Origin of the sequence: Trichococcus palustris, from assembly GCF_900114465.1 — a bacterium.
Classification (GTDB): Bacteria; Bacillota; Bacilli; order Lactobacillales; family Aerococcaceae; genus Trichococcus; species Trichococcus palustris.
On the sequence record NZ_FOTD01000001.1, the window covers coordinates 1 to 57,671 of the forward strand.

The 57,671-nt window shown below is 44.2% G+C and carries 50 protein-coding genes (1 of these 50 running past the window's edge); 47 read left to right on the forward strand and 3 right to left on the reverse strand.

Features of this window, described 5'->3' with window-relative positions; genetic code table 11:
* From BM101_RS13955 to nth, 25 genes are all read left to right on the forward strand, one after another.
* Positions 1-1,029, forward strand: a 1,029-nt coding sequence (locus tag BM101_RS13955; RefSeq protein ID WP_177194295.1) for an SGNH/GDSL hydrolase family protein, incomplete at its 5' end; no start/stop codon positions are given.
* Between the two features lie 155 nt (positions 1,030-1,184).
* The gene (locus tag BM101_RS00010) at positions 1,185-1,559 is read left to right on the forward strand and encodes a hypothetical protein (RefSeq protein WP_087030996.1); all 375 of its coding nucleotides are present in this window, start codon (positions 1,185-1,187) and stop codon (positions 1,557-1,559) included.
* A gap of 79 nt (positions 1,560-1,638) precedes the next feature.
* A complete protein-coding gene (locus tag BM101_RS00015; RefSeq protein WP_087030999.1) occupies positions 1,639-2,148 on the forward strand; it encodes a phage holin family protein in 510 nt (169 codons plus the stop codon).
* A 1-nt stretch (position 2,149) separates the two neighbouring features.
* Positions 2,150-3,220 carry an N-acetylmuramoyl-L-alanine amidase gene (locus BM101_RS00020; protein WP_087031002.1) on the forward strand — a complete coding sequence of 357 codons (1,071 nt, stop codon included), beginning with the start codon at positions 2,150-2,152 and terminating at the stop codon, positions 3,218-3,220.
* Between the two features lie 275 nt (positions 3,221-3,495).
* Complete coding sequence (locus BM101_RS00025) at positions 3,496-4,467, forward strand: DUF6731 family protein (RefSeq protein WP_087031005.1); 972 nt, start codon at positions 3,496-3,498, stop codon at positions 4,465-4,467.
* A gap of 23 nt (positions 4,468-4,490) precedes the next feature.
* Entirely contained in the window at positions 4,491-5,159 is a 669-nt protein-coding gene (locus BM101_RS00030) for a hypothetical protein (protein ID WP_087031008.1), read from the forward strand.
* A 547-nt stretch (positions 5,160-5,706) separates the two neighbouring features.
* Entirely contained in the window at positions 5,707-6,795 is a 1,089-nt protein-coding gene (locus BM101_RS00035) for a YpbB family protein (protein WP_087031011.1), read from the forward strand.
* Positions 6,770-8,209, forward strand: coding sequence for a RecQ family ATP-dependent DNA helicase (locus BM101_RS00040; RefSeq protein ID WP_087031013.1), 1,440 nt, complete (start codon positions 6,770-6,772; stop codon positions 8,207-8,209). Before BM101_RS00035 ends, BM101_RS00040 begins: the two co-directional genes overlap by 26 nt.
* Before the next feature lie 67 nt (positions 8,210-8,276).
* The gene (locus BM101_RS00045; protein ID WP_087031016.1) at positions 8,277-8,876 is read left to right on the forward strand and encodes a LysM peptidoglycan-binding domain-containing protein; all 600 of its coding nucleotides are present in this window, start codon (positions 8,277-8,279) and stop codon (positions 8,874-8,876) included.
* A 73-nt stretch (positions 8,877-8,949) separates the two neighbouring features.
* A complete protein-coding gene (cmk, locus tag BM101_RS00050; protein WP_218149853.1) occupies positions 8,950-9,654 on the forward strand; it encodes a (d)CMP kinase in 705 nt (234 codons plus the stop codon).
* Positions 9,655-9,788: 134 nt separating this feature from the next.
* Positions 9,789-11,033 carry a 30S ribosomal protein S1 gene (rpsA, locus tag BM101_RS00055; protein WP_087031022.1) on the forward strand — a complete coding sequence of 415 codons (1,245 nt, stop codon included), beginning with the start codon at positions 9,789-9,791 and terminating at the stop codon, positions 11,031-11,033.
* A gap of 193 nt (positions 11,034-11,226) precedes the next feature.
* Complete coding sequence (gene der / locus BM101_RS00060; protein ID WP_087031025.1) at positions 11,227-12,540, forward strand: ribosome biogenesis GTPase Der; 1,314 nt, start codon at positions 11,227-11,229, stop codon at positions 12,538-12,540.
* Positions 12,541-12,742: 202 nt separating this feature from the next.
* Positions 12,743-13,018 carry an HU family DNA-binding protein gene (locus BM101_RS00065; RefSeq protein ID WP_087031028.1) on the forward strand — a complete coding sequence of 92 codons (276 nt, stop codon included), beginning with the start codon at positions 12,743-12,745 and terminating at the stop codon, positions 13,016-13,018.
* 315 nt (positions 13,019-13,333) lie between these two features.
* On the forward strand, positions 13,334-14,617 hold the full coding sequence (locus BM101_RS00070) for a tetratricopeptide repeat protein (RefSeq protein WP_087031031.1): 1,284 nt from the start codon (positions 13,334-13,336) through the stop codon (positions 14,615-14,617).
* 31 nt (positions 14,618-14,648) lie between these two features.
* Positions 14,649-15,200 (forward strand): YpiB family protein, encoded by a 552-nt coding sequence (locus BM101_RS00075; protein WP_087031034.1) that lies wholly within the window; start codon positions 14,649-14,651, stop codon positions 15,198-15,200.
* A 39-nt stretch (positions 15,201-15,239) separates the two neighbouring features.
* Entirely contained in the window at positions 15,240-15,551 is a 312-nt protein-coding gene (locus BM101_RS00080) for a nucleotide pyrophosphohydrolase (RefSeq protein WP_087032081.1), read from the forward strand.
* On the forward strand, positions 15,548-16,336 hold the full coding sequence (dapB, locus tag BM101_RS00085; RefSeq protein WP_087031037.1) for a 4-hydroxy-tetrahydrodipicolinate reductase: 789 nt from the start codon (positions 15,548-15,550) through the stop codon (positions 16,334-16,336). The genes BM101_RS00080 and dapB overlap by 4 nt, the downstream gene beginning before the upstream one ends.
* Positions 16,333-17,901, forward strand: a complete 1,569-nt coding sequence (locus BM101_RS00090) for a CCA tRNA nucleotidyltransferase (RefSeq protein ID WP_087031040.1) — start codon at positions 16,333-16,335, stop codon at positions 17,899-17,901. The genes dapB and BM101_RS00090 overlap by 4 nt, the downstream gene beginning before the upstream one ends.
* 101 nt (positions 17,902-18,002) lie before the next feature.
* The gene (locus BM101_RS00095; protein WP_087031043.1) at positions 18,003-18,482 is read left to right on the forward strand and encodes a hypothetical protein; all 480 of its coding nucleotides are present in this window, start codon (positions 18,003-18,005) and stop codon (positions 18,480-18,482) included.
* 268 nt (positions 18,483-18,750) lie between these two features.
* Positions 18,751-21,501 (forward strand): helicase C-terminal domain-containing protein, encoded by a 2,751-nt coding sequence (locus BM101_RS00100; protein WP_087031046.1) that lies wholly within the window; start codon positions 18,751-18,753, stop codon positions 21,499-21,501.
* Positions 21,502-21,598: 97 nt separating this feature from the next.
* Complete coding sequence (locus BM101_RS00105) at positions 21,599-22,075, forward strand: cell wall elongation regulator TseB-like domain-containing protein (RefSeq protein ID WP_143084392.1); 477 nt, start codon at positions 21,599-21,601, stop codon at positions 22,073-22,075.
* A gap of 15 nt (positions 22,076-22,090) precedes the next feature.
* Positions 22,091-23,281, forward strand: coding sequence for a pyridoxal phosphate-dependent aminotransferase (locus BM101_RS00110; protein ID WP_087031052.1), 1,191 nt, complete (start codon positions 22,091-22,093; stop codon positions 23,279-23,281).
* Between the two features lie 50 nt (positions 23,282-23,331).
* Positions 23,332-24,615, forward strand: coding sequence for an asparagine--tRNA ligase (asnS, locus tag BM101_RS00115; protein WP_087031055.1), 1,284 nt, complete (start codon positions 23,332-23,334; stop codon positions 24,613-24,615).
* 106 nt (positions 24,616-24,721) lie between these two features.
* Positions 24,722-25,429: a DnaD domain protein gene (locus tag BM101_RS00120; RefSeq protein ID WP_087031057.1), complete on the forward strand. Its 708-nt coding sequence runs from the start codon at positions 24,722-24,724 to the stop codon at positions 25,427-25,429.
* A gap of 14 nt (positions 25,430-25,443) precedes the next feature.
* A complete protein-coding gene (gene nth, locus BM101_RS00125) occupies positions 25,444-26,091 on the forward strand; it encodes an endonuclease III (RefSeq protein WP_087031060.1) in 648 nt (215 codons plus the stop codon).
* Positions 26,092-26,140: 49 nt separating this feature from the next.
* Here the strand turns inward: nth and BM101_RS00130 are convergent, their stop codons facing one another.
* Both BM101_RS00130 and recU read right to left on the reverse strand, forming a co-directional pair.
* On the reverse strand, positions 26,141-28,681 hold the full coding sequence (locus BM101_RS00130; RefSeq protein WP_087031063.1) for a PBP1A family penicillin-binding protein: 2,541 nt from the start codon (positions 28,679-28,681) through the stop codon (positions 26,141-26,143).
* Between the two features lie 20 nt (positions 28,682-28,701).
* Positions 28,702-29,316, reverse strand: a complete 615-nt coding sequence (gene recU / locus BM101_RS00135) for a Holliday junction resolvase RecU (protein WP_087031066.1) — start codon at positions 29,314-29,316, stop codon at positions 28,702-28,704.
* A gap of 226 nt (positions 29,317-29,542) precedes the next feature.
* On the opposite strand from recU, the gene tig reads away from it, so the two are divergent.
* The 9 genes from tig (at position 29,543) to BM101_RS00180 (ending at position 39,986) form a co-directional block, all read left to right on the forward strand.
* Positions 29,543-30,823: a trigger factor gene (gene tig, locus BM101_RS00140; RefSeq protein WP_087031068.1), complete on the forward strand. Its 1,281-nt coding sequence runs from the start codon at positions 29,543-29,545 to the stop codon at positions 30,821-30,823.
* 268 nt (positions 30,824-31,091) lie between these two features.
* On the forward strand, positions 31,092-32,345 hold the full coding sequence (gene clpX / locus BM101_RS00145; RefSeq protein ID WP_087031070.1) for an ATP-dependent Clp protease ATP-binding subunit ClpX: 1,254 nt from the start codon (positions 31,092-31,094) through the stop codon (positions 32,343-32,345).
* Between the two features lie 162 nt (positions 32,346-32,507).
* Positions 32,508-33,095, forward strand: a complete 588-nt coding sequence (yihA, locus tag BM101_RS00150) for a ribosome biogenesis GTP-binding protein YihA/YsxC (protein ID WP_087031073.1) — start codon at positions 32,508-32,510, stop codon at positions 33,093-33,095.
* A 263-nt stretch (positions 33,096-33,358) separates the two neighbouring features.
* Positions 33,359-35,245 (forward strand): DNA primase, encoded by a 1,887-nt coding sequence (dnaG, locus tag BM101_RS00155; protein ID WP_087031076.1) that lies wholly within the window; start codon positions 33,359-33,361, stop codon positions 35,243-35,245.
* 16 nt (positions 35,246-35,261) lie between these two features.
* The gene (gene rpoD, locus BM101_RS00160; protein WP_087031079.1) at positions 35,262-36,395 is read left to right on the forward strand and encodes an RNA polymerase sigma factor RpoD; all 1,134 of its coding nucleotides are present in this window, start codon (positions 35,262-35,264) and stop codon (positions 36,393-36,395) included.
* Positions 36,396-36,639: 244 nt separating this feature from the next.
* On the forward strand, positions 36,640-37,341 hold the full coding sequence (locus BM101_RS00165) for a tRNA (adenine(22)-N(1))-methyltransferase (RefSeq protein WP_087031081.1): 702 nt from the start codon (positions 36,640-36,642) through the stop codon (positions 37,339-37,341).
* Entirely contained in the window at positions 37,338-38,471 is a 1,134-nt protein-coding gene (locus tag BM101_RS00170) for a Nif3-like dinuclear metal center hexameric protein (protein WP_087031084.1), read from the forward strand. The genes BM101_RS00165 and BM101_RS00170 overlap by 4 nt, the downstream gene beginning before the upstream one ends.
* Positions 38,472-38,485: 14 nt before the next feature.
* The gene (gene pepT, locus BM101_RS00175; RefSeq protein WP_087031087.1) at positions 38,486-39,724 is read left to right on the forward strand and encodes a peptidase T; all 1,239 of its coding nucleotides are present in this window, start codon (positions 38,486-38,488) and stop codon (positions 39,722-39,724) included.
* 1 nt (position 39,725) lies between these two features.
* Positions 39,726-39,986 (forward strand): DUF1294 domain-containing protein, encoded by a 261-nt coding sequence (locus BM101_RS00180; RefSeq protein WP_087031090.1) that lies wholly within the window; start codon positions 39,726-39,728, stop codon positions 39,984-39,986.
* A gap of 80 nt (positions 39,987-40,066) precedes the next feature.
* Here BM101_RS00180 and BM101_RS00185 read toward each other — a convergent pair whose 3' ends face one another.
* Entirely contained in the window at positions 40,067-40,915 is an 849-nt protein-coding gene (locus BM101_RS00185) for a DegV family protein (protein WP_087031093.1), read from the reverse strand.
* Between the two features lie 169 nt (positions 40,916-41,084).
* Here BM101_RS00185 and truB point away from each other — a divergent pair, with 169 nt between their 5' ends.
* The 13 genes from truB to BM101_RS00250 all read left to right on the forward strand — a co-directional run.
* Positions 41,085-41,996, forward strand: coding sequence for a tRNA pseudouridine(55) synthase TruB (gene truB, locus BM101_RS00190; RefSeq protein WP_087031095.1), 912 nt, complete (start codon positions 41,085-41,087; stop codon positions 41,994-41,996).
* A 17-nt stretch (positions 41,997-42,013) separates the two neighbouring features.
* On the forward strand, positions 42,014-42,976 hold the full coding sequence (gene ribF, locus BM101_RS00195; protein WP_087031098.1) for a riboflavin biosynthesis protein RibF: 963 nt from the start codon (positions 42,014-42,016) through the stop codon (positions 42,974-42,976).
* Between the two features lies 1 nt (position 42,977).
* Positions 42,978-44,108: a radical SAM family heme chaperone HemW gene (gene hemW, locus BM101_RS00200; protein ID WP_087031101.1), complete on the forward strand. Its 1,131-nt coding sequence runs from the start codon at positions 42,978-42,980 to the stop codon at positions 44,106-44,108.
* A gap of 128 nt (positions 44,109-44,236) precedes the next feature.
* Positions 44,237-45,271: a heat-inducible transcriptional repressor HrcA gene (gene hrcA / locus BM101_RS00205; RefSeq protein ID WP_087031104.1), complete on the forward strand. Its 1,035-nt coding sequence runs from the start codon at positions 44,237-44,239 to the stop codon at positions 45,269-45,271.
* 21 nt (positions 45,272-45,292) lie between these two features.
* On the forward strand, positions 45,293-45,832 hold the full coding sequence (gene grpE / locus BM101_RS00210; protein ID WP_245825610.1) for a nucleotide exchange factor GrpE: 540 nt from the start codon (positions 45,293-45,295) through the stop codon (positions 45,830-45,832).
* A 52-nt stretch (positions 45,833-45,884) separates the two neighbouring features.
* Positions 45,885-47,717, forward strand: a complete 1,833-nt coding sequence (dnaK, locus tag BM101_RS00215) for a molecular chaperone DnaK (RefSeq protein WP_087031110.1) — start codon at positions 45,885-45,887, stop codon at positions 47,715-47,717.
* A gap of 101 nt (positions 47,718-47,818) precedes the next feature.
* Positions 47,819-48,973: a molecular chaperone DnaJ gene (dnaJ, locus tag BM101_RS00220; RefSeq protein ID WP_087031112.1), complete on the forward strand. Its 1,155-nt coding sequence runs from the start codon at positions 47,819-47,821 to the stop codon at positions 48,971-48,973.
* A gap of 204 nt (positions 48,974-49,177) precedes the next feature.
* On the forward strand, positions 49,178-50,824 hold the full coding sequence (locus BM101_RS00225; RefSeq protein ID WP_087031115.1) for a phosphoenolpyruvate carboxykinase (ATP): 1,647 nt from the start codon (positions 49,178-49,180) through the stop codon (positions 50,822-50,824).
* A 182-nt stretch (positions 50,825-51,006) separates the two neighbouring features.
* Positions 51,007-52,830, forward strand: coding sequence for a translation elongation factor 4 (gene lepA, locus BM101_RS00230; RefSeq protein ID WP_087031118.1), 1,824 nt, complete (start codon positions 51,007-51,009; stop codon positions 52,828-52,830).
* A 351-nt stretch (positions 52,831-53,181) separates the two neighbouring features.
* Positions 53,182-53,742 (forward strand): alkyl hydroperoxide reductase subunit C, encoded by a 561-nt coding sequence (ahpC, locus tag BM101_RS00235; protein ID WP_087031121.1) that lies wholly within the window; start codon positions 53,182-53,184, stop codon positions 53,740-53,742.
* Between the two features lie 10 nt (positions 53,743-53,752).
* On the forward strand, positions 53,753-55,285 hold the full coding sequence (gene ahpF, locus BM101_RS00240; protein ID WP_087031124.1) for an alkyl hydroperoxide reductase subunit F: 1,533 nt from the start codon (positions 53,753-53,755) through the stop codon (positions 55,283-55,285).
* A gap of 288 nt (positions 55,286-55,573) precedes the next feature.
* Positions 55,574-57,250: a formate--tetrahydrofolate ligase gene (locus BM101_RS00245; RefSeq protein ID WP_087032083.1), complete on the forward strand. Its 1,677-nt coding sequence runs from the start codon at positions 55,574-55,576 to the stop codon at positions 57,248-57,250.
* A 198-nt stretch (positions 57,251-57,448) separates the two neighbouring features.
* On the forward strand, positions 57,449-57,671 hold the 5' portion of the coding sequence (locus tag BM101_RS00250; protein ID WP_087031127.1) for an ABC-F family ATP-binding cassette domain-containing protein. 1,679 nt of this gene lie beyond the right edge of the window; the window shows 223 of its 1,902 coding nt (coding positions 1-223); its start codon is at positions 57,449-57,451; its stop codon lies beyond the right edge, outside the window.

Here is a 57,671-nt window from a genome sequence, read left to right on the forward strand (position 1 = left end):
GGGTGGGGCGGTTATGGCGCCTTTAACAGCTATACCTATAATGGTGTAGTGTATGAATATGCTTACTTTACTGTCGGTGCTGACTGGCGAGCACATATGCTAGTGACACATAATGGTGGAGTAATTGGAAGCACGCATACATTAACTGAGCTAAGAGTATTTGAAGTTACTGGCGCTACTCAAGATACTACATTAGTGAATCATTGCATTGACACGGCAGGTTCGGCAGTAGAAATTTCACAGAAGATTTCTGAAATTGAGAGTGACTTAGGTTCAATGTCAACTACTACTTCTTGGGAAAACGGAGAATTTCTAGCGATTGGGGATAGCCTAACTGCAGCTAGAAAATGGCCGAATCAGTTAGTCAGTAAGTTAGGTATGAATGTTACTTATCACGCTAAAGGCGGATTAGGGATGATTGCGTTAGTTGACGGTGAGCTAGGTAGGGCAGGAACTTATAACTCAACTACCGATGCTGCCGGTACACTAAGGCCACTATCGTCTGCTGATGTAGCAGGGAAGAAATTAATCATCTACTTCGGCGGATATAATAATCGCTCAACTCTTGTAGGTCAGCTTGGTGACTTGTATCCAACTCAGAACACTATTGCAGGGTACACCCAATATGTAATCAATAGAATTTATGAAGAGCTTATTGCTGCAGGAAACCTGACATGCAAAGTATTAATCATGACTCCGCATTGTGCAGGAAAATATCCATACGTTGACGCTGACGGGTATGCAATATATCCAGCAGGTAGCGGACAGACGATGGAAACGATGACTGATATTATGAAGGAAGTTGCAAACTACAATAATGTAGCGGTATGCGACCTATGGCATAATAGCGGAATTAATAAGTTCACGTGGACAGTATATGGTGCTGAGTCATTTACATACATTGAAGCCATAACAGGACGTAGTGGAACATATCCTCACAATGGCGATCAACTGCATTGTAGCAATTTAGGTTATGCTCAGATTGGCGATTGTGCAACTGGGGCTGTAATTGCGGCATATGGTAATTAGTGAAAAATTGATAATTCTATGAAATACTAGGTTTATGGCTAAATGGATACCATCGGTAAAAACAGTCGATACGTACATAGAAAAGAAACTTGATTCTCTTAACTTGTGCTATATTAAATAGTATAAGACCAAAAGAGAACAGGAGTAAAAATACTATGGGATATTCAGATTGGAAAGAACTTATCAAGGATGCAAAAAACTTTGCAACGGGAGCCAATGATTTACAGTTAAGGAGTGTGTTGTTGGATCTTCAAGATGCCATGTTTAATCTATCTTCAGAGAATTTTGATTTAAGAAATAGAATTAACGAGTTGGAAAATCAGCAAATTCTGGAATCTGAACTGGAATATAAAGGGAGTGTCTATTATCGAAAGAAGGATAATAGATATTTCTGCGGTATGTGTTGGGAGACAGATAAAATCTTATCTTCTGCCCTTGACAGAAGTGGACTTGAACATGAAAATAAGACATTTTGGTGCGAGGTATGCAAGAGACCACGTCATACTGAAATACCAAACATGGACATGTAGAGCAACTAAAAATAGTGACTAATAAGAAGAGGTTGTCCATCCGGGCAGCCTTTTTATTATGCAAAAGGGAGCGTGGACAATGACTGAAATAATGGATTTATTAAAAGGACAGTTATCAAAAATGAACGTGGACGGATCGTGGGTATTTGGTGCGGTTACAGGCGGGCTAACAATCGCTATCCCGCAATGGGTTTATACGCAGGGGTGGAGTTTAAATCACACGATATTAATCGGTATTCTTATCGGCATCATCAGTTTCGAGTGGATCGTAGGCGGTCGACTGGCAACGGTATCGACTGACAAGCAAAGATCGAGCAGAGTTGCGATTGACTCGTTGATTCGTGATGTGCTCATCATTGGTATATGCGCGATGGGATTGGGACTAGATCAATTATTTTCTACCGGCAGCATCATCTATACGATCATCACCGCTGCGTTCATTTATCATAATTTTTATTCACTCATGGCGAACATTGTCGTCCTGAGATGGGATAAACACTTCCCGATGTGGTTATTGACATGGCTAGACAATGAAATCGCTGTGAAAAAAGAAAAATATTTCCCGATTAATAAGAAGGAGGAAAAATAAAATGGCTAAAGATGCAAAAATGAAGTATGAAATCATCACTGATCACCGTTTAACAGATGGTTATTGTGGATCGTATCGTAACGGGAAACCAGAGGGCGTTGTGTTGCATGAACCGGCTAACGAAGGATTGATACTTAACCAAATTGGTTATGAGTTACGAGATCCTGCGGCAAATGGGATTGTCCACGCCTGGGCCGATGACGATGAACTAAGAGAGATTTCCAATACTGATTACAAGTGCTGGGGTGCAGGTGGTCCGGCAAATGCAAGGCTTGTACAAATCGAAGTTTGCCGCATAGCGAATAAGGCGAAGGCTATTGCAGCGATTGATCGTGGGCTATTCTGGGCGGCCTATCAGCTGTACTGGTACGATTTGGCTTGTACAGATGCAACTAAGAATGGACAAGGTACCGTCTGGACGCATTTAGCCGTCACTAAGTTTTTAGGAAACACTGACCACACGGATCCAATTGCTTATTGGTCGAACGTTGGTGTTTCGTGGGATACAGCTTTCGCTCAAGTTAAAAAATATTATGATGCATTACACGCAGGTGATAGCACTATTGTTCCGGCTCTTGGCCAACCCACAAGCGTGGCCGCTGAACCTACTGTTGTAACCTATTCAAGGGTGAAAGTCGATTATGAAGTAACTATCGTAAGCGGAGGCTATTCCATTGATAGCCGGCCGTGGGGAGAACCCGGACAAGCATTCTGGGGTAGGACAGACAACTACTTAGGACAGGTTGTCAAAGCAGTCGAAGAAAATGGGTCTGGCGAATATGTTAATACCGGCCTTGGATGGATAGATAAACGAGCGTTAAAAAAAGTCCCTGTCGTTATTGAATCAATCTTGTTTTTGCCAAATGGTAAAGATTGGGTGGTATATCCTGTTGAAGGTCCATATCAAGCGGGAGATGTCATCTCGCTAGAATCTGATGGCGGGAGTTGGTTCACGATCAAAGGAGAGCGAAATGATGGTAAGGTGCTGATAGTTGATCTTCCAAATTTCGGGCCTGTTGGAATTTACTTTGATGCAGACAAGGGAGCGAGCATAAGCAAAAAATATGCATAAATAAAAAAAATGACTTTTGACGAAATGCGTAACTAATAAGTGAGACTGATTTATAACCCCCAAGGCGAATCAGTCTCATTCTGTTACTTAATTGCTTACTTATGAGGGCATTACTAAGCTACTTGGATCAAAATTATTTGAAGAACGTGCGTTCTTGTGATATGATTTACTAGTAATCTCCAATGATTATATAAGCCTATGGCCAAAGAAACTATTGTTTTTTTGGCCTTTTTTGTTAATATTGAAACAGGCTTATGATACTTGGAGGAGAAAATATGACTACAAAGTTACTATATTTTAATGCTTTCATTTGTAAAAATGGTTTGAAAACAAATTATCCAATTGAAGTTTTTTTGGATGATATGATGACTAAAAAAACTGCTGTAACTAGATACAAGGATCTAAAAAGTGGATCGTATACTATGAATAAAATGAGACCACCAGAACAAGAAAAAGAAACAAAAAACAGAATCGTCTGGGTCGGAAAGTACCGAGAAAAGAAACCATTTCAAGGACTTAAGAGATCAGATGTTGTAAATCCAATACCTGGTGATGTATTTGAGCCAGCCACTTTTCTATTTATTCCTGGAAGTCAATTGGTCGTAATGGAGTATAACCATGTAGGTTGTAAGGATAAGGGTCTTTGTGATTACTTTAATTCTTTTCTTCGTAACAGTGATGGTTTAAACGAAGATGAGCCAAGATGGAGTTTTGAGTTAGCTGCGCTAAAGGATAAAAAAGGATTTGATTTGGTTGAGGCATCCGATCAAATTAAATCTATCCAAATTGAGTTTTTAACTACATCTTCCTATTTACCTGAACTTGTTAAGGAAGAAGCTGAGAATAAAACTTTAATCGAGGAATTGATAGGCGATACAGTAAATGTAGCAACTAAAGTAGGTGCAAATGTCACAACACTAACTCTTAAGCAAAGTAGATATAAAAATAAAATGAAAGTTAATCTCCTAACTTCAATGTTGGCAGCGCTAGATTTGAATTCGGAAGGTATTATTTCTGTTAAGGTATCTTTTATAAACAAAAATACTAGAAAAATGGAATATATTGACTTGAAACATGACGGATTAGCTTCAGATTTTATTTTGGAAGATGATAATTCTAATGGTTTTGAATATTTAGCCTCAAATATATCTGAATTTTATTACGGTATCGGTAATAAGAAGGGATATAATCATCATACAAAATTCCCACTAACTGCTGTGGATTCTAAAGTAGATATTTTTCTGTAAATACTGGATTGGAGAGGGGAATTATGGAGGTTTTAACTATAAAAGAGAAAGCAATCCATCTTTTAAGCAGGTTAGTTGAAGACATCATTTTGCCGGTTGTTTTAGTTTCTTTTTGTGTCGTTTATTGGAGTTCCTACTTATTCAAAGATAAATATGAGGTGTGTGAAAAGATATTTAACTTTTTTATCGCAGATTTAGGCTATTACTTAGTATATACAGATGGTTCAATTGTTACAGTAGCAACTGTATTTATTGGGATATACTTTTCTATTTACACTATGCTCACTAGCATTCAAACAGATTCAGTATTATCAAACTTGGGGAGAAAGAATTTTCAAAAGCTACTAAGTATTTTAGGCACCGGGTTTATTTTTTCTTTTTCATATACCCTGTATTCCATCTTCTTTATCAAATCATATGAAGTGAACAAGCAAACTACTGTATTTTTCTTACTATTTTTTTTGATACTATTTATGACATCAGCGTTCCAATTTGGGGTAATAATATATATCATATTAAAACATGATATAGTAAAAACTATTGAGGAAATTGAAGAAAGAAGATTAAGAGAACTAAAAAATGCGACTTTAATGTATAAATTAGAGGATTTTTTAGATAAAGAAAAAAATAAGGAAGACTATCAGAGAGCTAGGGAAATTTCGAATCACTTAAGAAATCCGCCTTCAAATTAGAAGAAGATTTTTTTCATTGATAGCCTAACAAGAACCTAGTCCTGCTCGGATTTGCTAAACAACCTCCAAGTTGAGCTGGAGGTTGTTGTTTAATAATTAGTTTTCTAAATACATTTTAAGCTATTGGTCAGTTAGCTCACGCAACATTTCTGCCTTTTTCAATTGCTCAGGATTTTTATCAAAAAAATTGGGCTACAGCTTTTATGCTGTTTCTCGCAGGGATAAAATCTTCGTTATCAATTCCTTCTAGGGCCAATAAGATTTGTATTAAATGCAATGGGATTACGGGACAACTCCTGTAGATAGCACCGCCTCGCTCCTAAACGAGTGGGGCTTTTTTATTTTGCAGAATAATATTAAAAAGGGGCAAAAAAGGGGCATAAATATAAAACTTAAGCTATATTATGGAAGGAAGTTCAAAATGTATTAACCGCACGACTGTTTATGTAGCGGTGTTTTAATCTTTTTTGCATTTAAAAAATATTACGGGTTACATTTTGGTATAATACATATATATCCTTCTTTACATAATTTTGGTGGTGAAAAAATGAATGAGTTATCCTATACAGATTATCTTTTTTTGAATTGCTTTTCAACTATACAGAAAAGAAAAGAGGCTACCATCTATTATATCCTTATAGGAAAACGGACAATCTCAACGATGCTGCAATGCTCGCAACTGGATCTGGAAGCCTATTTCAATGCCCTTTCCAATCTGAAATACCACGTCCTCCAGGAAAGCGTGGCGCGGTTAGCGGCGAATGGATATATCAATATTTCGAATGAGAATGAATATTTGTTGACTTCGTATGGGGAAAAGGAACGCGATGCTTTTTTTGAGCATCATCCATCTTTTAAGAATAAGAATCAAATGACATATACGCTTGTCCTGGAACCAATCAAGACGCGGGTATTATTTTTATTGCAGGTCCTTTCCGAAATAAGGCATCAAAATAAACGGTACTATCCGATTGAAACGAACGAAAAGGAGCAGCTGTGGGTGAAGAAACTGCTCAGTGAACAGAAGTTGGAACGGTCGGAATATGCCAAACAGTTCGGGAAAGAAATGTACGTCCTTTTGGAATCCTTCCCGGAACAGGAGGCAACCATTTTCACGTATCAATTCGAAGGGCATCAGCATGTCCGCAAAACGACGGAACAAATTGCGCAAGCAATGCAAAAGGATGAAATGGAAGTCAAAATAATGATGCAGGAAGGCTGGTTGGAACTGCTGGGGAAAGTGGTGAACGCCAAGGAGGAATTCCCGGTTCTGTCCGCCGTCATCCAAGAAATCATCCAGGAAAAAGGCTTGGCATCGAGCAGCGCGGAACGGACGTTGCAATATTTCAAGCAGGGTTATTCGCTGGCGGAAATCGTTTCGATAAGAAAACGGAAACAAAGCACCATCCAGGACCATTTCTCTGAGCTTGCCATGCTCTATCCCTCTTTTCCGTTCCAATCTTTCATGGATGAAGAAAAATACGCTTATTTGAGGCAATTGATCAGCAAAAAAGCGCGGGTGGATTATCGTGAGATTCAAGCGGCACTGCCTGACATAACCTTCTTCGAATCCAGATTAATCCAAATAGCAAGCGAGGTTTACTATAAAAATGAACGAAGAGCAGTTAAAAATTGAACTAGAAAAGCGTTTCGGCTACAGTGATTTTAAGCCTGGACAAGTGCAGCCGATTTTATCCATACTGGAAGGGAAAAATACCTTAGCCACGTTGCCGACCGGAACGGGAAAATCGCTGATCTACCAATTGAGCGGCTATCTCCTGGAGGGCATTGTGATCATCATTTCTCCGCTGTTGTCGCTGATGCAAGATCAGGTTGCCCAACTGAAGTATATGGGGGAGAAGAGGACCGCCGCCTTGAACAGCATGCTGACGGCCGAGGAAAAACAATTTCTGTTGGCCCGCGTACACAAGATGAAATTTCTTTTCCTTTCCCCGGAAATGCTGCAGAACAATGCGGTCATGGCTAGACTGAAACAGTCAAAAATTGCCCTTTTCGTAGTGGACGAAGCCCACTGTATATCACAGTGGGGGTTGGATTTTCGATCGGATTACCTGTCGCTGGGGAAGTCCAGGGAAGCGTTGGGCAACCCGTTGACTTTAGCTGTGACCGCAACGGCCACTCCGAAGGTCAGGCAAGATATCCTGCGGTCTTTGAACCTTTCCCCGGAAGCGGTCGCTGTTTTTGAGGGAGCGGTTAACCGGGATAACATTTACTACAAAACGGTTGCCGTGCAGCCAGAAGATAAAAATGCTGTCCTGTTGGATGTCATAAAAGCATACCCGACCCCTGGGATCATTTATTTCTCAAGCAAAGCCCAAGCGGATGCCGTCACCCACTTGATCAAGCAAAAGACGGATCTGCGTGCGGAATCCTATCATGCGGACCGCAGCAATGAAGACAGAATAACTATCCAACACCAATTTTTGCAGGATGAGTTGGACATCATCTGCGCAACCAGCGCATTCGGAATGGGCATCAATAAACCGAATATACGCTTCGTCCTCCATTATCACATGCCTAACTCCATCGAAGAGTACGTCCAGGAAGTGGGCCGGGCCGGCAGGGATGGCAACCCGTGCATCGCGATCCTGTTTTATGCAGCAACCGATGCCAGTTTTAAATTGCGGATGCTGCAAAATGATTTCCCTTCGGAAGCGTTGATCGAACAGACCGTCTCCTCCAAAAAAATGGCGGTGGAATATGCAACCCCGACCGAAGAGACGTTGCTCACCTATATACTGCAAAACAACCTTTCGTCGACGGAAGCGAAAGCGTTCGTAGAAAATAGGCTGAACTTGAAAAAAGAGATGCTGTTCAAGATGAAAGATTACGCAGAAACGAACAGATGCAAACGGGAGATCATAGCGCACTATTTCGGCAAAGAATTCGACGAAAAACCGGAATTTTGCTGCAGCAGTTGCGGCGATGAAGAACCGTATATGGAGCGCTTCAGGCCGGCAAGGGATGCGTTTTCAAAAAAAGTACAAGACGGCTGGGGTAAAATAGTATCCGATCTTTTTCTTTTATGAAAAATGTAAACCAAAATTCCTGGAAATGTGCTACAATTATGTTGAATCACTTATAGGAGGAGACTGAATGGATAAAAAGAACCGCAATCGCAATAATGGAGAGCCCTGGTCACGTAAGTTCGGTGAAGATGAAAATCTAAAAAATCGCCAATATTCACGCTCAGCCAGAAATTCAAAAAATAAAGAAGTAGCACCTCTATTAAAAGTATTGCTGTTTCTCTTTATGGCTATTCTCATTATTCCGTTTGCCACCATTTATTTAAATAAGCAAAAAGATAGCGTGCCAACACCAAAAAGCTCGGAACAAGTGATGATCAGCAAAAGAATCGCTAGCTCTACTTCGCAAAGCAGTGAGGCGGTCTCTTCTGAAGAAGCATCTTCTGAGTCTGCAGCATCGGTTGCTGTATCTGAGTCATCAGCGCCGGAATCATCCAGTTCAGTAAGTTCCAGTTCGAGTTCGAGCGCGGTTGTAGTGGAGGCTCCTGCTGTCGTAGAGGATAAAACAACGACAACAACCGGAAATTACAGCAACTCCTATGTCATAAAGGCCGGCGATAACCTTTACCGCATCGCCTTGAACCACGGGATGACATTGGATGAATTGATGCAAGCCAACGGTTTATCAAGCACGGAAGCTCAAATTGGCATGACACTAAAAGTAAAATAAAAGAAGTCGTCTGACAAGACGGCTTTTTCAAATGAAATAGAGTGAATATAGTTGGAGGATTAATGTGAATAAAATAAATGTTGCCATCGACGGCCCTGCATCGGCCGGTAAAAGTACCATCGCAAAAAAAGTTGCGGAAGAATTAGGCTTCATCTATCTGGATACAGGCGCCATGTATCGCACGCTGACATATGCTGCTTTAGCGAAGCAGGTGAGCCTGGAAGATGAAGAAGCGCTGTACCGTTTGCTGCGGGAGACAGAAATCACTTTCTCTGCCGGAAAAGAAAAGCAACATGTCTACTTAAATGCAGCAGATGTGACAGAAATTATCCGGTCGGAAGATGTGACGCAAAACGTATCACTCGTGTCTTCCTTCGCGAAGGTCAGGAAAGAGATGGTCGCTCGCCAAAAAGAAATCGCAAAATCAGGCGGTGTCGTCATGGACGGCCGGGATATCGGGACAGTCGTACTGCCGCAAGCAGAGGTGAAGATATTCATGACGGCGACAGCAGAAGAGCGTGCTTTGCGGCGTTACAAAGAAAATGTGGCGAAGGGCATCAACACTTCTTTGGAAGAGCTGACCGAAGATATGCGCCGCCGGGATCATCTCGACAGCACAAGAGCCATTTCCCCCTTGAAGAGAGCGGATGATGCCATTGAATTGGATTCGACGCATTTGACGATCGATGAAGTTGTACAAGAAATTTTAGCTGTCATCACCCAAAAAAATAAAACCCTTACAAGTGCAGAATCAACAATACTAGACGTTTCGAAATAAAGATGTTAGAATAATTATATGTAGGATTACGGTTTCAAAAATACAGAGTCCAGCACTAACTTTTCTGCTGAACAACAGTAAAGTTAAGCAAACAAGCCAATTGTAAGCCGCAGACTTTTAGGAGGAATAGTTACATGTCAGATTACATTGAAAACCCAGAGTTAAACGAGGAAGAACCAAAAGGCGTTGAACAAACGATGCAGGATGTCTTAGATGAAGCATTGTCAATTGAAGTTGGCGATACCGTCAAAGGGGAAGTGTTAAGCATCCAAGATAGACAAGCTATCGTCGGCATCATCGGCGGCGGCGTTGAAGGGGTCATTCCTTACAACGAATTATCGGCTAAACCATTCGAAGAAATTACGGAAATCCTTAACGTTGGGGATGTAGTTGATTTGGTTGTCATCAAACAAATCAAAGATAAAGAAAACGGAAGTTTCTTGCTTTCAAAACGCCGCGTTGACGCAAAAGCGGTATGGAAAGACATCCAAGACAAATTCGAAAACAACGTCATTATCGAAGCGCCAGTCAAAGATGTTGTCAAAGGCGGTTTAGTGGTCGACGTCGGTGTAAGAGGATTTGTGCCAGCTTCGATGGTTGAGGATCACTTCGTGGAAGATTTCAGCTCATACAAAGGCAAAACATTGAAATTCAAGATTGTTGAATTGGAACCAAGCGAAAATCGTTTGATTTTGTCCCATAAAGCAGTCGTTGCATTAGAAAAAGAAGCAAATAAAGGCAAAGTAATGGATGAATTGGTTGCCGGCGACATCGTTGAAGGGACTGTCGCAAGATTGACAAACTTTGGCGCATTCGTTGATTTAGGCGGCGTAGATGGTTTAGTCCACATCTCTCAAATTGCGCATGAACATGTGAAAAATCCTGGTGATGTCCTGACGATCGGCCAAAAAGTGAACGTGAAAATCTTGTCTATCGACAAAGAAAATGGCCGCGTATCATTGAGCATCAAAGATACTTTAGCTGGACCGTGGGATGCGATTGCAGAAAAAGCGCCAGCCGGATCTGTATTGACAGGTACTGTTAAACGTTTGACAAGTTTTGGGGCATTTGTTGAAGTATTCCCAGGGGTAGAAGGACTTGTTCACATTTCACAAATTTCTCATCAACATATTGCAACACCGCATGAAGTATTGCAAGAAGGACAAGAAATTCAAGTGAAAGTGCTTGAAGTGAAACCGGAAGAACAACGTTTATCATTGAGCATCAAGGCTTTGGAAGAAAAAGCTGCAACAGAAGAAGCTGTAGTTGAAAAAGAAGTCGTGGAAGAATATTCCGCAGATGATTCTGACGGAAGCTTCACTTTAGCCGACTTGTTGGGCGACCAATTAGCTGGATTGAAAGATGAATCCGAAGAATAAACATTGAGTTCAGTACACATGTGAGGGCATGGAATTCCATCCATGCTCTTTTTTTGTGGTTGTTTTTATAGCCTGATGTGTGTTATAAATGACATGAATAAAATGATGACCTTTTAGGCATATAGATTTTTTGAATTATATAATCGAAAGAAATGTTTTATTTAGAGAAAAGAAGAAGAAAGGCGGAAGTTACATGCCAAATCCGGTTGTGGCCATAGTAGGAAGGCCAAATGTTGGGAAATCAACAATTTTTAATAGACTAGCAGGAGAAAGAATTTCCATTGTTGATGACGTGTCCGGCGTGACGCGTGACAGAATTTATGCCAAAGGAGATTGGTTGGGGAAAGAATTCGGCATCATCGATACAGGCGGTATCGATATCACTGATGAACCCTTCATGAGCCAAATTAAATTGCAAGCTCAAGTAGCGATCGAAGAAGCGGATGTCATCATCTTCATCACGAGCGTGCGAGAAGGCGTTACGGATGCCGATGAAAATGTCGCGCGTATTTTGTATCAATCCGATAAACCCGTTATTTTAGCGGTAAACAAAGTAGATAACCCAGAGATGAGAGCAGAAGTATTCGATTTCTACAGTTTGGGACTGGGCGATCCTTATCCGATTTCAGGAAGCCATGGCTTGGGACTGGGTGATCTATTGGATGCCGTAGTGGCAGAATTCCCTTCTGATGATGAGTCAGCAGAAGAAGAGGAAGTCATCAACTTCTCATTCATCGGCCGTCCAAACGTCGGGAAATCTTCTTTAGTGAATGCCATTCTTGGCGAAGAACGTGTCATCGTATCGAACATTGCCGGAACAACGCGTGATGCCATCGATACAACCTTTACGGATGTAGAAGGAACAAAATTCCGGATGATTGATACTGCCGGTATCCGTAAAAAAGGGAAAGTTTATGAATCCACTGAGAAATACAGTGTCATGAGAGCCCTGCGTGCCATTGACCGTTCCGATGTTGTCTTGGTCGTTTTGAATGCTGAAGAAGGTATCCAAGAACAAGATAAAAAAGTGGCTGGCTATGCCCATGAAGCCGGAAAAGGTATCGTCATTTTGGTGAACAAATGGGATACGCTTGAGAAAGACAATAATACGATGAAGGAATTCGAAGAAGAAATTCGTAACGAATTCCAATACCTTTCTTATGCGCCGATTATGTATGTTTCGGCTCTGACGAAACAAAGATTAAACCAAATACCCGCTAAAATCAAGGAAATCAGCGAGAATCAATGCCGTCGTATTCCTTCGTCGTTGTTGAACGATGTATTGATGGATGCCATCGCGCATAACCCGACACCGTCGGACAAAGGCCGCCGATTGAAGATTTATTACTTGACGCAGGTCGCGATCAAACCGCCGACATTTGTATTGTTCGTAAACGATCCCGAATTACTGCATTTCTCCTATGAGCGATTCATTGAAAACCGCATAAGAGATTCGTTTGATTTCGAAGGAACACCATTCCGTTTAATTGCCCGTCAAAAAAAATAAATTGACCTTTTATATGAAGAAAATGCACTATAATCGTTGCAGTAGCAAGGTTTGTGTGATATTCTTTATTAGAAATATCTTTTCAAAACGACTTTGGTATTTCAGAGCTGTTTTTGGACCACTCAAAAATAGCTATTCCATGTTTTGTTGTGTTATCAAAGAAAGCATGTATTCTTCTTGTAGAAGGAGGTGAACAGACAACATGGCAAACAAAGCTGAATTAATCGAAAGAGTTGCTGGAAAAACAAACTTGACTAAAAAGGATGTTACAGCAAGCGTTGATGCATTATTTGAAGTGATTCAAGAAGCATTGAAAGACGGCGAAAAAGTTCAAGTTATCGGTTTCGGTAATTTTGAAGTTCGCGATCGTGCAGCTCGTAAAGGACGTAACCCTCAAACAGGGGAAGAAATCCAAATCGAAGCAAGCAGAATCCCTGCATTCAAACCAGGTAAAGCATTAAAAGATGCAGTTAAATAATTTATGAAGTGGAGTTGGAGTCCCTAGCGGGACTTCAACTCTATTTTTTTGCCCTTTTTTGCACGGCTCAGCTTGCAAATTTTTGCTTCTTGCCGAGCGTCCGCAGGCAGGGGCTGTTTCAAACGAACTCTGAGCGGCCGGCGCATCGTCTAGAAGAGCGGAAAATGCCATCTTACGCCGGTCGGTATTCCCGAATCCTTGCTCTGTTTGGCGGAACTGGAAAAACACATGGCCGCAAATAGATACAGATGATAAACTTTATGATAAAATATACTTATTAAGCAAGTACATGTAAACGGCAAAAGGGGTTAATGTATGAACAAAGAAGCGCAAGCCATGATCGAGTCCATTCAAAAGAATGATTTAGAGGCGGCAGCAAAGCAATTCAAGGAATCCGTCAGACTTTCTGTTGCGGAAGGCAATATAGAGGATTTATTGGAGTTGGCGGAAACCTTGCACCAGTTAGGTTTTTTGGAAGAAGCAAAAGAAGCCTACACTGCATTGAAAAGTCTTTCTCCCGAAACAGCAGATTGGGATATCGCATTAGCGGAAATAGCGATCGATCAAGATAACTATGATGAAGCACTAGATATCCTGCTGGCGATAGACAAGAACAGTGACGTATATCCGCAAGCTTTATTGACGATGGCCGATGCCTACCAAGTGCAGGGCTTATACGAAGTGAGCGAACAGAAAATTTTTGAGGCGATGGCGTTATTGCCGAATGAACCGGTATTGGATTTTGCCTTGGCGCAACTGTATCATTCCATCGGCGAATATAAGAAAGCCATCCCTATTTATGAAGAGCTGGCTTACGGGGCCGATGAAATGGTCTCTGAATCCCAGATTTATTTCCTGTTGGGGGATTGTTACAATGCGGTGGGTGAATTTGAAAAGGCCCTGAATTATTTAGAGAAGGTTCCGGAAGAGGAACACCATCCCGACAGTTATTTCCAATTAGGCTTCACCTATTATCAGCTGAAGGAGTACCCACGAGCCATTGCCATTTTCAGGAAACTGATCGAAGCGGACAAGGATTATCAAAGTGCTTATTTATATCTGGCGCATGCCCTGGAGCAAGAGTTGCAATTGGAAGAAGCTTTGGCTGTGATGGAGCAAGGGATCGCCCAAAACCCTTACCAAGCTGAATTTTATACAACGGCTGCGGACCTGCAGCTCAAATTGAACCGCGAAGAAGAGGCCGAAGCCAACTTGATGACGGCAGCTGAATTGGAACCTGATTTATCAAGCATTCATCTCGCCATCGGTAATCTACTGCTGAAACAAGAGCGTTACGACGATGTGGTCACGTATATTTCCGAACGCAAAAGCCAAGACGAGAGCGACCCGCAATATGATTGGCTTTTGGCCAAGAGCTACAATGAATTGGAAGACTACGCTGCAGCCAAAGAGGCATACCGCGCAGCTTATCCCCACTTCGTTGAAAACGAGTCATTCTTGGCGGAATATGCGGCATTTTTAAGAGAAGAAGGCGATTGGGATACACTCAGTCAAGTTGTCCACTATGGACTGGAAATGAATCCGTCGAACCCGGAATTGCAAGAATTGCACGACGAGCTCCATCATTTAGGTAATTAATTCCTTATCTCAGTATAGCGGAGGTACTAAAATGATTAATCCTACTTTAGAAGAAAAAAAGAATTTCATTTCATGGTTCATTCAAAATTACCAGCTGAAACGCAGAGAATCGCTCTGGATTTTGAATTATCTGCTCAACCATGAAATTCTTTTGAAAAATATCCACTTGATTGAAGGCGTGCAGACAACGAACAGGGGAATGGGATTCTCTGTGGTCGGCAACCCGAACGTCGCTTTTGTATACTACAAAGATGGCAAGACCTTTGATGACCCGGAAAAAGCCTTCCATGATCTGCGGTTGAACTGGAAAGAAGATTTTTATTTGGAGCTTTATTTTGACCAATCTTATCAGGTCCTTTCGTTTTTTGGGGTGCTGGAAGAGAATCCGTTCCTCGACGCGAATGAACCCTACGACAGCGAATTGGAGCTGCTGGTGGAGAAATCGCTGGAAAAATTAGCTATCCGGGATCGCATCCATTACCTGAAGCAACAAATAGACATTTCTTTATCGAAATATGATGAAGACAGCTTCAGGAGGTATACGAGGGAACTGAGGGAGTTAGAGGAAAAAAATACGATATGACGAATGTAGGTGTTGTGAGTGACGAAGGATATCAATGAAATGCAGAAACAAGTCGATGACTTCATCTCCCAGTTCAAAACAGGCTATTTTTCGCCATTGGGGCAAATGGCGCGTTTGACGGAAGAGATGGGGGAACTGGCAAGGGAAATCAGTCACCACTATGGCGATAAGCCGAAAAAAAGTTCGGAAAAACCTCGTTCCGTCGAGGAAGAAGCGGGAGATGTCCTGTTTGTCTTGTTGGCGCTCGCAAATTCTTTGGAAATTGACATGTCCGAAGCCTTTACGGGCGCAATCGAAAAATATAAAATAAGGGATGCAAATCGCTTCGAAAGAAAGGAAAATGCAGAATGAGAATAATTGTTTCAGGTTTTAAAGGAAAGATGGGGACATCTTGCACAAATATGGTTTTGAATCACGAGGATTTCACTTTGGCGGCAGTGTACGACCCCTTCGCTACAGAGGCCTATTTGGATGAAATGCCGCAATATGGAGGGCATCATGTCAGAGTGTACCAAGACAAAGAATTACTGGCCAGCGAAGTGGAAGCCGACGTCTGGATCGACTTCTCCAGACCCGAGGCCGCTTATGAAAACACCAAGTTCGCAATAACGCATCGTTTGCGCCCCGTAATCGGAACTACAGGCTTCACTGCGGATCAATTCGACGAATTAGTCAGTTTATCCAAAGAAGTTGGCTTAGGTGGTCTAATTGCGCCGAACTTCGCTGTCGGTGCGGTGCTGATGATGGAATTTGCCGCAAAAGCATCGAAATATTTCCCGAATGTGGAAATCATTGAATTGCATCATGACAACAAACTGGATGCGCCGAGCGGAACTGCCATCAAGACAGCAGAGCTGATCTACAAGGAGAGAGGGGACCACCATCAAGGCAATCCCGAAGAAATGGAAACAATCGCTGGTGCAAGAGGCGCCGACTTCCATGGCATGAAGATCCACAGCGTCAGATTACCCGGTTTGGTTGCCCATCAACAAGTTCAATTCGGCAGCGCAGGGGAAGGCTTGACCATCCGACATGATTCCTATGACCGCGAATCATTCATGACAGGAGTGGCATTATCCTGCCAAAAAGTGATGGGCATTGATTATTTGGCATACGGCTTGGAAAATTTCTTATGATAATTGATGGACCAGAGTTTCAAAAAGCGTTGCCGATTATCGAAGCCATCGAAAACGCTGGCTATGAAGCCTATTTTGTCGGTGGTTGTGTAAGGGATACGCTGCTGAACCTGCAAATTTCTGATGTCGACATCGCTTCAAGCGCCATGCCCGAAGAAATACAACGGATTTTCCCGATTACGTTCGATGTCGGCATCCAGCATGGCACTGTAATGGTATTGTTCGAAAATCAGACCTATGAAATTACGACATTCCGGACCGAGTCGAAATACGAAAAATTCCGCAGACCGGAAAAGGTGGAGTATGTCCGTAGCCTGCAAGAAGATTTAAAACGCAGAGATTTTACAATCAATGCCATGGCTGTAAATAGGCGGGGAGAAATCAAAGATTTCTTCGATGGCCAAAAAGACCTGGAGCATAAATTGATTCGCGCAGTCGGAAATCCGGAGGAGCGCTTCCGAGAAGATGCCTTACGGATGATGCGCGCGGCCAGATTTATGAGCCAGCTGGATTTCCGCATCGAAGATGCAACCAGGGAAGCGGTGGTCGAGTACCATCCGTTGCTTTCGAAAATCGCTGTGGAGCGTGTCCGCGACGAATGGAATAAACTGCTGATAGGGCGTAACCGCAAAATCGGCATCAAATTTTTTGTCGAGACCAGGCTCTTCCAGATGTGTCCCGGTTTTCAAAATAAGGAAGACAACCTCGTTGACTTGGCACTTTTCCCTATGCAATTTCAAGGTACGACGATTGCCTGGATTGTGCTCGTCCACTTTTTGAAAATGGAAGATACTGACATCGAATCGTTTTTGCGGTCATGGAAATGCTCGCGCAAAGAAATTTCCGATATCCGGATGGGCGTGCATGCCTTGAAAATAAGGATGCAGAAATTTTGGGATTATCCGTTGCTCTATGAAACCGGCATCGAGATTGCCTTGCAAGTGGAAGAAATCATCGAAGGCTTTGGCTTGACAAGCCAGACTGAACTACTGCTCGAATTGGACAGGACAATCCCGATCCATTCCATCAAGGATTTGGCTTTGGATGGGAAAGAGCTGATGGCGTTGCTGAAAATCAAACGCGGCGGACCTTTTCTGGGTGAAATTTTTGAGGACATCAAGAACCTCGTTTTGGCGGAAAAATTGGAAAACACGCCTACCGCAATTAAAAATTTCATTTTAAAGAGGAGAATGATTTATTTGGATGAAATATTTACGGCACAATATACCGTGCAAAAAAAGGATCTGGCGTCTGAAGTCGGTTCGGGTATGTTGGAGGTGCTATCGACACCAGCGTTGTTAGCCATGATCGAGAATACCTGCAAGGAAATGGTTCAACTGCACTTGGACGAAGGTTTTACCACCGTGGGGACGCATGTCGACTTGACGCACAAAAAACCTTCACTGCCTGGAGCCGTCATTACGGTAGAAGTTAAATTCACCGAACAAAGCGGCAGCAAATATTATTTCGAATGCCGAGCCCTCGATCAAGGCGTCGAGATTGGTTCTGCGAAACATACACGGGCAGTCGTCAATGCAAAAACGTTCATGGAAAAGCTGAAGTAGCGAGCATCAGCCGAAATTCAAATCGTATTATTACTCATTTAATATAAATTATGATAAAATAGTCATATATTCAAAAAGTAAATATATCAGGAGTGATTTCGATGAAAAAAGTAATGAAGAATCTAAGATTTATTTTTAGAAATGGCGAAACATGGACGATAAAACGTGAACACATCGGTGATCTTTGGATCAAGCAAGTAACGACAAGTTATGGCCGTATCGGAAACAGCAATTTCCAAGAGATTCACCCATGCGAATCGTTACGCATTGAAATCGCTCAAGAAGCGGATCATGTAAACTCCAATGATATTAATCTGGGCGGTATCGAATCGGGGATGTTTGCCCGCGTTGCGAAATTCCAAGACATCGAAATGATGGATATCCTTTACCAAGACGAAGATCATCCAAAATCGGATGTCATCGTTCAAGCTGATCGCATTTATTTCCCATACAAGGCTTTGGCCGAAACTGACGGAAATGACAACGAATTCCAATCATCCTTCGTCTCTTCGGATGAAAAATTATATATTGTGATTGACCCTGAAAAAGATGTAAAAGATATTTATCCAGACGTAAAATAAACCATACATATAATGCAAAAAGGGGGACCAGAACACTTTTGTTCTGGTCCCTTTTTGCATGGCGCCCGGCATGTGCGCCAACTTGGCGGTGAGCGTTGAATCCCAAGAAGTCAGTAGCCGCAGTTTCTGGACCGCAAGACTGCAAATGATTTTTCCCCAAGACCCTATTTATTTTGCACAAGGCCTATAATCCAGAAGCTTTTTTTAGTAGAATAGGGATATTAGATCATGACAGGAGACGTTTCTGTTGAATTAGGAGACTTTATTTATGAAAAGAACGTATGCTATTGTCGACCTGGAGACAACGGGGTCCAGTTTTAATCGAGGGGATCGCATCATTCAATTTGGGTGCACGCTACTTCAGGAAGATAAGATAGTGCAAGAAATGAATATCACCATTAATCCGGGAAGGAAAATTCCGGCTGTCATAGAAAAGTTGACGGGAATCACAAATCAGGATGTGAAAGATGCGCCCTATTTTGATGATGTCTGTGATTTTATTTTCAACACGTTGGAAGACTGCATTTTTGTGGCGCACAATGTCCATTTTGATTACCATTTTTTGAACAGCTCTTTTAGCGAACTCGGAAGAGCGCCGCTCAATCTGCGCGCAATGGACACAGTCGAGCTGACGAAGATATTATTTCCAACCCTCTCAAGCTATCGTTTGGGGGATCTTTCCTCCCTATTCCAGCTGAACCATTCCCATGCGCATGATGCCGCCAGCGATGCGCATGCAACGGCCGAACTGTTCTTGCTGCTGAAAGAAAAAGCGGTGCATCTGCCACTCGTTACCCTAGAAAAATTAAATATTCTTTCCGAGTTTTGTCAAATGAACAACTCGTCTTTTTTTTACGACTGTTATGAAGAAGCGAAAGAAATGCGATTACCGTTGGGAAAGCATGTCTATGTAAAAAATGGGATAGCGCTTCGCGAAAAAGAACGGATCAGTGAGCAGACAGCCTATCGTCAGAAAAACGTTGCGGATTTTATGAAGGCCTCACAGCAGATACTGCAGGAGCAGGGATTCCAGAACCGCCCAGATCAGTTGCGGATGATGGGAGCGGTATCCGATTTCATGGATGAGCCACCGGAAGAAAATCTGGCAATCGAGGCAGCCGCTGGAATCGGTAAAACCTTGGCTTATCTGTTGCCGGTGGCTTTTCATGCCACGCCTGAAAATAAAGTGGTCATCAGCACGTCCACTTTGCTGCTGCAGGAACAAATTTTGGATAAAGAAATGCATCAACTGAAACGCATGCTGCCTTTTGAACTGTTGGTCAGTTCATTGAAGAGTAAAGGGAATCTTATCCATTTGGAAAAAATTGCCAAACTACAGCTTGATACGCTTGCGAAGAAAGAGTCGCTGGTCATGATGAGCATTTTTGTTTGGCTGACCGAAACGCTGACCGGAGACATCAATGAATTAAGTCAAAGCCACACGGTCGATTTACTGGGGCAAAAATTGACATACAGCAGCCAGGATGCTCCGTTGACCGGCGTTTGGGAACAAGACGATTTCTATGCTTCCAACAACCGGAAGGCTGAAAAAGCAAGCATCATCGTGACGAATCATGCTTTTTTAAGCCACCATATACAGGATATCGCATTCCTGCAATCTGCCAACAACATGACGCTGTTGTTGGATGAAGCGCATCAATTTCCCCGTATTTTCCAAGAAAGCCTGAAAGAAACCTTCGAACTTTCCCTATTGAAACGAAGGATGAGAAGATTCGCGATGTATTTGCGGGATTTCCGGGAGGGCGAAGAAAAAAATCGGGGGGATAACCAACTGCTGTACGATCTATTCAACTTCGAGTTCGCTGTCGATCAATTCTACCAAGCGCTGTCGGATGCTGAGGAGCTGTTGATGGAATCCTTTGCAGCGGACAGAAAAGGAAAACAGGGGAGCATCTACCTTGAACGGGAGTTCCAGGCAGAACAGCGCGTCATCAAAATGGATAAAAAGTTGAAGCAGTACGTAAGCGAAGTTATCTTTTCGGGGGAGCGCTGTTTGGTCAACACCGGCGCGCTCGATGATCCGATGTTGGGGTTGCGCGGGCAGTCCTTGCTGAAAGAAACGGAATCAGTGAAGCGCATGCTGGATGACTTCCTTTCGGATGACGAAACAATCTACTATGTATTGATCTGCACATGGGAAAATGACGTGCTGTCATTAAAAATCGAGAAAAATTATTTGCGGAGTTCCGAAAAAATCCGCCAGTTATTGCATGACTCCTTCGGGAAAATAATCTATGTGAGCTCCTCGCTGAGGGTGGATGGCACCTTCGCCTATTTCAAAGAGAAGGTCGGGGAACCTTCTCTACGAGAGCTGACGTATGCTTCACCCTACAATCTTGCGGAGCGGTTGAAAATATTTGTTCCTGCCGACATAAGTGCCATCACGTCGCTGGAGGATAAGGAAGCAGCAAAACAGATCGTGCAGATGCTCCAACAGATTGTCCTGCCCTTGCAAAGGAAGGCGTTGGTCTTGTTCACATCCAATCAATTGTTGGAGGATGTGTTCAGCGCATTGAAATCACAGGAAAACAGAGCAGCTGACGGTCCGGAAATATTGGCCCAGGGTTTCTCGGGGAGCCGCAGAAGAATGCATAACCGATTCACGTCAGCAGCCACAGCGGTTTTGTTGGGATCCGCCTCCTATTGGGAGGGCGTCGATTTCGCGGATCAGGCTGTCGAGATATTAGTGATAACCCGTTTGCCTTTTGAACCACCCTATCGCCCTGAAAGTCTAGCCTTCGAAGACTATTATGCAAAAAGGCGCAAGAGCGCATTCTATGCGGAATTTTTACCGCGGGCGATGGTTCGCCTGAAGCAAGGCGCGGGTAGGCTTGTTCGCTCGGAAAATGCAAGAGGTGTGATCCTTTGCTTGGATAATCGCTTAGTGCACAGCTCCTATAACAACAATATTAAAAATGCGCTGCCGGAAAATGTTTTGATTGAAGAATTGCCTTCCGGGGAAATAAGCGAAAAAATGGCTGCTTTTTTGAAAAAATAGTGGCATCAGATATTCCCACATTCCCAACTTTCATGTATTATTAATAATTGAATCAAAGTGTATTAAAAGTGTTTAAATTTAAAGGGAAGTGATTCATTTGAAGAGGAAAATCACTGTGGGGACGATCATCCTTCTGTTTCTGTTGATCGCCAGCTCTTACACGATATTTTATCGTGCCCAACAGCCGATGATGCAAGCGCAAAAAGAAGCTGTCATCATAGCTAAAAAAGAAGCGAACATTCAGAAAGTTGAAGACTTTTACTGGTACAATGGTTCCGAGACATACTTCACCGTCGCGGGAACAGACAACAAAAACGAAGAGTTGTATGTCATCATCAAAAAAAGTGGCGGCAGCACGACGATTTTAAATACAGCAGAAGTTGTCACCGAAAGTGAGGCAAAATCCATCACGCAGGCAGATAAAGCTCCTAAGTATATATTGGAAGCTAGGCTGGGTATCGAAAACGATGAACCGGTATGGGAAGTCACTTATAAAAACGAAAATGGTACGATCGGCTATTATTTAATATCGGCTCTTTCTGGTAAATGGGTGCGAGATATTGAAAATATATAATATGGAGTGATTGAAATGGTAAAAATTTCTGAGAGAATGAAAAAAATTAGTGAATCCCCGACGTTGGCAACATCCGCAAAAGTAAACGCGATGAAAGCGAAGGGTTTAGATATCATTAACCTTACTGTTGGGGAACCGGATTTTGATACGCATAGCTCCATTCTGAATGCTGCTGTAGAAGCAATCCAATCAAATAAGGCAAATCACTACACCCCGACAGCCGGCATTCTTCCTTTGCGTCAAGCCATTGTTGACTATCATCAAAAGTATGATGGCGTGAGCTACGGCGTGAATCAGGTCATCGTGACGGAAGGGGCAAAAAATGCTTTATATACGCTTTTCCAAGTGATCTTGAACGCGGGGGACGAAGTGCTTATCCCTGCTCCCTACTGGGTGAGCTATACGGAACAAGTGAAGCTTGCTGAGGGGGTCAACGTCATTGTTGAAGCGAAGCCTGAGAATGAATTTAAAGTGACCTTGGCGCAATTGGAAAGCCACCGTACCGATAAAACCGTAGCCATTATTTTGAATTCTCCATCAAATCCTACCGGAACGATCTATACGCCGGAAGAACTGAAGGAAATCGGCGAGTGGGCAGTAGCCAACAACATCCTAATCATCGCAGATGAAATTTACTACCGTTTAGTTTATAACGGAAACAAAGCCATTTCAATCGCGTCTCTTTCAGAAGAAATCAAAAACCAAACAGTCATCATCAATGGGGTATCCAAGACATATGCGATGACCGGCTGGAGAATCGGGTATGCAATCGGAAATGCTGAAATCATCGGCAAAATGGTGGAACTATCCAGCCATTCGACAAGCAATCCGGCTGGCCCTAGTCAATACGGCGCTTTAGCCGCTTTAGCGGGTCCACAAGATTTCGTGGAAGACATGCGCAAAGCCTATGAGGAACGTTTAAACTTCTTTTTCCCATTGGTGCAAAGCATTCCTGGATTCAAAGTGTCGAAATCAAAAGGCGCTTTCTACCTTTTCCCTAACGTGAAAGAAGCAGCCGAAATGTGCGGTTTCGCCGAAGTAAAAGATTTCACCTTGGCGTTGATCGAAGAAGCGCATGTGGCTTTGGTATCCGGCGATGGTTTTGGTTACCCGGATTACGCAAGAATAAGTTATACTGTTAACAATGACCTGCTTGCCGAGGCAGTAGATCGCATTAAGAAATTTATTGAAACACATAAAAAATAACCAGTTTTTTATGGAAAAAAAGGGGTCGACGAGAGTTGTCATTAATTACAATGGATCAAGCGAAAGATTATGTAGGAAAAGAAATTTCCATCGGAGCTTGGGTGACAAATAAAAGAAGCAGCGGGAAAATCGCATTTCTGCAATTACGGGATGGCACTAATTTCTTTCAAGGGATTGTTCTGAAGAATGAGGTCGGCGAAGAATTATTCGACACAGCGAAATCTTTGACGCAAGAAACTTCCATTATCGTAAAAGGGATTGTACAGGAAGATACCCGGTCGAAATTGGGTTATGAGTTATTGATAACCGGAATCGAAGTTGTCGGAGAAAGCCATGATTATCCGATCACACCAAAAGAACACGGAACGGACTTCCTGATGGATCATCGCCACTTATGGTTGCGTTCATCAAAACAACATGCCATCATGAAAATCCGTAACGAAATCATTCGTGCCACCTATGAGTTCTTCAACAAAGAAGGGTTCATGAAAGTCGATCCGCCGATTTTAACAGGCAGCGCTCCTGAAGGGACAACCGAATTATTCCACACCAAATATTTCGATGAAGAAGCTTATCTGTCTCAAAGCGGGCAACTATACATGGAAGCCGCTGCAATGGCTTTCGGGAAAGTATTTTCCTTCGGGCCTACTTTCCGTGCTGAAAAATCCAAGACACGTCGTCATTTGATCGAGTTTTGGATGATCGAACCTGAAATGGCGTTTATGCATCAGGAACAAAGCCTGGAGGTTCAAGAAAAATATGTCGCTTATCTGGTCCAATCCGTATTGGATAATTGTGACCTTTTCTTGGATACGCTCGAACGCGACAAGGAATTGCTGAAGAAATATACACAATTACCGTATGATCGCATCTCTTACGACGATGCCGTCGCTTTATTGATTGAAAACGGCTTTGATGACATCGTTTGGGGGGATGACTTTGGGTCGCCGCACGAAACGTTTATCGCAAATCAATCGGACAAACCTGTCTTTATTTTGAATTATCCGAAAGCGATCAAACCTTTTTATATGAAGGAACACCCAGAACGCACCGATGTCGTTTTATGTGCGGACATGATTGCCCCTGAAGGATACGGAGAAATTATCGGCGGCAGTGAACGGGAAGTCGATTACGATCGCTTGAGCCAACAAATCGAAAAATTTGGTTTGAGTACGGAGGATTATTCTTGGTATTTGGATTTAAGAAAATACGGTTCGGTCCCTCATTCCGGATTCGGTTTGGGCTTGGAAAGAATGGTGACGTGGATTTCCGGAACAGAGCATATCCGTGAATCGATTCCATTCCCGCGCTTGCTGAACAGAATTTATCCATAATGATTTTGCTGGCTGTGCGTTAACGTGCTGAATAAAATAAAAAAAATAGAAGTGGGACAAATAGAAAAAATATTTGTTCCACTTTCTGTTATGAAAGGAGACGGCCATGTCTTACGATGGTTTATTGAAATGGCTTGAAGAAGGGGATACTGTGGTTTCGAATGTGTTGTTGCAAAATTACAGAAGAGTTGGCCTTACGGATTCCGAATTCATCTTCATCCTGCAAATAAAGGCTTATATCGATAAAAATACACCCTTTCCGAACCTGTCCCTCATCGCAGAATTTATGGGCGTGTCAGAAAAAGAGGTCTTTTCTCTTTTGCATATTCTATTGCAGAAGAAAGTCATTCTGATGGAAACGAAAAATGACAAAAGTGGGAAAGTGGAGGACACCTATTCTTTGCAGCCGTTGTATCAAAGACTTTTCCTGCTGCTCGAGCGCGACAAACAGAAAGCTGTTCCTGAGAAGCAAGCCGTAGATATCATGACGATGTTCGAACAAGAATTCGGCAGAAATCTGTCGCCCATCGAAATGCAGACGATTGCCAGTTGGATGGATACCGATCATTATCCGATTGATTTGATCGAAGCTGCTTTGCGTGAAGCGGTATTGAATCAGGCCTACAGCTTAAAATACATTGATCGGATTTTGCTGTCTTGGGAAAAGAAAAATATTCGTTCTGCAAAAGATGTCTTGAACCAATCCAAAAGGACACAGGGAGGCAATGCTAAGTTCGACGAAATGAATGCAAATGCCGAATATGACCTGGAAGTTCCCTTGTTCAATTGGTTGGATTCTGAACCAAACAGCTGACGAGGAGAAGGTATATGTTATCTAAGAAAATGACGATCGAAGCAGTCAAAGTAATGGGCGAATTGTTTCCGGAAGCGCAGTGCGAATTGATCCATGAGAATGTATTTCAGCTGCTGATCGCGACGATGCTGAGTGCGCAAGCAACCGACGTTTCCGTAAACAAGGTAACACCGGATTTGTTCGCCAAATTCCCTACCCCCATGGCCTTTTTGGCGGCGCCTCTAGAGGAAGTGATGGCAGCCATCAAGTCAATCGGGTTGTACAGGACGAAGGCTACAAACATCCAAAAATGTTGCGGCCGATTAATGGAACATTTCGGCGGGGAAGTGCCGAGCGGACTGGATGAACTGATGTCCCTGCCGGGGGTCGGCCGCAAGACGGCAAACGTCGTGATGAGCGTCGGTTTCCATATCCCGGCAATCGCTGTGGATACCCATGTCGAAAGGATCTCCAAGCGGCTCAGGATTGCTCCACAAAAGGCTACCGTCTTGGAAGTGGAGCAAATATTGATGAAGAAACTGCCCAGGGAAATGTGGTCGGATGCGCATCACCAAATGATCTTTTTCGGGCGATACCATTGCACCGCAAGAAATCCGAAATGTGAGGTTTGCCCGCTGCTCGCCATCTGCGCTGACGGGAAGAAAAGGATGCATCTAAAATAAGAGGAGGACCGGACAAAAGTCCGGGCCTCCTCTTATTTTGTTGGGAATCTCATTGGCTGCTGCTTGCTGAATCGGGTGTCGCCGCCTTGAGCGAAGCACTTTCAGAGCTGGATTCAGAACTGCTGCTTCCTGAGGATGACGACTCGGAAGAACTGCTGTCTTTTGACGTATCGCTCCCTGAGGAAGCCTTTGCGGCATCTTCAATCGTCAGTTGGATCGTGGCAGCAGGGGAAGTACTTTGACCCACTTGGACGGATACCGAGATCGAGAAGGTTCCTTTTGCAGGTTTCGCGATGACAAGAGACGTATCGGTTATCGTTTTGTCGGTCGCTCCTGCCGTCACCGAGTATTGCGGTTGGCTGGATCCTGTCGTCTTATAAGCATCCCAAGTGATGGTAAGCTCGTCCTTGTCTGCATTGTAACTTGCTTTCAGGCCTGTTGGAGCAGTCAGCTTCTCACCATATTTTTTAGAGACAGAAGTAGGTTCGGTCCCTTTTACGAATAATTCAGTGGAAATCAGATTGCTCGGCGTACTTGTACCTGGTTTCATGAGCGGATCCGTATACTTCTCGATGGAGACTTTGCTGACGGAAGCCGGCATGGACCAATCGGAATAATCAGTATCTTTAGAAACGTAAGACATCAGTTCCCTGTAGATATCACGTGTCAAGCTTTGTGTTTTATAATCCAAGAAATTACCGTATTCTTTGGAATTGTCATAGCCAAGCCAGACAGCGATGGAATAACTTGTGGAATAGCCTGCGAACCAAGCATCCGGTGCTGCGTAAGGGATATTCGTTCCTCCGACGGCAGCCAGTTCAGCGTCCGTATAATTCGTAGTACCTGTCTTGCCTGCTTGAGGCAAGCCGTCGATTTGCGCATTGGTTGCCGTGCCGGATGTGATGACATCTTTCAACATGTCCGTTATCATGTAAGCGGTAGAATCTTTCATTGCTTGTGTGCCTTTTGATTCAAAAGTAAATTCTTTGCCATCGGAAGTCGTGACAGCTTGCACGGTATAGGGTTCGTAATAGGTCCCGCCATTTGCGAACGCGGCATAGGCTGCAGATAGTTGAATCGGAGTGGCTTCACCGCCGATGGCATTTGATTCAACCAGGTACTCTTTATTATCATTTGTGATGGTGATGCCTAACTTCTTCAAAAATGCGAAGGCATTATCGGCACCGACCGCTTGGAATGTTTTCAAAGCCGGTATATTTCTTGAATCGACGAGTGCTTCACGGATCGTCTGGTTGCCTTTATATTTATGGTCATAGTCATTTATTTCGCTGCCGTCAGAATAACTGTACTTGTCGTCGACGACAAGTGTCCCGGTAGAGTAATCCAAATATTCTATCGCAGGACCATAATCCGCCATGGGCTTCATTGTGGAACCGATGCTGCGTTGCAACGTGGAAGCTCTGTTTAACCCCAACTGAACATCTTGATTGCGACCGCCGATGACAGCTTTAACGGCACCAGTATGGACATCAATCAGCGATACGCCTGTTTGAAGCAGAGCATCAGGGAAGTTCACATAGTCATTGGTGTTGACGATATCATATAACTTTTGCTGCGCAGCCATATTGATATTGGTTTTTACCGTCAGACCGCCTTCATAAACATCCAGACCGGTCTTTTTCTTTACTTCATCAATGACCAGTTGAACATAGGAGTCGACGACCAGTGACGTGTTCGTATCGTTGGTATGATCGACTAAATCATCCGTTATGATCATCTTTTTTGCTTCCGCACTTTGCTCGGCGGTGATTTTTTTATTTTCCACCATCATGTCCAGCACCAAGTCGCGTCTGGCTGTTGTGTTGTCTGGATTGACAAGTGGATCGTAATAGACGGGGGCTTGCGGCATGCCTGCCAACGTCGCGGCTTCAGCCAAATTCACATCGGATATGCTCTTTCCGAAATAATATTCGGCAGCCGTGCCCATTCCGTATACATTGTTGGACATATAAACTTTATTGATGTAGAAAGCTAAAATTTCATCCTTCGAATATTCCCGTTCGAGTTTAAGAGACAGCCAAGCTTCTTGGGCTTTCCGTTTGATGGTTTGATCCTCGGAACTGGTTGAGAAGTAGGATAATTTGACCAACTGCTGCGTAATGGTGCTACCACCCTGAGCGATGCCGCCTTTTTGCAGATTGGCCAACAACGCACCGATGATCCGGATGGGATCGATTCCGTTATGTTGGTAAAAGCGCTGATCTTCGATCGAAACGATAGCGTCTTTTAAAACTTGTGGGATTTCATCTGCCGAAACAATCGTCCGGTTTTGGTCATTTCCGCCAATTTCTTTGATGACATTCCCGTCTGCATCAAGAATGGTCGATGCAACCGTGCCCACTAATTTGTCTTTGGACAGTTCCGGAGCGGAGGAGGCGTAATAGAAAAATAAACCGCCGCCTGCTGCCAAGCCTAATATGCCCAGAGAAACAATCCCAAGCAACAATTTCTTCCATAAAGCCATTTTAGCCTGTTTAGGCTTTTTGTTATTGGCTTTGATGGGTTTCTGTTTTTTGTTCTTTTGCTTATTATTTACTCTTGATACGTTCTGATTGCCTGCATTCGGCATTCTGGTTCACCTCGTATAGTTTATTTCATTTTCATCTCAAGCAGCTTATCTACCGCAACCAGATAATCCAATCGCGGATTAAATCCATAACCGATTTCAAAACCTTTGCTTTCAATGAAGGCAAGAGGGATGGATTTACGGCCATTATTCAACTTATTCTCCCAAAAGTCAATCAAATAAGAGCTATCCAATAAGAAAACACGATTATAACAGGAAAAGCGTATTAAAACAAAAGTGATTCCCATCTGCTGATTACATCTTTTCATATGCACGATTTGATGCTCATGGAAATTCTTTAATGGAAAGGAAGTCTTGTTATTGGTTTCCTTCGCTTCGAAATCCAAGTAATAGCCTTTGTATACGCCGTTATAATCGGTAGTGGATGACTGGCGATAGTAGGCTTCCTTGATGATCGCGGCACTACGGCTGGGATAATCCACCTTAACGACCTGGATGGGAGTCGGTTTTTTATGGATAACGGCTCTCTCCACCAACAAGTAATAGTCATTGGAGGTATTGATGTCTTCCTCCAGGTTCATTCCCCGGTTGCTGTAGATGGTGTCTCTTTTTTTCTTTTTCTCTGGCAAATGCGAGACTGCATCGAATAATTTACCGTTCGGATAATTTACCGCCATTTCGTACTCACCCCCATTGAATGATTATACCAAATATATGCAGCGAAATAAATCTTGCTAATCTTAAAAAACTGTTTAATTTAGGGGGAGCCAGCAGGAAATAAATTGCGCAGTTGTACAATATTCAAGCGGTTATTCTTTACAAGCGCGGTTTTGTAGTGTAGTATTGGATAGTATGCAATATCAAATTAATTGCAATAAAATCAAGATTTTTGGAGGAACGTAAATGACTGCAAATTGGGAAAAAACAGGCACAAACGATGGTGTCTTAACATTTGAAATTTCAGAAGAAATTATCAAGAAAGAAATCGAAAAAGTATTTAACAGAGTGAAAAAGAACATCTCTGTTCCTGGCTTCCGTAAAGGGAAAGTTCCTCGCCATATCTTCAACAACGTTTATGGTGAAGAATCATTATTTGAAGATGCATTGAACGAAGCATTGCCAACAGCTTATGCTCAAGCAATCGAAGAAGCTGGGATCGATCCTGTATCTCAACCAAAAATCGACATCAAGAGCATGGAAAAAGGCCAACCATGGACCATCACTGCTGAAGTAACTGTAAAACCTGAAGTTAAGTTAGGCGAATACAAAAACCTTACAGTAGCAAAACAAGACCGTGAAGTTACAGACGAAGATGTAGAAAACAACTTGAAACAAAAACAAGAACGTCAAGCTGAATTGGTTCTTAAAGAAGAAGGCGCTGAATTAGGCGATACAGTTGTTATCGACTATGAAGGTTTCGTCGCTGAAGAAGCATTCGAAGGCGGAAAAGATCAAAACCATTCATTAGAATTAGGTTCAAACCAATTCATCCCAGGTTTTGAAGAACAATTAGTAGGCGCTAAAGCTGGAGACGAAAAAGAAGTAGTCGTTACTTTCCCTGAAGACTATCAAGCTGAAGACCTAAAAGGCAAAGAAGCAACATTCAAAGTTGCTGTTCACGAAGTTAAAACGAAACAATTGCCAGCATTGGATGACGAGTTCGCAAAAGATGTTGATGAAGAAGTCGAAACTTTAGATGAATTGAAAGCTAAAATCCGCAAAGAATTGGAAGAAAGCAAAAAAGCTGCAGCTGATGAAGCAGTCCAAGACTTAGCTTTACGCCAAGCTGTCGAAAACGCTGAAATCGTTGAATTACCGCACGTAATGGTACATGATGAAGTTCACCGTCAAATGGACTTGTTCTTGAATGACATGCAACGCCAAGGAATCTCTCCTGAATTGTATTACCAAATCACTGGCACGACTGAACATGATTTGCACGTACAAATGGAATCAGATGCTGATGTCCGCACAAAAACTTCTCTAGTGTTGGAACAAATCATTAAAGAAGAAAACATCGAAGTTTCCGAAGCTGAAATTGCTGAAGAAATCAAAGCATTAGCTGAACAATACAACATGGATGAAACGCGTGTTCGCGGTTTAGTCAACGATGAAATGTTGAAAAACGACATCCAAATGAAAAAAGCGATGAGCGTAATCACTGACTCTGCTATCGAAGCATAAGATCCGCTAAAATGAAATAAAAAGAATAGATCGGGGCATTGTCTTGTTGAGTCAGTGTCCCCTCTATTTATAATCAGGAAGATTTTACGGCCAGTACAGAGGCGTTCCTTTCGAAACAAAATAATTTTCTATTTTTCTTTTCTGTGTTAAGATGGGAACCATTCATGATTAAGTTGGATAAATTGCTCACTTTGAAATGATCGGGTTACATCGTCAGAAAGAAAAGCAATTCCAGTGTTAATTGGAAAGTAAGGACATAGAGAGGAGAATGATTGTGTTCCATGATGAAAGTATCGGAACAATACATTGTTCATTCTGCGGAAAATCTCAGGACCAAGTGAAAAAAATCATTGCGGGTCCGGATGTATATATTTGTAATGAATGCGTTGATTTATGCAAAGAAATCATCGACGAAGAAATATACACGCCTAGTGAAACAACTTTCACGGAGGTTCCAAAACCGCAAGAAATACAAAAGATCTTGGGCGAATATGTAATCGGGCAGGAAAAAGCGAAACGTACGCTTTCAGTAGCCGTTTATAACCACTACAAACGTATTGGCCAAATGAGCCTGATGTCTGATGATGATAATGTAGAGTTACAAAAAAGCAATATTTGTCTGATCGGTCCGACCGGTTCAGGGAAAACATTCCTCGGGCAAACATTGGCGCGGATTTTGGACGTTCCCTTTGCGATTGCGGATGCTACCAGTCTGACTGAAGCTGGGTACGTTGGGGAAGATGTCGAAAACATCCTCCTAAAATTATTGCAGGCAGCCGATTTTGATGTAGAGCGCGCACAACGCGGCATCATTTACATCGACGAAATCGATAAAATTGCCCGCAAAGGCGAAAATGTATCCATCACAAGAGATGTAAGCGGGGAAGGCGTCCAACAAGCTTTGCTTAAGATATTGGAAGGCACCGTCGCAAACGTTCCACCGCAAGGCGGAAGAAAACATCCTCAACAAGAATTTATCCAAATTGATACAACCAATATCCTGTTCATCGTCGGTGGAGCTTTCGACGGCATTGAAACGATCGTCAAGGAACGTCTTGGCGAAAAGGTCATCGGCTTCGGATCGCCACAAGCTAAACAGTTGGAAGATAAGAGCATCATGCAGCAGATCATACCGGAAGACTTGTTGAAATTCGGTTTGATTCCCGAATTCATCGGACGGTTACCGATTATGGCGGCATTGGAAAAACTTACTGAAGATGATTTAGTGCATATCTTGACCCAGCCGAAGAATGCTTTAGTGAAGCAATACAAAAAGCTGCTGGAATTGGATGGCGTCGAATTGATATTTGAAGAAGATGCCTTGCGCTCCATTGCGAAAAAAGCCCTCGAAAGAAATACGGGCGCTCGCGGACTGCGATCCATCATCGAAAACATCATGTTGGACATCATGTTCGAAATTCCAAGCAGAGATGAAATCGTAAAATGCGTGATCACGGATGATACGGTGAACGGTATAGGGCAACCTCTATTGTTCGACGAAAATGACCATCCATTGAACTGAAAAACAACTATAGTATGAAATCCGGTGAATCAGAAAATAGCCAAAACTGATTGCCGGATTTTATTTTCCCTTGAATAGAGCCTCTTTTTGAGGTAATCTAGTTAGAATACCAGAAAGAAACAGAATGAGGATAGCCATCTTCTTTCTACAGGAGGGTAACAAATGCACGTACAAGATGCAGAAATCGTAATGAGTGCGGTGGATCCCAAACAATATCCGGGAACCGGGTTTCCGGAGATTGCGTTAGCTGGCCGTTCGAATGTTGGTAAATCATCTTTCATCAACAAGTTGATCAACCGCAAAGCGTTGGCACGGACATCCAGTAAACCAGGGAAAACACAGACTTTGAATTTTTATTTGATCAATAACTTTTTTTATTTTGTGGATGTGCCGGGTTATGGATACGCAAAAGTTTCGAAAACGGAGCGGGCTAAATGGGGCCGGATGATGGAGACCTATTTTACGCAACGAGATCAAATGAAGCACGTTTTTTTGGTTGTCGATTTTCGGCATGAACCAACCATCGATGACATTCAAATGAAGGATTTTATTGAATACTATGATATTCCTTACACTGTCGTTGCTACAAAAGCTGATAAAATCCCCCGCGGGAAATGGAACCAGCACTTTTACCAAATCAAAAAAGCTTTAAATTTACCTAGCGATGAGTCGCTGATCCTTTTTTCTTCGGAAACTGGGGAAGGCTTTGACAAGGCATGGAAATTGATTGAAGATATTTTAGAGGATTGAATGATTTCCCAATGTTCATTGTCCAATAATAAAAGAATGGGCAACATCCTGGAAAAATCAGATGTTCCCGTTCTTTTTTGTGTTTGGATAACTGTTTTCGTTTGATGAAGTCGGCATCGAATGCTGTGGGAAAAGCGCTCACTAAAGCCAACTGAAGCAAAAATAATCCTATTTGCATATTCGTTCCGACTGTGGTAGAATCTAATTTGTATCTTTATGCTCAATTTATAAAAAACAAGACATTTCTTCAAGGTGGTAATCAGTTGGCAGAACGAATTTCAGAAGAAAAATTAATCAAGATTAGAACTGAAACAAACATCGTGGATGTAGTCAGCCAATATGTGCAACTCAAAAAAAGAGGGAAGAACTATTTCGGATACTGCCCCTTTCATGACGAAAAGACACCATCATTTTCTGTAGCCGAGGAAAAACAGATTTTCCATTGTTTCAGTTGCGGAAGAGGGGGGAATGTCTTTACTTTTCTGATGGACATCGAAGGGATATCGTTTGTCGAGGCGGTCCAAAAAACTGCCCAACTAAGTCATGTCGATGTCGATATTTCACTGCCTGATGAGAACTACAGTAACCCCATCCAATCAAAAAAAGACAAACTGGTCCAGATTTACGAGGAAGCGGCCAGTTTTTATCATCAGATTCTGTTGAACACGGTGACCGGACAAGAAGCGCTTGATTATATGATGCAGCGTGGCTTCTCGTTGGAAACGTTAAAGGAGTTTCAAATCGGTTTTTCGCCTTCCAACCGTACGGCACTATACCAGATGCTGAAAGCCAAACACTTCGATGATGAGCTGTTGCAGGAAAGCGGGATTTTCTCGGAACGGAGAGGGCAAAATGAAATGTTCGACCGTTTCTCGTCCAGGATCATTTTTCCGTTGCGCAATCCGAAGGGCAAAACGATAGCCTTTTCCGGCAGGATTCTACAGGCGTCGCCGGACACGGATTCGGATTACCATGAAGCCAAATACTTAAACAGTCCAGAGACGCTGCTGTTCAATAAGCGTGATTTCCTTTTTAATTTTGATAAATCCAGGAGCGAAATCAGGAAAAGTTCCGAGGTCATCCTGTTCGAAGGATACATGGACGTCGTTTCCGCTTGGCAAGCAGGCGTCAGGAATGGCGTCGCCTCGATGGGGACGAGTTTGACCGAAGAACAGAATCGCATGTTGACGAAGGTGGCGGATAATATCGTCATCGCTTATGATGGGGATCGCGCCGGCATTGAAGCGACAAAGCGCGCCATCGAAATATTGGACAAGAACAAGCATTTCGACATCTCCATTTTCCCTTTGGAAGCCGGAATGGACCCGGATGAGTTCATTCAGCAAAAAGGGGCAAAGGCCTTTTGTGAAGCCATCAAAAATAATCGTGAAACGAGCATCCAGTTCTTTTCCCGCTATTTAAAGACGCAATTGAATTTGGATACGGAAAAGAACCGGATTACATACATTGAAACGATTTTGAAGGCATTGGTATCGTTGGATTCGCTGATCGAAAGGGAACTGTATTTAAAGGAACTTTCAGATGAATTCGGCATTCCGGTTGATAGCCTGCAGAAACAGTTGAAGGGCTATCAGCAGCAACTGATCTCGGAACGAACCGGCCAAAGGCAAAGTAACCCAGCTCCCATTTCACATTACAAAGCCAATCCGGATGCGGCTGTCACGAAAAAACGCAAGATTACCCAAGCGGAACAAAGTGAGAAACAATTGCTTTATCGATTATTTCATTTTGAGGAAGTTTGGTCATATTTACGGGAAATCGATGATCAATTCCACTTCATCCATGATGACTACCAAACGATTTACATTCTGTATGAAGAATTTTATCAGCGGACTGGGCAAGTAGGAAACATAGATCAATTTTTAGATAGGATCAACAATCCGGCATTGCAGAATGTCATTGCCGAAATCGAATGGTTTCAGTTGGATTCGGAAGTGACTTACCAGGAGATTGAAGATCTGGTCCACATTATCCGCGACAAGTCTTCGCTTGAGGATTTGTTGGGTAAGAAGCAGCAGGAAATGAAAGAAGCCCGCAGGTTGAAAGACAGTGAGCAAGCAAAATCTTTAATGCTGGAAATCGTATCGATTTCCAGGCAACTAAAAGCAACAAGAAATAGTCCGCATTGAATGGAGGAATCATTTTATGGCAATTGAAAAAAATGATCAAGGTTTAACATTAGAACAGGCAACGAAAAAGCTGATCGCAGAACACAAATTATTGGGTACCGTCCTTTATGACGAATTATCCGATAAAGTCGCAACCCCCTTCCAACTGGACGCGGATGAAATGGATAAATTGATTCAAAAAATGGAAGACGGCGGCGTCAGCGTTGTCGATGAAGACGGCGGCCCGACTGCCCGTCAACTGATAGTTGAAACAAAAAAGGTCGAGAAGAAAGTTGTTGAGAAAGAAACCGAAGACGACAGCATGTCTGTCCCTGCAGGCGTGAAAATAAATGATCCGGTCCGCATGTATCTGAAAGAAATCGGCCGTGTACCCTTGTTGAGTGCGGATGAAGAAGTCGACTTGGCGTTGCGCATCAAAGATGGCGACCAAGAGGCGAAACAACAATTGGCTGAAGCCAACTTGCGTTTGGTCGTTTCGATAGCAAAACGTTATGTCGGCCGCGGTATGCAATTCTTGGACTTGATCCAGGAAGGGAATATGGGCTTGATGAAGGCCGTTGAAAAATTTGACCATACCAAAGGCTTCAAATTCTCTACCTATGCTACTTGGTGGATTCGTCAAGCCATCACCCGCGCGATTGCGGATCAGGCAAGGACGATCCGTATCCCTGTACACATGGTTGAAACAATCAATAAACTGGTCAGAATCCAACGCCAATTGCTGCAGGATTTAGGACGCGAACCGACACCGGAAGAAATCGGGGCCGAAATGGACTTGCCGACCGAAAAAGTCCGTGAAATCCTTAAAATTGCGCAAGAACCTGTATCGTTGGAAACGCCGATCGGTGAAGAAGACGATTCTCACTTGGGCGATTTCATCGAAGACCAAGAAGTGATGAGCCCAGCGGAACATACGGCGATGACTTTATTGAAGGAACAATTGGAAGAGGTATTGGATACCTTGACCGATCGCGAAGAAAACGTCCTTCGCCTGCGCTTTGGCCTGGATGACGGCAATGTCCGCACCTTGGAGCAAGTCGGGAAAGTGTTTGGTGTAACGCGAGAAAGAATCCGTCAAATCGAAGCGAAAGCGTTGCGTAAATTACGTCATCCAAGCCGTTCGAAACAATTGAAAGATTTCTTGGAATAAAACATACCGAGCCGCTTTTCGGAACGCGACTGCATACGATGGTCGTCAACGAAGCGGATAGGCAGAAAGTCAGTTGCTTTCTGCCCCCGCAGAAGGCAAGACAGTCTGGATGAAGGGCCTGGGACATTGTTCCAGGCCCTTTCCTGTGGACAGGGAAGGAATGTGCCTGAAAGTATTACATGGGGAAATTATAAATTTGTGCTAAAATAATAGTATCGGATTAAAAGGGATTGGAGGAAAAAAATTGAACAATCAACAATTATCACAGAGGCTTGAAACGGTGGCCGGTTTTATACCGGAGGGTTCAAGATTGGCGGATATAGGTTCCGATCACGCCTATTTGCCATGCGTTTTGGCGAACAGAAAGGTCATCACCTTCGCCATCGCAGGGGAAGTGGTAAAGGGTCCTTTTGAATCCGCGAAGGAACAGATCATTGCATCCGAATTGGAAGGCACTGTCCAAGCCCGTTTGGGTGACGGCTTAGCCGTAATCGCCCCGGCCGACAACATAACCGTCGTCACTATCTGCGGTATGGGCGGGGATCTCATTTCAAAAATTTTGGATAGCGGCAATAAGGAACAAAAATTGAACACGGCCAAGAGGCTTGTGTTGCAGCCGAACAACGGAGAACGGAAGCTGCGGATCTGGTTGCTTTCGCATGGCTATACGATCATTGACGAAACGATTCTCGAAGAGAACGAGAAGATTTATGAAGTCATCGTCGCCGAGAAGGCAGACGAGACGGAAGCATATTCGGAGTTGGAATACACCTTCGGCCGTTATCTTTTGAAAGAAAAGAATGATGCGTTCAGGAAGAAATGGTTGTCAGAAAAAGACAAATATCAGTACATCTTGAACAGCCTGCAAAAGGCAAATAAGGATCTGCATGAGAAAGAAAAGCAAATAATGAATAAAATAAAGGAAATATCAGAGGTGCTAGGATGAGCAAAATTACTGGATATGAATTTATCGAATTATTTGAATCGCACGTCCCGACTTGGTTAGCGGAGGATGGGGATCCCGTCGGTCTGCATGTCGGTGATCTCAGCCGCCCCATCCATAAAATCATGGTCACGCTCGATGTGCGCCCGGAAGTTGTTCTGGAAGCCATCGGAAAATCGGTTGACTTCATTTTTTCGCATCATCCACCGATTTATCGCCCAATCAAGAATCTCGATCTTTCGGACAGACAGACGAAGATGTATGCCGATCTGATCAAGCATGACATCACCGTTTATGCGGCCCATACCAATCTGGATAATGCGGCGAACGGGATGAACGACTGGCTGGCGGAAGCGTTGGGCCTTGCCGATATCGAAATCATGGATGTGACAAAACGCATTCCCGTCAAAAAATTGGCAGTCTGTGTACCGAATTCACATTGCAACGCTGTCCGTTTGGCGATGACCGACGCCGGAGCAGGAAGCATCACGGATGAATATACGCACTGCTCGTACGAAGTTCAGGGTGTAGGCCGCTTTACGCCGCTTGAAGGGGCTAAGCCAGCCATCGGCCATATCAATGAGCCGGAAGAAGTCCAGGAGAAGAAAATCGAAATGCTTGTGGAAGACAAGTATCTTCCGGATGTGCTGGAAGCCTTGTACGAATCGCATCCATACGAAGAACCTGTTTTTGAAATATATGCGTTGGAGAATTTCCAGCGGGAATATGGACTGGGAAGAGTGGGCAATTTGGCGCAACCGATGCCGCTGCCAGACTTCATCCGACACGTGAAAGAGACGTTTCAAGTCGAAGGGCTGCGCTTCATTGCGAACGACCGGAATCAAATGATTTCACGTGTGGCTATCTGCGGCGGCGATGCGGGGAAATATTACCGTAAAGCCATGAATAAACAGGCGGACGTCTATATTACCGGAGATGTCTATTATCATACCGCTCACGATATGCAAGCGGATGGCATGACGGTCATCGATCCAGGCCACCACATCGAGCAGATCTGCAAACCGAAATTACACGCTATCTTCAACGAATGGAAAAAAGAGCAGAATTGGGATATCGATATTCTGGTATCTGAAATCAATACAGATCCATTCATCTTCGATAGCGAAATCTGAAAGGAAGTCATCACATGTACGAAAATTTAGTGCCCCGTTTTTTAAACTATGTAAAATTCGAAACCAGATCAGACGAAACAAGCACAACCGTTCCCTCCACACAAAACCAAGTTGCTTTCGCAAAACAAGTTTTGATGCCGGAATTGGAAGCGCTAGGATTGTCTGACATTCAATATAATCCAGCGAACGGCTTCGTTACGGCGGTATTGCCCGCCAATTCGGATAAGCCTTTCCCTAAAATGGGGTTCATCGCACATATGGACACCGCCGACTTTGAAGCCGCCAATGTGAACCCGATCATCCGGGGAAATTATGACGGCAAGGCAATCGTTTTGGATGCAGAAAAAAACATCGTTCTATCGCCGGATGATTTCCCGGCCTTGAAGAACTATGTCGGCCAAACGTTGATCACAACGGACGGAAAAACCTTGCTGGGCGCCGATGACAAGGCTGGCATCGCAGAAATCATGACGGCTATGGAAATAGTATTGGCTGCGAAAGACATCGAGCATGGGGTCGTGAAGGTCGCTTTCGGGCCTGACGAAGAAATCGGCCGGGGGGCGGATTTGTTTGATGTGGCGGCCTTCGATTGCGATTTCGCATACACGATGGATGGCGGACCTGTCGGAGAGCTGGAATTCGAGAGCTTCAATGCAGCGCAAGCGATCGTGCGCATCCAGGGGAAAAATGTTCATCCGGGGACCGCGAAAGATACGATGGTCAATGCCATCAAACTGGCCCTCGCTTTCGACGATGCCCTTCCGCAAGAGGAAGTGCCGGAAAAAACCGAAAAACGCGAAGGCTTCTATCATTTGATGGGTATCGAAGGCAACGTCGAAGAAAGCAAAATGGTTTACATCATCCGTGATCACGACCGGGTACTTTTTGAAGAAAAGAAAGCGATGCTGCGGTCGGTTGCGGATTTGTTGAACAGCAAGCTAAAGGAAAAAAGGATCAGCATCGAAATCTCCGATCAATACTTCAATATGGGCGAAATCCTGGAAAAAGATATGCGCCCGGTTAGCTTAGCTGAATCCGCTATGAAGGCATTGGGCATCGTTCCGATCATCGAACCGATCCGTGGCGGAACGGACGGCTCCAAACTGTCGTATATGGGTCTGCCGACACCGAATATTTTCGCCGGCGGAGAAAACTTCCATGGGCGTTATGAATTTGTGTCCATCCAAAGCATGGAGAAAGCGACTGCGGTCATCGTCGAAATCATCAGACAAAGCCAAGGATTTGGAGCATAAGATGGCTATCCAAGATATCTATTTAATCGTTGTGAATCTGGCGTTGTTCGGGATGATGGGCATCGACAAGGAGAAGGCCAAGAAGCACGCTTGGCGCATCCCTGAAAAAAATCTGTTGCTGCTCGGTTTGTTGGGCGGAGGGCTCGGTGGCTTGTTGGGGATGAGGTTTTTTCGGCATAAAACGAAGCACACTTATTTTGCCGTCACTTATTTCGCTGGCGTCATCCTATCCGGTATCGCCTACTACTATTATGGATTCTGATCGTTAGTCTGCGGTATCCTATTTTTAAACCCAAAACTTCCGCTGCTCATTTTAGGATGAACGACGGAAGTTTTTTTTGATTATTTTTTAGTCAAGAATTGAACCGAGATGGCATTGGGGCCCGCATGGGTTATCACGCTAGCGCTTGCATAGGAGATGAAAAATTCGGCTTTCGGGAAAGCTTCTTGGAGCATCCGGATGATCTGGTCGGAATAGTCGCTGAGGCCAGTGTGGGTTACGCCAATGGCTTCCATTTCTACATGATTTTTTTTGAGTTCAGCGATGATCGCTTCGTAGCGTTTTACGATCGATTTTGTGCCGCGGCCTCTCATATCCGGCGTCAACACACCATCGATCATTTGCAGGTTGGCCTTGATGTTCAACCAGCTTGTCACACGTCCCATCGTTTTTCCAATCCGCCCGCCTTTGATCATATTTTCAAGGTCAACGACGGTGATATAAAGGAGGGTTCGCTTTTTGATTTCCTCCAAGCGTTGCAATGTTTCTTTGATCGACAACCCCGCTTCGGCACATTTTGCAGCTTCCAAGACCTGAAAGGCCATGGCGCGTGCACAAAATTCCGAATCGATGACCGTCACTTTCCCGTGCGTCAGGTTGGCTGCCTGATGGGCTGAGTTCACAGTACCGCTTAGCGTTTCCGCCACGTGGATGGAAAGCACCTCGCTGCCTTCCGCCGTCAATTCATTATAGGTATCAAGGAAGGTACCCATGGCTGGCTGAGACGATTTGGGGAGCTCGTGGCTTTTTTTCATTTTTTCGAGAAACTCCGCTTTTGTGATGGTCACGCCATCGTAATACAATATATTAGCGATCATGGATGATAACGGCACAACGGTGATGCTGTATTGTTTGATTTCTTCATTTGAAAGTTCTACGGTGGAATCCGTCACGATTTTAAATTTAGTCATTTTATGCTCCTAAAGCGCTTTATTTCCCTAAGCATAGCAGATTTCGTTGTGAATGTAACCCGTAAATCATTCTCTCGGCCGAATAAGTGGTTTTCGTGTACATGCTTTTTCGTGTCCATTATAATTTGTGATATAATATATGGGTTATTTAGGAAAGTAGGGTTATGAAATGGATGGAATTTTACCTTTGTGGAAAGAACGCGGGATGACAAGTCATGACTGCGTTTTTAAACTCAGAAAAATATTAAAGACAAAGAAAGTTGGACATACCGGGACACTCGATCCCGAAGTCGATGGCGTGTTGCCGATCTGTATCGGAAAAGCGACAAAAGTCGTGGAGTTCCTGACCGACACGAGCAAAGCGTATGCCGGGGAGATTACGATCGGCATCGCCACGACGACCGAAGACAGCCAAGGGGAAGTCATCGATCAAAAGCCTGTGCTGGAACCTTTGTCAAAGGACAGTATCGATGAAATGATGGCATCCATGTTGGGCGAAAGCATCCAGATTCCGCCGATGTATTCAGCGGTCAAAGTGAACGGGAAAAAATTATATGAGTATGCCCGCAAGGGGGAAAGCGTGGTCCGGCCCGAACGGAAGATTCAAGTGACCGCTTTTCAACGCACCTCGGAGCCCGAATACCATGAGGACACGCAGACAATGAGCTGGCGCTTCACCGTCAGTTGCGGAAAAGGCACGTACATCCGCACCCTTGCGGTGGATTTAGGCGCTAAATTGGGTTATCCGGCCTTCATGTCGGACCTGACAAGGATAAAGAGCGGGACTTTCACCGAAAAAGACTGCCTGACCTTGCAACAAGTAGCGGACGCTATGTCCGCAGGGGAAATGGATGCCCATCTGAAACCGATCGAATCGGTCTTTGCGGATTATGCCCATTTTGAAATAGACGAAACGACTTGGCAGAAAATAAAAAATGGCGCGGTCCTCGCAAATGATGATAGATTTAAGGATATCGAAGGTCCTTTCGTTTTTGTCTACCAGGATAAAGTGGTGGCAATGTACGAAAAACACTCGAACAAGCCGGCGTTTATCAAGCCGAGAAAAATGTTCTTATCATAGGAAGGAATTAAGGCGCAATGAAGATAATAAACATACACCATCCCTATAATAAACAAGATATACCGGAAGATAGGGTGGTCTTGGCGATGGGATACTTTGACGGTGTCCACAGAGGCCATCAGGAAGTCATCAGACGGGCCAAGGAAATAGCCGAAAAGAAGAACGTGAAGCTGGCTGTGATGAGTTTCAACCATCACCCGAGCATCGTTTTCCAAAAGATGGATCCCGATGCGATGCAATATCTATCTACCACCGAAAGGAAGGCGGAACTGCTGGAAGGATTGGGCGTCGATTATTTTTACGTGATCGCCTTTACTTCCGCTTTCGCTTCCTTGGCCCCGCAGGAATTCGTCGATCAATACATGTGTGACTTGCATGCGGATACCGTCGTAGCGGGATTCGATTACACCTATGGGCCGAGAGAAATCGCCAACATGGCGCAATTACCTGGCTACGCCAAAGGCAGATTTGCTGTCGTTGAAGTAGCTGAATTGCAGGAGTCGTCAGAAAAGATCAGTTCGACCAAAATACGCGATGCTTTAGAAGAAGGAAACATGGAAAAAGCGAACGGGTACTTGGGCTATACCTATCAATTTGGCGGAATCGTCATGCACGGTGACGCGCGGGGGAGGTTGTTGGGCTTTCCGACAGCGAACATCCAAATCGAGAAAAATACGCGTCTGCCCAGAACGGGCGTGTACGTCGTCAGCATCGAAGTGAACGGTGTCTGGTATCGCGGGATGGCTTCCATCGGATATAACATCACCTTCGAGGCGAACCGGGCCAAGACCGTGGAAGTCTATATCTTAGATTTCAACAAAATGATCTACGGCGAATACGTCAACGTCAGATGGCATCATTTCATCCGCGGCGAGATCAAATTTGAGAGCGTCGAGAAATTGGTCGAGCAGCTGCAACAAGATGAAGCAGACACAATCGCCTATTTCGAAGCGCATCCATTGGAAGGGGAGGAACGCTAAAATGACAGGAGCATATGTACACATCCCTTTTTGCGAGCACATCTGCTTCTATTGCGACTTCAATAAGGTGTTCCTCGAAGGCCAGCCGGTGGACGATTATGTGGATTCCTTGATCAAAGAGATGCAACTGACCGTTCAGGCTCATCCCGGCGAAGAGGTAAGCACCTTTTATATAGGCGGGGGGACGCCGACGACGCTGAACGAAAGACAGCTCGACCGTTTGCTCTACGGCATCCGGGACACCTTCAAGCTGCCGAAAAACGGCGAATTCACGATGGAAGCAAATCCCGAAAGCCTGACTTTCGATAAACTTAAAATCATGCAGAATTACGGCGTAAACCGTTTGAGCATGGGTGTCCAATCGTTCAATGACGCCATTTTGAAGAAAATCGGCCGGATCCATACTTCCGAACAAGTCTATCGCTGCATCGCCGATGCCAGAAGAGCCGGATTCGACAACATGAGCATCGATTTGATCTTCCGATTGCCCAACCAGACGATGAAGGATTTCGAAGAGAGCCTGACGAAAGCGTTGGAATTGGATCTGCCGCACTATTCGATCTACGCCTTAATTCTGGAGAACAAAACAGTCTTCTATAATTTGATGCGGCAAGGGAAACTGCCGTTGCCCTCAGAGGATACGGAAGCGGATATGTATGCCTTGGCGATCGACACAATGGCCAAGCACGGCAGAAACCACTATGAAATTTCCAATTTCGCAAAACCCGGATTCGAATCGAAGCATAACCTGACCTACTGGAAAAATGAACATTATTTCGGCTTCGGCGCGGGTGCCCACGGGTATATCGATGGCGTGCGCTACAATAACCATGGACCGATCCAACATTATTTGGAACCTTTGCGTGCGAATGAACTGCCGGTCATCTACCGGAAAACATTGACGAAGAATGAACAAATAGAAGAAGAAATGATCTTGGGGCTGCGGACGATGACAGGCGTCAGCCAAAAACATTTCGCCGAGAAATTCGGGATTTCCTTAGTGGACCATTACGATACAGTCATCAGGGATCTTCTGCAGCGCGAACTGATCGCTATCGTCGGGGACCGGATTCTTTTGACGAAAAAAGGGATATTTTTGGGGAATGAAGTTTTCCAATCTTTTTTGATGTGAGAATAATAATTTTCTGAAAGCATGTTACCGAAAAATGATTGTATTTCGTTGACAAAGTAATCTTCTCGTGATAAATTTATTTAAGGTTAGCACTCAATGTGGTCAAGTGCTAAAGTGAGGTGAGAATCTTGTTAACGGAAAGACAATTATTAATTTTAAACTTAATTATCAGGCATTACATTGCATTCGAAGAGCCGATCGGTTCGAAGACGCTGATGAAAGAATCAGAGCTGGCATTCAGTTCCGCAACCATCCGCAATGAAATGATGCGCATCGAAGAACTTGGTTTATTAGAAAAAATGCATTCCTCATCAGGACGCATTCCTTCCACAAAGGGTTATCGCTACTACGTGGACCACATCCTAACCAAAGAAAACGAAGAGGTTTCCGATGATGTCAGGAAACAAATTCAGCATGCTTTCCGCAATCCGTACAGCGAAGTGCAGGAGGTCGTTGAGAAATCAGCAGAAATGCTGTCATCATTGACGAATTACACGGCATTGGGACTCGGGCCGGATACGAAGAACAGCCGTTTGACCGGTTTTAGATTGGTTCCCTTGAATGAAGGGCAGGTCATGGCCATCCTCGTGACGGACAAGGGGTATGTCGAAAACCAGATTTTTTCTGTTCCACCGAATTTTTCTTCAGCCGAAATCGAAAAAGTCATCAACATTTTCAATCAAAAACTCATCGGCAGAACGCTGCCGGAGGTATTCCTGAAGCTGAAGACGGAAATCCCGCTTATCACCAAGAAATATGTCGATTCGGAAATTGATTTCTTGTCCGTCTTTAACGACATTGTTTTGAAGTTGGAGCAGGATCGGTTCCATGTCGGGGGCAGCATGAATCTGCTCAATTATTTGGATGCTTCGATGGACAAAGAAAAAGTCAAGGCCATCTACAGTATGATCAACGGCTCGCCCTACATTCATTCGCTGTTCTCATCATCTCATGACGGCATCGCAGTCCAGATCGGAAGCGAAATGAACAATGACTTGTTGAATAATTTCAGTTTAATCACCGCCTCATATGACACTGCAGGTAATGGCAAAGGCTTGATCGCATTATTGGGGCCAACCAATATGCCCTACCAAAAAGTCATTAACATTATGAAAATCATGCGCTACGAACTATCGGACAGCTTCAATGATTTTTATAAATAACCATTACAAAGGAGAATAGAATTGGATAAAAACGAAGAAGTGTTAGAGAATAACGATTCTCAAGTTGATTCATCCAGTGATGTAACCATTGAAGAAGAAACCGAAGTCGTTTCTGAAATGGATACTTTGAAAGCAAAATTAGAAGAGACGGAAGATCGCATGTTGCGTCTCCAAGCAGAACTGGCAAACATCCAAAAACGCAACACCAAGGAAAGACAGGACGCGGCTAAATACCGTTCGCAATCCTTGGCGCAAGACCTGCTTCCGGTTCTGGACAGTCTGGAAAGAGCGATGGAAATAGAAGTCGACGATGAAAAAGCGTTGAACCTTAAAAAAGGGCTTGAAATGGTGCTGAACCTGTTCAACGACGCCTTTGCTAAAGAAGGCATCGAAGCGCTTAATCCGATCGACGAACCTTTCGACCCGAATTTCCACCAGTCCATCCAAGTAATGCCCGCAGCAGAAGGCCAAGCACCGGATACGGTTGTTGCCGTAGTGCAAAAAGGTTATACTTTAAAGGATCGCGTGCTTAGACCGGCAATGGTTGTCGTATCAAAATAAGCATCATTGTTTAAAACACAAATAAAATTTCATTTTAGAGAGGAACTATGACATGAGTAAAATTATTGGTATTGACTTAGGTACAACAAACTCCGCAGTTGCAGTATTAGAAGGAGGAGAAGCAAAGATTATCCCAAATCCAGAGGGTAACAGAACGACTCCATCCGTCGTATCATTCAAAAATGGAGAAATCCAAGTAGGCGAAGTTGCTAAACGTCAAGCAGTGACAAACCCTAACACCATCAGCTCAATCAAACGCCATATGGGCGAAGCAGGCTACAAAGTTTCTGTTGAAGGAAAAGACTATACACCTCAAGAAGTATCCGCAATGATCTTGCAATACTTAAAAGGCTATGCTGAAGATTACCTGGGCGAAAAAGTTGATAAAGCTGTCATCACTGTCCCAGCATACTTCAACGATGCACAACGTCAAGCAACAAAAGATGCAGGTAAAATCGCAGGGCTTGAAGTGGAACGTATCGTAAATGAACCAACTGCAGCAGCGTTGGCATATGGTTTGGATAAAACCGAAAAAGAAGAAAAAATCTTAGTATTCGACTTGGGTGGCGGTACATTTGACGTATCTATCCTTGAATTGGGCGACGGCGTATTTGATGTATTGAGTACTGCCGGAGACAACAAACTGGGTGGGGATGATTTCGACAAAAAAATCATGGACTATCTGGTAGCTGAATTCAAAAAAGACAACGGCATTGATTTAGCCAACGATAAAATGGCTGTTCAACGTTTGAAAGATGCTGCTGAAAAAGCTAAAAAAGACTTATCCGGTGTAGCTTCCACACAAATCAGCTTGCCGTTCATCACTGCCGGCGCAGCTGGTCCATTGCACTTGGAAGTCACTTTGACAAGAGCTAAATTCGACGAATTGACTCACGATCTTGTAGACCGCACGAAAGTTCCCGTTCGCCGTGCGATGGAAGATGCAGGCTTGAAATCAGCGGATATCGACCAAGTCATCTTGGTTGGTGGATCGACGCGTATCCCGGCCGTTGTTGAAGCGGTAAGAAAAGAAACAGGCAAAGAACCTAACAAATCCGTAAACCCTGATGAAGTAGTAGCTATGGGTGCTGCAATCCAAGGCGGCGTCATCACTGGTGACGTGAAAGATATCGTATTGTTGGACGTAACACCATTATCATTGGGTATCGAAACAATGGGCGGCGTGTTCACTAAACTGATCGACCGCAACACAACCATCCCGACAAGCAAATCACAAGTATTCTCTACAGCAGCTGACAACCAACCAGCCGTAGATGTACATGTATTGCAAGGCGAACGCCCAATGGCTGCCGACAACAAAACGTTGGGTCGTTTCCAATTGACGGACATTCCATCAGCACCACGCGGCATCCCGCAAATCGAAGTTACATTCGACATCGATAAAAACGGTATCGTAAACGTGCGCGCCAAAGATTTGGGTACACAAAAAGAACAAACCATCACAATCAAATCTTCATCCGGTCTGACTGACGAAGAAATCGAAAAAATGGTTAAAGATGCAGAAGCGAATGCCGAAGCAGATAAAAAACGCAAAGAAGAAGTTGAATTGCGCAACGAAGTCGACCAATTGATCTTCCAAACCGACAAAACATTGAAAGAGCTGGACGGCAAAGTCGACGCTGACGATGTTAAAAAAGCAGAAGCAGCAAGAGACGAATTGAAGGCTGCTGTTGAAGCGGATGACTTGGAAGAAATGAAAACCAAACGCGATGCATTGAACGAAATTGTTCAAAATTTAACGGTTAAATTATATGAACAAGCTGCACAAGAACAACAAAACCAAGCAGGCGCACAAGGCCAATCAACACAAAATGACGACGGCGTTGTAGATGCTGATTTTGAAGAAGTAGACGACAACAAATAGTCCTTCCTAGCGAGAGTGAAGCCAACGCTTAATTGCATTGGCTTTTCTCACTGTTATGGGACCATCCGTTCAAACGAAGCCAAGAAGATGGAGGCGAAACAATGGCAAAAAGAGATTACTATGAAGTGTTGGGCGTGGCGAAAGATGCAACCAACGACGAAATAAAAAAAGCTTATCGCAAGCTTTCGAAGAAGTACCATCCGGATATCAACAAAGAGGAAGGTGCAGAAGCAAAATTTAAAGAACTCGCCGAAGCCTATGAAGTGTTGAGCGATGCGGACAAAAAAGCGGCCTACGATCAATACGGCCATGCCAGCACAGACCCTAATTTCGGCGGCGGCGGCTTTGGCGGCGGTGGATTCGGCGGCTTCAGCGGCGGCTTCGAAGATATTTTTGAATCCTTCTTCGGTGGCGGTGGCGGCCGCGGCAGAAATCCTAACGCTCCTCGTCAAGGATCTGATCTGCAATACCGTATCCACCTGAAATTCGAGGAAGCCATTTTCGGTAAAAAAGAGACCATCAAATACAAACGCGAAGAGGAATGCCATACCTGTCACGGTTCCGGGGCGAAGCCTGGAACAAGTCCTAAGACCTGTTCAAAATGTCATGGTTCGGGATCCGTCGGCGTCGAAAGAAACACAGCTTTCGGCCGCGTGATGACGCAAGCGGTCTGTGATGTCTGTGGCGGTACCGGAAAAGAGATCACCGACAAATGTACAACCTGTTATGGTCGCGGTCATGTTGAAGCCGATCATTCCGTCGCGGTCACGATTCCTGCCGGTGTGGAGGACGGACAACAAATGCGTTTGAATGGCCAAGGCGAAGTAGGCAGCAATGGCGGCCCATACGGCGACCTCTATGTCGTTTTCCAGGTTGAACCGAGTGATATCTTCGACCGCGAAGGGACGGAAATCTACTACACGCTGCCGATCAGTTTTGTGCAAGCGGCATTGGGTGATGAGATTGAAGTGCCTACCGTCCACGGCAAGGTGAAACTGAAGGTTCCTGCCGGTACTCAAACGGGAACCAATTTCCGCCTGAAGGGGAAAGGTGCTCCGAAGCTGCGCGGAACCGGCAACGGCGACCAACACGTAAAAGTCACGGTTGTTACACCGAAAAATCTGAATGAAAAACAAAGAGAAGCGATTCGCGCCTTTGCAGCTGTAGGCGGCGATACTGTCGTTGAGGATGAGTCCAATTTTTTTGAAAAAGTAAAGGATGCCTTTAACTTCGACGGCAGCAAAAAGAAGAAATGAAAAAACAGAAAGAGAATGGGGTACGCTCATTCTTTTTCTGTTTTTTTGATTTCATCATGCCGGAAAGGATATTGACTGATAATCCTATACTCAAGTTGTAATTGTGTCAAAAAAGATAAAAAGTTTAGCTCTAAGTGGTGTAAGGGGTTACAAAACATAGAATAAAGTTTATAATAGGAGTATCAAATCAACGAGGTGACGTATATGGCTACTAGAGAAACTTATAAAAGATCTGAGTTAAAAAAGTCCAATCCTTTGCTTACTAAGTTCAGAACGACGATTGAGACAGCTTTCTATGGCAATAATATGCATGAAGTCACGGATATCGCAGATGCCTACGAGCTGGCAAAAAATGCCGACGGCGTCATCGTAACGGATCTGCCTGTTTTACATACTGCAGAGCTTGGATTGCCGAACCATGCTAAAGTGCTGGTCGAAAACGGCGGGAAGATTTTCGGACGTACTGCCCGAGCGAGACGGACCATCGGTGAGAACAAAGAGGAAGATGAAATTCTGGAAGGAATCGTCAGGGATGTCATCTATAAGAACCGCAAACGCTACTACTATAAAACATCCGGCTACGTCGGTTTGGACGAAGAATTTATGGTCAAGGCGCATATTGCCTTGCCGGAAGGAAACGAGAACAATCTGTATTCCTGGCTGCTGAATTTCCAATGGGATAACAAAGAATATAAGGATATGTATGCTAAGTCAAAAACATACGATGATGGTGACATCTATATTTATGGCGATCCCGATTGGCGGCATCCAGATTATCCGTTGGGGCTGGCTTTGTTTGAACCGGATAAAAACGTTGCCTGCATCCTGGGAATGCAATATTTCGGAGAATTCAAAAAAGGCACCTTGACGCTCGCCTGGGGGACGGGACACCGCAACGGCTTTGTGGCTTGCCATGGGGGGCTGAAACAGTTCAAACTGAACGATGGCGCATCTTATGTCGCTTCCTTCTTCGGGTTGTCAGGCTCGGGGAAATCCACCCTGACCCATTCCAAACACGAAAATAAATATGAAATCAAGGTATTGCATGATGACGCATTCCTGATCGACCTCAAAGATGGCTCATCGATTGCGTTGGAGCCAGCCTACTTCGATAAGACGCAAGATTATCCGGCCGACCATCCGGAACAGGACTACTTCGTGACTGTGCAAAACGTCGGGGTGACAAAGGATGAAGACGGGAAAATCGTTTTGGTCACCGAAGATATCCGCAACGGCAACGGCCGAACAGTCAAATCGCGCTATTCAACCCCGAACCGGGTGGATAGATTTTCTGAACCGATCAATGCGGTCTATTGGATCATGAAGGATGATTCCTTGCCGCCATTGGTTAAAGTCGATAATGCCGTATTGGCAGCAACATTCGGTACAACTTTGGCAACAAAACGCTCCACCGCAGAGACCATCAAAAAAGGGGAATCCCGGGATATGCTGGTCATCGAGCCGTTTGCGAACCCGTTCCGTGTCTATCCGTTGGCGGAGGACTACGCCGGCTTCAAGGAATTATTGGAGCATGATGAAGTGGACTGCTATATCATCAACACCGGCTTCTTCTTGGACAAAAAAATACCAAAAGAAGTGACACTGGGCGTCATCGAAAGCGTCGTGGAAGGGTCCGGGGAATTCAAGCCATTTGGCGACGTTCCGCACTTAAGCTATCTTTCTGTTGCCGGCTTCGATCCCGACATCACGGACAAAGACTACAGAAAATTAGTGAAAACAAGAATGCAGATGAGAAAAGACTACCTGGATGAATTTAATGAGGCACATCAGGATCTGCCTATCCCTGAAGAATCAATACATTCATTGCAAGAGGTCATCGACGCTCTTTAATACCGAACAGCTCAATATAACGGAAGAACCTGGGACTAATTGGACCAGGTTCTTCTGTCTGCAATAAGCTCTTTTGTGATAGAAAGAGGAGCCAATGTCGGCAGCCGCCTTGTCAGATACGCTTTGGATTGGTATAATTTTCTAGTGAACCAAATGGACGTTATAGAAAGAGAGCAACTAATATGAACCTAGAAGAAATGAAACAAAGACAAAAAAAGATAAGAAATTTTTCTATCATTGCCCATATTGACCACGGGAAATCGACATTGGCCGACCGCATCCTGCAAAGCACCCATACGGTAGCCGATCGCGACATGCAGGAGCAGTTGCTTGATTCCATGGATCTGGAAAGAGAACGCGGTATCACCATCAAATTAAATGCGGTTGAATTGACTTATAAAGCAAACGATGGGGAAGATTATATTTTCCATCTGATTGATACCCCGGGGCACGTCGACTTCACTTATGAAGTATCCCGCAGTTTAGCGGCCTGCGAAGGCGCCATTTTAGTTGTCGATGCCGCACAAGGTGTCGAAGCGCAGACTTTGGCGAATGTTTATTTGGCGATGGACAACAATCTGGAGATTTTACCGGTCATCAACAAAATCGACTTGCCGGCTGCGGATCCTGAACGCGTCCGCGAAGAAGTCGAAGAGGTTATCGGGATCGATGCCAGCGAAGCGATTTTGGCCAGCGCAAAGATCGGCTTGGGTATTCCTGAATTATTGGAACAGATCGTCGCAAAAGTACCCGCTCCGGAAGGCGATCTGGAAGCTCCTGTTCAGGCCCTTATTTTTGATTCCGCCTACGACGCTTATCGTGGTGTCGTCTTGAACGTCCGCATCAAAAACGGCGTCATCCGCCCTGGCGACATGATCAGACTGATGGCGACCAAAAAAGAATATGAAGTCATCGAAGTAGGGATTTTCTCTCCAAAACCGATCAAACGGGATTATCTGATGGTAGGGGACGTTGGCTACATCACCGCCGGCATCAAAACGATCCAAGATACGCAAGTAGGGGATACCATCACGTTGGCGAACAATCCTGCAAGCGAACCTTTAGCCGGCTACCGCAAGATGAACCCGATGGTATACTGCGGAATCTATCCGGTGGATGCGTCAGACTTCAACGATCTGCGCGAAGCTTTGGAAAAACTGCAGTTGAACGATGCTTCTTTGCAGTTTGAAGCGGAATCATCGCAAGCCCTAGGGTTCGGTTTCCGTACCGGCTTCCTGGGCATGCTGCACATGGATGTCATCCAAGAACGGATCGAGCGCGAATTCGATCTGGATATCATCACAACGGCGCCATCGGTTATCTATCACGTCAACAAAACGGACGGTACAGTGCTGCAGATCGATAACCCTTCTGAAATGCCTGACGCCACTGAAGTGCAGAGCATCGAAGAGCCTTACGTCAAAGCAAGCATCATGGTTCCCAACGATTATGTCGGCGCCGTGATGGAGATTGCCCAAAAGAAACGTGGCAGTTTCGTGACGATGGATTATTTGGACGATTTCCGCGTGAGCGTCGTCTACGAAATGCCTTTGGCCGAAATCATTTTCGATTTCTTCGATAGACTGAAATCAAGCACAAAAGGCTATGCCTCTCTTGACTATGAGTTGATCGGTTACCGCGAAAGCAAGTTGGTCAAGATGGACATCCTGCTGAACGGTGAAGTGGTCGATGCGTTGAGTTCTATTGTACACAGAGACTTCGCTTATAATCGCGGCCGCATCATCGCTGACAAATTAAAAGAATTGATTCCGCGTCAACAATTCGAAGTGCCTATCCAAGCCACAATCGGCAACAAGATTTTGGCGCGTACGACAATCAAAGCCTTGCGCAAAAACGTATTGGCGAAATGTTACGGCGGAGACATCTCCCGTAAACGCAAATTGCTCGAAAAACAAAAAGAAGGTAAGAAACGCATGAAGCAAGTCGGATCGGTTGAAGTTCCGCAAGAAGCGTTCATGGCCGTTTTGAAGATGGATGAGGATTAACCGAAGAAATAATGGTTAATACGATGGAATCCTGGTGGACTGCCTGCGACTTGAATCGTGAACAGTTCGCTATCTGACCTGAAGTATCCATGCTTGAAACTTCGAACTCTTCAAAAGACTGCCCGGCGAATGGAAATCTCATTCACCGGACAGTCTTTTTTGTGTATCTTTGAGAATGCTACCGTATAATTGAGAATGCAAGAGGATTTTGGCTATTATAAGTCGATCTATATAATTAGTCGATAATATAAATTACAAACGGAGGCAAAAAAATTGACCAAAATCATCCGTTTCGATATAGTGATTTATAGAGATTATTCTAAAATAATTATTCTAATTGGAGGAAGCGAAATGTCATTAATCGGACAAGAAATAGTAGAATTTAAAGCGAACGCTTATCACAACGGTGAATTTATCCAGGTTTCATCAGAAGATTTAAAAGGGAAATGGAACATTGTATGTTTTTACCCAGCAGACTTTACTTTCGTTTGCCCGACTGAATTAGAAGATTTACAAGATCAATATGCTACATTGAAAAGTTTAGGTGTGGAAGTTTATTCCGTTTCAACAGACACCCACTTCACTCATAAAGCTTGGCATGATCATTCACACGCCATCGGCAAAATTGAATACATCATGATCGGCGATCCGTCTCATGCTATCTCTATAGGATTTGATGTATTGGATGAACAAGGTTTGGCCCAGCGCGGAACATTCATCATTGATCCGGACGGAATCGTTCAGGCAGTAGAGATCAATGCGGACGGGATTGGCCGTGACGCAAGCAGTTTAATCAATAAAATCCATGCAGCTCAATATGTCCGTACCCATCCAGGCGAAGTTTGCCCTGCGAAATGGAAAGAAGGAGCAGAAACATTGAAACCTAGCTTGGATTTGGTAGGTAAAATTTAAGGAGGCTCCCATGGCATTAGATACAGAAATCAAAGGGCAACTGGCACAATATCTTGAACTTTTAGAATCGGATATTGTATTCAAAATAAGCTTGGGCGAGGATGAAAACTCCGGCAAAGTGCGAGAGTTTTTAGCAGAGATTGCTGAAATGACGCCTAGAATCACCATAGAAGCTGCAGCGTTAGCCCGCACACCAAGTTTCACTATCACTAATCCTGATGCAGAAAGCGGCATTGTGTTTGCCGGACTGCCATTAGGACATGAGTTCACATCCTTTATTTTAGCTTTATTGCAAGTTTCCGGTCGTGCGCCGAAAGTGGATGACGCGATCGTTGCACGGATTAAAGCAATCGATAAGGAGTTGCATTTTGAGACGTATGTCAGTTTGACATGTCACAACTGCCCGGACGTTGTTCAAGCGTTAAACATTATGTCTGTCCTGAATCCGAAAATCTCTCACACAATGATTGAAGGCGGCATGTTTCAAGATGAAATTGAAGCGAAGAAGATCATGGCTGTGCCGACTGTTTTCCTTAATGGGGAAGAGCTTGCCAGCGGCCGTATGACCATCGAGCAATTACTTGATAAAGCCGCCGGGCCAACGAGCGCAGACGAATTTGCCGGCAAAGGCGTTTTCGACGTCCTTGTTGTAGGTGGTGGACCAGCCGGAAACAGCGCGGCAATCTATGCAGCGCGTAAAGGCATAAAGACCGGCATGGTTGTCGAAACCTACGGCGGACAAGTCATGGATACGGTAGGCATCGAAAACCTGATCGGGACTCCTTATACGGAAGGGCCAAAATTGATGGCTCAAATAGAACAACATGTGAACCAATATAAAGTGGATATCATGAAGAATCAACGTGCCGTCGCTATCCGCAAAAATGACTTGATTGAAGTCGAATTGGCAAATGGAGCAGTCTTGAAAGCGAAAACTGCGATTTTGTCACTCGGTGCCCATTGGCGTAATGTGAATGTTCCTGGCGAAGAAGCATTCCGCACCAAAGGGGTAACAAACTGCCCGCACTGTGATGGCCCCTTGTTTGCCGGCAAAGACGTCGCCGTCATCGGCGGCGGCAATTCAGGGATTGAAGCAGCAATCGATTTGGCTGGGTTAGCTAAACAGGTGTATGTGCTGGAATTCTTGCCGGAATTAAAGGCTGATCAAGTGCTGCAGGATCGCGTAAATGCATTGCCGAACGTAACTGTCATTACAAATGCTGCGACAAAAGAAATTACCGGCACAGATCAAGTCGAAGCCATTACGTATACTGATCGTGAAACGAATGAAGAGCATTCCATAGCACTTGAAGGTGTCTTCGTTCAGATCGGATTGATACCGAACACTGCTTGGTTGAAGGACTCTGGCGTGGCATTGAATGCACGTGGCGAAATCATTGCCGATAACCATGGTTCCACAAATCTTGATGGCGTATTCGCTGCAGGCGACTGCACAGATAGTGCCTACAAACAAATCATCATTTCAATGGGAGCTGGAGCAACGGCTGCTTTAGGCGCATTCGATTATTTGATTCGCCAATAAGAAATAGGGCTCATTTTCAAATGGTGTTGATGGACATTCTCATCACCAAATGGATTGCATCCCATTCATAAACTTCAGAGGAGGGATTTCGAATGAAATTTCTCTTCTGGAGTTTATTTTTGACATTTTACTTTCCACCAGGTGAAATACGACTCTTTTTGCAGCAAAAACCTTTATAATCCGAAAAATGAAAGCAGTTTTATTCGTTATTTGGTTATAAAATGCGTTCCATCTGCTAGGCGATGTGCTAAAATGTATGTAAATAATGAAGAATTTGGAGTGATAGTTTTGAAGACAGATATCGAGATTGCCCAATCTAATGTAATGCTTCCGATTAAAGAAGTGGCAGCGAAGCTTTCCTTAACAGAAGATGATTTGATTTTATATGGGAAATACAAAGCTAAAGTGGCCATCAATAAAATCAATTCATTGAGTAATGAAGAAGATGGGAAACTCATCCTGGTTACAGCCATCAACCCTACACCGGCTGGTGAAGGTAAATCGACAGTGACAGTCGGTCTGGGCGATGCTTTGACCAGCATCGGCAAGAAGGCGATGATCGCGATGCGCGAACCTTCATTGGGGCCTACAATGGGAGTCAAAGGCGGCGCTGCAGGCGGCGGATATGCCCAAGTGCAACCGATGCAGGACATCAATCTGCATTTTACCGGTGATATGCATGCCATCACAGCTACAAACAATACGTTATCTGCGCTGATCGACAATCATATTCAACAAGGAAATCAACTGAATATCGACCAAAGACGCATCACCTGGAAACGGGTATTGGACATCAACGATCGTGCCTTAAGAAAAATCGTGATCGGTCTGGGCGGCCCTGTGCAAGGTGTTCCGCGCGAAGATGGTTTCGATATTACGGTTGCGAGCGAAATCATGGCCATTCTGTGCTTGGCGACTTCCTTGACAGATCTGAAAAACAGAATCGGCAATATCGTGATCGGCTACACCTTCGATAGGGAACCTGTGACGGTCAGAGAGTTAAAAGTCGAAGGGGCTTTAACCTTGTTGATGAAAGATGCGTTGGAACCTAACTTGGTCCAAACGTTGTATCATACACCAGCCTTCGTTCATGGCGGACCGTTCGCGAATATCGCCCATGGCTGCAACAGCGTCCTTGCGACAAAAACAGCGTTGAAATTAGCCGACTACGTCATCACCGAAGCAGGCTTCGGTGCGGATCTTGGTGCTGAGAAGTTTCTGGATATCAAAGCGCCACAATTAGGCAAGAATCCCGATGCGGTTGTCATCGTTGCGACGGTTCGCTCGCTGAAAATGCATGGTGGCGTACTTGTGAAAGACCTGAACAGCGGAGAGAATGTCGCTGCCGTCAAAAAGGGCTACGCAAATCTGCAGAAACATATCGAAAACATGCAACAATACGGTATTCCAGTTGTTGTTGCATTGAATGAGTTCACAAACGACACAGCAGCCGAAATCCAAGCCGTCGTTGATTTATGCGCTGCGCAAGGCGTAAACTGTGTGCAGACTGCGGTCTGGGCGAAAGGGCCTGAAGGCGGAGTGGCTTTGGCGAATGCAGTTGTCAAAGCCATCGATGAAAATACCGCTGCATTCACACCGCTTTATGTTGCCGAAGAATGCAGCATCGAAGAAAAAATCGAAAAAATCGTCACCAAGATTTATGGCGGAAAGAGCGTCATCTATTCGAAACAAGCCAAGATCCAATTGCGCCAGTTCAAGAAAAACGGCTGGGATCGTTTGCCGGTTTGTATGGCCAAAACGCAATATTCCTTGTCGGATGACCAGAAAGCCATCGGGCGTCCAGAAGGTTTCGACATAACAATCAGAGAATTCGTGCCGAAAATCGGTGCGGGCTTCGTCGTGGCGTTGACAGGGGATATCCTGACCATGCCGGGTCTGCCGAAAGAGCCTGCTGCATTGCGGATGGATGTCACCGAAGAGGGCATCGTAACCGGATTATTTTAAAAAATGACTTTACAGCGAACTAGAGAGGGCTTTTCCTCTCTAGTTTTTTTTCGGAAAATAAATTTTCAAATAAGGTCAACTTAATTTTAGGACATGTGAGTCCAATCATATAGATGAATGTGTTACAATGTCAAAGAGACAATTAAAATCCCTGGACAAGAAACAGCATGGATTGAAAACAAAGGATGAATGACATAAATGAAAGATTTTAATGCAATCGAGCTAGAAAAATCGTACGGAATGAAAAGTTTATTCAACAAAATATCGTTCACCATCCGCGAAGGGGAACATATCGGCTTGATCGGACAGAACGGAACAGGAAAAAGTTCCCTTTTGGAAATCATCGCTGGTATTGAAGGCCCCGATTCTGGGACGCTGGACTTTCCGAGTGACTATCGGATTGGTTATATGGCACAGGAAC

Coding starts and splice junctions, on each gene's coding strand:
- der (WP_087031025.1), top strand. CDS start 11,227: ATGCCAAATCCGGTTGTGGCCATAGTAGGAAGGCCAAATGTTGGGAAA.
- BM101_RS00090 (WP_087031040.1), top strand. CDS start 16,333: ATGATAATTGATGGACCAGAGTTTCAAAAAGCGTTGCCGATTATCGAA.
- clpX (WP_087031070.1), top strand. CDS start 31,092: ATGATTGTGTTCCATGATGAAAGTATCGGAACAATACATTGTTCATTC.
- hemW (WP_087031101.1), top strand. CDS start 42,978: ATGACAGGAGCATATGTACACATCCCTTTTTGCGAGCACATCTGCTTC.
- BM101_RS00180 (WP_087031090.1), top strand. CDS start 39,726: ATGGCTATCCAAGATATCTATTTAATCGTTGTGAATCTGGCGTTGTTC.
- BM101_RS00035 (WP_087031011.1), top strand. CDS start 5,707: ATGAATGAGTTATCCTATACAGATTATCTTTTTTTGAATTGCTTTTCA.
- BM101_RS00095 (WP_087031043.1), top strand. CDS start 18,003: ATGAAAAAAGTAATGAAGAATCTAAGATTTATTTTTAGAAATGGCGAA.
- BM101_RS00070 (WP_087031031.1), top strand. CDS start 13,334: ATGAACAAAGAAGCGCAAGCCATGATCGAGTCCATTCAAAAGAATGAT.
- ahpC (WP_087031121.1), top strand. CDS start 53,182: ATGTCATTAATCGGACAAGAAATAGTAGAATTTAAAGCGAACGCTTAT.
- BM101_RS00080 (WP_087032081.1), top strand. CDS start 15,240: ATGCAGAAACAAGTCGATGACTTCATCTCCCAGTTCAAAACAGGCTAT.
- dnaJ (WP_087031112.1), top strand. CDS start 47,819: ATGGCAAAAAGAGATTACTATGAAGTGTTGGGCGTGGCGAAAGATGCA.
- yihA (WP_087031073.1), top strand. CDS start 32,508: ATGCACGTACAAGATGCAGAAATCGTAATGAGTGCGGTGGATCCCAAA.
- asnS (WP_087031055.1), top strand. CDS start 23,332: ATGGATCAAGCGAAAGATTATGTAGGAAAAGAAATTTCCATCGGAGCT.
- BM101_RS00110 (WP_087031052.1), top strand. CDS start 22,091: ATGGTAAAAATTTCTGAGAGAATGAAAAAAATTAGTGAATCCCCGACG.
- BM101_RS00170 (WP_087031084.1), top strand. CDS start 37,338: ATGAGCAAAATTACTGGATATGAATTTATCGAATTATTTGAATCGCAC.
- BM101_RS00015 (WP_087030999.1), top strand. CDS start 1,639: ATGACTGAAATAATGGATTTATTAAAAGGACAGTTATCAAAAATGAAC.
- rpoD (WP_087031079.1), top strand. CDS start 35,262: ATGGCAATTGAAAAAAATGATCAAGGTTTAACATTAGAACAGGCAACG.
- ribF (WP_087031098.1), top strand. CDS start 42,014: ATGAAGATAATAAACATACACCATCCCTATAATAAACAAGATATACCG.
- dnaK (WP_087031110.1), top strand. CDS start 45,885: ATGAGTAAAATTATTGGTATTGACTTAGGTACAACAAACTCCGCAGTT.
- dapB (WP_087031037.1), top strand. CDS start 15,548: ATGAGAATAATTGTTTCAGGTTTTAAAGGAAAGATGGGGACATCTTGC.
- rpsA (WP_087031022.1), top strand. CDS start 9,789: ATGTCAGATTACATTGAAAACCCAGAGTTAAACGAGGAAGAACCAAAA.
- pepT (WP_087031087.1), top strand. CDS start 38,486: ATGTACGAAAATTTAGTGCCCCGTTTTTTAAACTATGTAAAATTCGAA.
- recU (WP_087031066.1), bottom strand. CDS start 29,316: ATGGCGGTAAATTATCCGAACGGTAAATTATTCGATGCAGTCTCGCAT.
- BM101_RS00130 (WP_087031063.1), bottom strand. CDS start 28,681: ATGCCGAATGCAGGCAATCAGAACGTATCAAGAGTAAATAATAAGCAA.
- BM101_RS00020 (WP_087031002.1), top strand. CDS start 2,150: ATGGCTAAAGATGCAAAAATGAAGTATGAAATCATCACTGATCACCGT.
- lepA (WP_087031118.1), top strand. CDS start 51,007: ATGAACCTAGAAGAAATGAAACAAAGACAAAAAAAGATAAGAAATTTT.
- nth (WP_087031060.1), top strand. CDS start 25,444: ATGTTATCTAAGAAAATGACGATCGAAGCAGTCAAAGTAATGGGCGAA.
- BM101_RS00045 (WP_087031016.1), top strand. CDS start 8,277: ATGGATAAAAAGAACCGCAATCGCAATAATGGAGAGCCCTGGTCACGT.
- BM101_RS00075 (WP_087031034.1), top strand. CDS start 14,649: ATGATTAATCCTACTTTAGAAGAAAAAAAGAATTTCATTTCATGGTTC.
- BM101_RS00040 (WP_087031013.1), top strand. CDS start 6,770: ATGAACGAAGAGCAGTTAAAAATTGAACTAGAAAAGCGTTTCGGCTAC.
- truB (WP_087031095.1), top strand. CDS start 41,085: ATGGATGGAATTTTACCTTTGTGGAAAGAACGCGGGATGACAAGTCAT.
- BM101_RS00025 (WP_087031005.1), top strand. CDS start 3,496: ATGACTACAAAGTTACTATATTTTAATGCTTTCATTTGTAAAAATGGT.
- tig (WP_087031068.1), top strand. CDS start 29,543: ATGACTGCAAATTGGGAAAAAACAGGCACAAACGATGGTGTCTTAACA.
- BM101_RS00100 (WP_087031046.1), top strand. CDS start 18,751: ATGAAAAGAACGTATGCTATTGTCGACCTGGAGACAACGGGGTCCAGT.
- BM101_RS00065 (WP_087031028.1), top strand. CDS start 12,743: ATGGCAAACAAAGCTGAATTAATCGAAAGAGTTGCTGGAAAAACAAAC.
- ahpF (WP_087031124.1), top strand. CDS start 53,753: ATGGCATTAGATACAGAAATCAAAGGGCAACTGGCACAATATCTTGAA.
- BM101_RS00185 (WP_087031093.1), bottom strand. CDS start 40,915: ATGACTAAATTTAAAATCGTGACGGATTCCACCGTAGAACTTTCAAAT.
- BM101_RS00010 (WP_087030996.1), top strand. CDS start 1,185: ATGGGATATTCAGATTGGAAAGAACTTATCAAGGATGCAAAAAACTTT.
- BM101_RS00030 (WP_087031008.1), top strand. CDS start 4,491: ATGGAGGTTTTAACTATAAAAGAGAAAGCAATCCATCTTTTAAGCAGG.
- BM101_RS00225 (WP_087031115.1), top strand. CDS start 49,178: ATGGCTACTAGAGAAACTTATAAAAGATCTGAGTTAAAAAAGTCCAAT.
- BM101_RS00120 (WP_087031057.1), top strand. CDS start 24,722: ATGTCTTACGATGGTTTATTGAAATGGCTTGAAGAAGGGGATACTGTG.